Genomic DNA, 57,671 nt, shown 5'->3' on the forward strand with positions numbered 1-57,671 from the left:
GACTAATGCGACAGTTTCTCCTGGATTAGCAACAAATGAAATATTGTTCAATACATTGTTTTTTCCATCATAAGAGAAGCTGACATTGCGAAATTCGATTTTTCCAGCAGTGATCGTCCGATCCGCTGATTCCTTTTGCTGTGGTGCATATTCTTCCGTATCCATGATTTTCAAGATACGGCTACCTGCGACTGTTCCATCCGTAAAGACACTCAAGAAGTCCATCATTTGTGACATCGGATTAAAGAATCCTTGAACATAGGTGGTGAAAGCAAAAATCAAACCGACTTCAACTGGTGAATGTAACGCATCGAGTCCGAACAATGTCAAAGTCAAGGCAATTGCTAAAGCATATAAAAAACTGATGATTGGACTCAAAAGAATCGAATTTGTCTTGATCATGGCATAGCGAGTCGCTAGATACTCTTCATTGACTTCCTCAAATTCTTTTGCTAAACGCGATTCTTGACGAAATTGTTGGATGATCCGCATCCCAGAAATCGATTCATTTAGTTTTGTGTTCAATTGACTCAAGCGTTCACGCATATTTCGATAGATCCTTGAACTGAATTTTTGATAATACCAGATCACTACTCCTAAAATCGGTAAAAAGATCAGACACCATAGCGCGATTTTTTGATTGATTTGAAACATCGCAATAAATGAAGAAATCACGGCAAAAATTCCTGTTAAAACCATCAGAAAGACATACCAAAATTCAAACAGTGTTTCTGTGTCATTGGTCACACGAGAAACAGTTGATCCAGCTGGCGTTTGGTCAAAGTACCGCATTCCTAGTGTATGCAGTTTCTCAAACAACTTTACACGGATATGTTGGTAGGTCTTCAATGACGCCATCGAATAGAGATACCATTGGAAAAACCAGATGATACTTTTGATGATGACTCCAAATAGATAAAGCCCTGCAAAGAAAAGGATGACTTGTGTCGTTGCTGACTGCTTCGCTAGATGCTCATCCATGAATGTTTGGATGATCCTTGGCAATAGCACATTGATGACTGATAATACTAAAGCAAATAAAATCGCAATGATGAATGTCGAGCGAAAGGGTTTAGCAAATTGCATCAACCGTTTAATGATCGAAGCTTGTTCTTTATAGGTCATGGATTTTGACCATTCCGACTGATATTGATCTTCCATTATTCGCTACCTCCTTCAATTTTTGCTTCTAATTGTTGTTTCTGCCACATTTGTTCGTACCAACCACCAAGAGCTAACAACTCTTGATGTGTGCCACGTTCAATGATCCGACCATGATCGATGACGATGATTTCATTGGCGTGCATGACACTACTTAAACGATGGGCAGCAATGATCGTGGTTTTGTTTTTCCGTTCTGCTTTAAGGTTCCGTAAGATTGCTTCTTCTGTCTTAGCATCAACAGCGGATAATGCGTCATCCAAAATCAATAATTCGGGACTTTGGATCAATGCACGAGCAATCGACAACCGTTGCTTCTGTCCACCAGAAAGGGAGACCCCACGTTCACCGACCATTGTCTGGTACCCTTCTGGCAGTCCTTTGATTTCTTTGTTGATATACGCCAATTCCGCTGCTTCTTCCACTTCTTCTGGTGATTTCTGTGGATTGGAGAAGCGAATATTATCTAGGATCGTCATCGAAAACAAGAAATGATCTTGTGGCACATAACCAATCGAGCGCAACAAGGCATCTAGTGAGTAGTCTCTGATCGTTCGTCCGCCAAATTGGATTTCTCCTTGATAATGGTCATACTCACGCATCAATAATTTGATGATCGTCGTCTTACCGGCACCTGTTTTACCAACGATACCTAACGTATCACCTTCATTGATCGCAAATTTGATGTGTTCTAACGCTGGCTGTTCATCGTCTGGATAGGTAAATTGTGTGATTGCCACATTCAACTCACCTTTTGCTGGTGTCATTTCTGCTCCTACTTTTTCGACGATATGTGTTTTCTCATGCAATAGTTCATTGACACGATCATACGAAGCATTCCCTCTCTCTAGTACATTGAACAGACGTCCAATCGCAAACATTGGCCAGACAAGCATGCCGATATAACTGATAAAGGAAACCATCTGTCCAATTGAGATCGTACCATCCAAGACATAACGTCCACCTAAAATAATGGTTGCCACATATGACAAGCCAATGATCAATGTGATGAATGGATCAAAAAGCGCATCTAAAAAGTTTACTCGCTTATTTTTCTCAATGGCATCATCGATCTTTTCTTGGAAATCTTCCAAGTCTTGTTTTTCTTGACCAAATGTTTTGATGACTTTGATACCTGTGATACTTTCTTGCGTTTTATCGTTGATACTTGAAAAGGCTTCTTGTGAATCACGAAACGCATCATGTAATTTTGAGCCTAAGATCCTTGAAGTAACTGCTAATAATGGCAATGGGATCAATGCAATCAATGTCAAGCGCCAATCAATGAATAGAACCATCGCAATGATCGTCGTGCCTCCAGTGATCACTGAATCTGCAAATGTTAAAATTCCTGCACCAGCTACATTTTGGATGGCGTTCAAATCATTCGTTGCATGAGCCATCAAATCACCCGTCCGGTATTTTTGATAGAACAAACTATCCATTCGCGTAAAATGAGCAAATAGACGCTGGCGTAATTCTTTTTCAAGCCTAGCTGCACTGCCCCAAATGTTCATTCGCCAAATATAGCGAAAAAGATATTGCAAAAAGGCCGCAATGATCAATACGCCTATCCACAATGCAATGATTTGCATTGAGATGTTTTGATCGGCGATTTCATCGATAATGATCCCGATGACTTTAGGTGGGATCAACTGCACTAATGCCACCGCGAACAAAGAAAATACGCCAATCAAATAGTGCTTTTTCTCTTGTTTAAAAAACCAACCCAATTTTCTGAAAATCGACATATATTTCCTCCTTCTAACTCCTAAAAATTTCCTTTATTTCCGAGGTTGAATTGTATCCTCAGATATCGTTGATCACAATCGAAAAAATATGATCGTCATACCATTTATAAAAAATAATCGTTGATCGGCATGAATGCGCTTTTCTCAAATGGAGAAAAAGAAAAAAGCGAGCTGAAATCAATCAGCCCGCTTTTTGATGTTGTCGAATAAGAACCTACTTCTTCCCTTGGTTCTTCATCTGTTGCATCATCTGACGAATTTTCTTTTCAGATGGTTTTTGCCCCATAGACATCATCATTGATCTTAACATTTCCTCATTAACGGGAGGATTTTTTTCTAAGTAATCTTTCATATATTTACGCGCAAGAAAGAATCCACCGACTGCGCCGATTAACAATGCAATAACTGCAATAAGTACAACGATTCCGTTTGATACCATGTAAATCTCTCCTTTCCTTTTCCTAATTGCTCTCAATGATTCATTTTACTAAAACTTACAAAAAAAAGAAAGGCGTTTTCTTAATAATATGTAAAAAAAGTCATTTTTATTTCATGATTATACAAATACACCCATTTAGAAAGTAAGCCACATTTAATTTTTAGGTTAGCCGAATTTTTTTCTTTTATTTTTTCGTCTCTGGGTGTAGAATGAATTCGAAAAGAAATAGAAGGGTGGTTTTCATTTGAATAATCACGAGAATAAACATAAATGGATTGAACACACTAATGGATTATCCCTTTCAGAAGTAAACGGTACGGTCAAAGTACCAAAAGGAAAAAGTTTCTTTCGCACCTTACTAGCCTATTCCGGTCCTGGTGCACTCGTAGCAGTCGGCTATATGGACCCAGGTAATTGGTCAACATCGATCACCGGTGGGCAAAATTTCCAATACTTATTGATGTCAGTTATTCTGATGTCCAGCTTGATTGCTATGTTACTACAATATATGGCTGCCAAACTTGGGATCGTCAGCCAAATGGATCTGGCACAGGCGATTCGTGCTCGTACGAGTAAAACGTTAGGTGTCATTCTTTGGATCTTGACCGAATTAGCGATCATGGCCACAGACATCGCTGAAGTCATTGGTGCAGCGATCGCTCTATATTTATTATTTGATATTCCTTTGGCAATAGCTGTCTTTATTACTGTCTTGGATGTATTTGTTTTACTTCTTTTGACAAAGATCGGTTTTCGTAAAATCGAAGCATTAGTCGTCTGTTTGATTTTCGTTATCCTATTTGTCTTTGTCTACCAAGTGGCGCTTTCAAATCCTGACTGGAGTAGTCTATTCAAAGGCTTTATCCCTAATAGCCAAACATTTGCTGAAGAACCAAAAATCGGCGGAGAGACCCCATTGACTGGAGCTTTAGGGATCATTGGTGCAACTGTGATGCCCCATAATCTCTATTTGCACTCTGCTGTTTCTCAAACCCGCGAGATCGATCGAAAAGATCCAGAAGATATTGCAAGAGCGGTTCGTTTCTCGACATGGGATTCCAATATCCAATTAACGATGGCTTTCGTTGTCAATGCACTTCTTTTGATCATGGGGGTTGCCGTCTTTAAAACTGGTGCAGTTCAAGATCCCTCTTTCTTTGGTTTGTATGAAGCACTTTCCGATCCATCTGCGATGAGTAACGGCGTCTTGATCGCCGTAGCAAAATCAGGCATTTTATCAACCTTATTTGCAGTAGCACTGCTTGCTTCTGGTCAAAATTCAACGATTACCGGTACATTGACTGGACAAGTCATTATGGAAGGCTTTATCCATATGCGCATGCCGATCTGGTTACGCCGTTTAGTAACTCGACTATTGTCCGTCATTCCAGTACTACTTTGTGTCTTGTTCACTAGCTCCAAAGGTACGATCGAAGAACATACAGCGCTGAACAATCTAATGAATGAGTCCCAAGTATTCTTAGCTTTTGCCTTACCTTTTTCAATGATTCCTTTATTGATGATGACCAACAGTCAAGCAGAAATGGGCGCCCGTTTCAAAAATTCACTGATTGTCAAAATACTTGGTTGGTTTTCTGTCATCAGTTTGACGTATTTAAACTTGCGCGGACTCCCAGGACAAATCGAAGCTTTCTTTGGTGATCAAGCTTCCACTGCGTCAATCGCCCTTGCTGATCGGATCGCTTACATCATCATCGTTGCAGTTCTCGCCTTACTCGCTTGGACGATCGTTGATCTTTATAAGGGAAATAAACGCTATGAACAACGTTTACAAGAGTTGTCTTGATCAAAGGTTTTAAACTAAACAAAAAAAGCTTAGATGAACAAAAAATATTTTTACATATTTTTGTGATCTAGGCTTTTTTCTTTATCTAATAACCTTTACAGATTATTCAGGCTTCTACATCTACTAATAATTCTGGAAATACTTCTGGATCAAAGGTTTCAGCTTTGAACATCGCGATTTCTTTCCCATAAGGGGCATAAGCCAATTTTTTATCTTTTCCGACATATGGTGTTTCAAGAATCTTTGAAACATCTTTGAACATTGGTTCATGGACGATTTTATTCAATGCATCAAAACCGATCGTACCAAAGCCGATATTGGCGTGGCGGTCTTTATGTGAACCTTGTGGATTTTTGGAATCATTGATGTGTAGTACTTTTAAGCGATCTAAACCAATCACTTTATCAAACGTTTCAATCACGCCATAAAAATCATTCGCTACATCATAGCCGGCATCGTTCGTGTGGCACGTGTCAAAGGTGACTGATAGCTTTTCATTCAATGTCACCCCATCAATGATCTGTGCCAACTCTTCGAACGTTCTGCCGATCTCTGTACCTTTTCCTGCCATTGTCTCTAAGGCGATTTGTGCGGTCTGTTCTTTCGTCAAGACTTCATTTAGCCCTTCAATGATCCTTGCGATCCCTGCCTCTGCTCCAGCACCGACATGTGCGCCTGGATGCAATGTGATCTGAGTTGCTCCTAATGCTTCCGCTCGAACGATTTCTTCTCTTAAAAACTGCACAGCAAAAGGAAACATCTCTGGTTTCGTTGTATTTCCTAAATTAATGATATACGGTGCATGGACCACTATATTTTTCAGTCCATTTTCTTCCATATATTGTTTTCCAGCTTCAATATTCATTTCTTCAATTGGTTTTCTACGGGTATTTTGTGGTGCGCCCGTATAGATCATAAAGGTAGAAGCACCATAGCTGGCTGCTTCTTCTGCTGCACCTAGTAACATCTTTTTACCGCTCATACTGACATGTGAACCTAATAACATCGTACTCCTCCTATAAAGCCTTCTCGGCTAGTCACTCAGTGAATGGATTTGTTCACTCTCCTTTTATCTTAACTGAAACGGATTTGAAAGAAAAGTTTGAAATCTGTCCAATGATCCGAACAGATACAAAATAACTAGAGGAATTTTTAATGTTTTCTCCAAACCAAAGGTCAAAAAAGACACAAAAAAAGCCATGTCTGTTTTTTTGTTCTATTATTTGCTATAATTAGCGAAATAAAACCATTAGTTGAGGTGAAACCTTTGCCACGTAATAATACACGAAGAAAACAAGCACGACGAACAAAAGAAAAGTGGTTTGTTCCTAAGGTCATTTTTCGCGTTTTTCAATCATTAACCGTTTTTATCATGGTTCTTATCATTCTATTCGCTGCATTAGGTGTGGGAGTCGGTGCCGGCTATTTTGCGTATCTAGTTGAAGATACAAAGCTACCTTCCAAATCTGAGTTACAATCTGAGTTAGGCAATATAACCGAAACATCAAAACTTGTTTATGCCGATAATACAGAGATCTCGACGATCCAAACTGATTTGATGCGGACTACTGTACCTTCAGATCAAATGTCACCTTATTTAAAATCTGCGATCATCAGCACAGAAGATGAATATTTTGAAGAACATAAAGGCTATGTTCCTAAAGCGGTGATCCGAGCACTTTTCTCTGAAGCAACTGGGATCGGCTCATCTGGAGGATCAACGCTGACACAGCAGTTAGTCAAGCAACAGATTTTGACCGATGAAACAACCTTTAAGCGTAAAGCAAATGAGATTTTATTAGCTGCTCAAGTCGAGAAACATTTTACCAAAGACGAAATCATCTCCACTTATTTAAATGTTTCGCCTTTCGGAAGAAACAATAAAGGCCAAAATATTGCCGGTGTCCAAGAAGCTGCGCAAGGGATCTTCGGTGTCAATGCGAGCGATTTATCCTTACCACAAGCCGCATTTATCGCAGGTTTGCCACAAAGTCCGATCACCTATAGCCCTTATACCAATACAGGTGCATTGAAAGAAGACCTTACTGCCGGCTTAGAAAGAAAAGACATCGTGCTATTTAGCATGTATCGTGAACACCAAATCACAAAAGAACAATATGAAGAAGCAAAAGCCTATGACTTAACAAAAGATTTCTTAGGTCAACAAGTGGCAGAACAAACTGACCGTGACTTCTTATATTACACGGTCATGAATGCCGCGACCGATATCATTGCTAGACAATTGGGAGAAAAAGATAACGCAGATCTATCCGATACAGACGTCTACAATGCCTACTATCAACGTGCAGAACAAACGATCCAAAATCAAGGCTACACAATTCATTCAACGATCGATAAAGGCATCTATGATGCGATGCAAGCAGGTGTTGCCAATTATGGTTACTTACTTGATGACGGGAAAGGCACGCCTGTTGAGACCGGTAATGTTCTGATGGATAATAAAACCGGGCGAGTTTATGGATTTGTCGGTGGTCGTAATTATGCGCTGAACCAAAATAATCATGCCTTTGATACTCAAAGACAAGCCGGTTCATCGATCAAGCCGATGTTGGTTTATGGCCCAGCGATCGATATGGGCTTAGTTGGTTCAGAATCACGTGTTTCTGACTATGCAACCACTTGGCAAGAAGGCGCAAATGCCGGTGAAGACATCGTCAATGCGACGAATAAAGGCTCAAATACTTTCCAAACGATTCGTGAATCATTGGAATGGTCGAACAATATCCCTGCTTACCATTTATATCAAGATGTTTTGAACAATGGCGGATCAAAACAATACGCCTATGAGACATATCTAGCAAAAATGAACTATCCCGCGAATGCCAACTGGGGCGTTGAATCGGCACCACTGGGAACAGTCGATGTCACTACTCTTCAACAAACCAATGGCTTCCAGGCATTAGCAAATAATGGCGAATTCCAGCAAGCATATATCATTGATGCGATCACTGATAATGATGGAAATGTTATTTATCAACACGAAGTTAAACCAGTGCGTGTCTTTTCCGAAGCCGCAGCTTCGATCGTCAATGATATGTTGCGTAGCGTTATCAATGAAAAAATCACCACACCATTCAAAGATGATATCACTAGTCTCAATGGTAGCTTAGGCCAAGCAGACTGGATCGGTAAAACTGGTTCAACGAATGATTACCGAGATTCATGGTTGGTTGTCTCTACACCATCTGTCACGATCAGTAGTTGGGCAGGACACGATGATAATACCGGAATGGATGCCCAAGCAAGATTGCGTTCATCCAAATATTTAGCCAACTTGATCAATCAAGTGTATCAAGTAAACCCAACGATTTTTGGTACCGATCAGAAATTCACACTTGCTTCTGATGTGAAGAAAGAAGACGTTTCTGCCTTTACAGGACAATTACCTGGAAAAGTGACCGTTGACCGAAGATCGATCAATACACCTAGCAAAACTGTCGAGTCTCTTTGGGCAAAAAATGGTCCTGAGAAAAGCACCTTTAAATTTGGTGTAGGTGGAACAGATGAAAATTATAAAGATTACTGGAACACTGTCGGAACATTCGAACGTGAGAATCCCCAGAACAAAGAGGATGACAAAGACGACGATTAATAAAACAATCTGAGTCCACTATTCTTTTTCAAAAAAATGAGTCTGGTCTTGATAAATGATATCAAGATCAGGCTCATTTTTTATACGTTTTTACTTGTCTTTGGTGAAGCATTGACCCTGCTATTTCCACAAAAAAGTAGCTAAAACGACTATTCTTTGTCATTTCAGCTACTTTTAGTTATCGTTTTATTCGATCAATCGCTTGATGTTTCTCTCAATCGATTTATTTCGTTGAACCTTTTTCTTCAATTCCATATGGTAAGATGATTGTTTTTTCTTCTACTTCTTCTTTGTTCATCATTTTTGTCAATAGACGCATTGATACCGCACCTAAGTCATATAATGGTTGCGTAATACTTGTCAAGCGCGGGCGAGCAACTTCAGTCAATAAAGAGTTGTTGCTTGTGATGATCTCAAATTCTTCTGGTACTTTGACACCACGGTCAATCAAGCCATCTAAAATACCGATTGCTAGTTCATCATCCGTTACATAAACAGCAGTTGCTCCACTATTGTGGATACGTTCTACTAATGACAAGCCATCTCTAAAATTATAGCTTGATTCAAAGATCAAACCTTCACTATAAGTCAGTCCGTTTTCTTTCAACGCTTCTTTGTAGCCTTTCAAACGGTTTTGGCCATTGATCGGGTCAATCAATGCACCACTTACAAAGGCAATTTTTTTATTGCCGTTTTTAGCTAATTTAGTTACTGCATCTTTTGTCGCTGAAGTATAGTCGATATTGACACTTCCTACTTGTTCGTCTGGATCGATCGAACCAGCTAAAACAACTGGAGTTTTTGAACGTGAGAATTCGCCACGGATTTCATCTGTGATATGATGCCCCATGAAAATCACACCGTCAACTTGTTTGGCTAAAAGATTGTTCAGTACGTTGACTTCTTTTTGGTCATTTCCGTCTGAATTTGCCAAAATGATATTATATTTGTACATCGTTGCCACATCATCGATCCCACGTGCTAATGAAGCAAAGAACATATTGCTGACATCTGGGATGATGACCCCAACCGTCGTTGTTTTTTTACTTGCAAGACCACGAGCTACAGCATTTGGGCGATAATCTAAGCGGTCAATGACTTCCAATACTTTTTTTCTTGTAGCTGGTTTTACATTTGGATTCCCATTGACAACACGTGAAACAGTAGCCATCGAAACATTTGCCTCTCTCGCTACGTCATAAATAGTGATAGTTTGTTTTTCCATCGTTGTTCTCCTATTCTGTTTTTATATCTTTTCTGAAAATACGATTTACATTTCTAAAACAGGATATCAAAGATTGACAGAAATTGCAACCGTTTTACTAGCGTTTTCATGAAAAAAAACATCTTTTTCACTTTTAGTCAATTGGTCTTTTTTTACAAGAGTGGTACAATGAATTATCGAAACATGCCATAAATGCGAAAGAAGGATGTCCAAATGAATCTTGAAAAAATCAATGAATTACGCCAATGGATGGCTCAAAAAGAAATCGACCTTGCTTATATCAGTGATCCAGGTCATATCGCCTATTTTGCTGGTTATGAAAGTGAACCCCACGAACGTGTACTAGCTCTATTTCTTCCACTTGATCAAGATCCTTTCTTGTTTACACCAGCGCTAGAAGTAGAAGATGCACAAAATAGTCCTTGGGCCTATGATGTCCGAGGTTATCTTGATAGTGAAGATCCTTGGCTATTGATCGGGCAAGAGATCCGCACCCGTTATCCACAAATAAAAACGATCGGGATCGAAAAAAATGCGTTGACGGTTGATCGCTTTGACGCGTTATCGCAACAAATGACAAGCAGTGTCCGATTTGCTGACCTGACTCCAGTCATCCAACGTCTGCAATTAATCAAAACAACAAAAGAAAAAGAGCAATTGATTGCGGCAGGAAAATGGGCAGATGTAGCTTTTGAAATTGGTTTTCGCTCCATCAAAGAAGGCGTAACGGAACAAGCAATTATTGCTGAAATCGAATATCAACTAAAAAAACAAGGGGTATCTCAAATGTCTTTTGACACGCTAGTTTTAGCGGGGACAAATGCAGCAAGCCCTCATGGAACACCTGGAAGTACCACGATCCAACCAAATGAACTTGTCTTGTTCGATTTAGGCGTCGTATGGGATGGCTATTGTAGTGACGCGACACGAACAGTTGCCTTCCAAAAACCGACAGAATTTCAAGAGAAAATCTACCAGATCACGCTTGAAGCCCAATTGGCAGCCCAAGAAGCTGTTCGTCCAGGCGTCACAGCCGCTGAACTTGATCAAGTCGCACGTAACGTCATTGAAAGTTACGGCTACGGCGAATACTTCAATCATCGTCTAGGTCATGGTATTGGTACGACGGTCCATGAATATCCCTCACTAGTTGCAGGCAATGATCTAGTGATCGAAGAAGGCATGTGCTTCTCATTAGAACCAGGTATTTATATCCCTGATCAAGTTGGCGTAAGAATCGAAGATTGCGTTTATGTCACAAGTGACGGTTGTATCCCATTTACAACAACACCAAAAGAATTATTAGTGGTGGAGTAAGGTTGTGAAAGAAGCGTTCAGCACTGAGTAATAAGACAGAACCATCGAAAATGGCTTTTTCATTTTTGATGGTTTTGGCTTATTATTGAAGTGTTGCTTCTTGAACACCGTTCATCGAGGTTGTGAGAAAGCCGTTCTGCTCCGAGTATTAAGGCAGAACTTGGGAAAATAGCTTCTCATATTTTTTCAAGTTTTGACTTAATATTGAAGGAGCTGGCTTTCGAACACCGTTTATCTAGGTTGTGAAAGAAGTGTTTTGACCTGAGCAGTAAGCTGGGAAATCAGAAAATAGCTTTCCATATTTTTTGATTTCTCAGCTTAATGTTGAAGGTCAGCTTCTTGAACACCATTTATCGAGATTGTGAAAGAAGCGTTTTGACCTGTAAATAAGCGATAACCCCAAAGTAGAGAACTATTTTCGGGTTATCGCTTATTTTTTGAGTTGCTTCTCTGGCATCAGTTAGTTGTCGATACCTATTCATTTGTTAATTGCTTCTTCAAATAGAATTTAGTCGTCCCAACAAAAGGCATGTTTTCCACCGAAGCAAATACTTCAAAACCATGTCTTTCATAGAATTTTCGAGCTTGATAGTCTTGCGTATTGACGGTCATATATAAGCACTGATTTTCCAATGCTGTTTGTTGAACCGCTTCGATTAATCGCGATCCGATGCCTTCGTGACGGTACGATTGATCTACGCCGAGCAATGATAGATGCAAGGTATTTCCAAATAAAGATGCCACTGCGCCACCGATCCACTTCTCATCCTTAGATGCACTGATTGAAATGGTTTGAGTTGTTAAGTGTTCATTTGTAGAAAATGATTGCATATATTGTTCGTTCAGCAGACCAATGATTTTCTTTTCTGTTTCTTCGGAATCGCTTTTCTTGATCTCAATCATTTACACTATCCTCTCCTCGTAAGATTAGAGAAAAAAGGACACGAATCAGATTGTTTCCTGATCGTGCCTTTTCTTGCTCACTTTTTAGTGTTGCTTATTTAAATGTATCTTTTAGATCTTCTTTCGCACTAGCTGCATCTTCTTTTGCCATTTCAGACAAGATTTTTGCATCTTCAGCAACTGGTTTTGCTTCGTCGATGCCTTCTTTTACAGTGCTTCCTGCTTGGTCTGCTGTATCTTTGATGTCGATCATGATGTCTTCTTTTGCAGCTGCTGCTGTGTCGCCTAAATCAGCAGCAGATTTTTTGAAACGATCAGATAAATCAGCTGATTGTTCTTTCAATGTCACTAAAATATCTTCTGATTCATCTCCTGCATCAGCTGTTGCGTCTGAGACTGTTTGTTTGACATTACCAGCTAAATCGCCTGCTTGTTGTGAAAGATCATGTGCTTTGTCTTTTGCGATACTTGTCAATTCAGTTGATTTTTCTTTTGCCATCTCTGTATAATCAGAAGCCATATCTAGAAAATCATCCGCTTGTGCTGCTAGTTCATCACGTAATTCTTTACCTGATTTTGGTGCAAGTAGTAATGCTGCCACTGCTGCGGCTGTACCACCAATCACTGCACCTAGTAAAAATCCACCTTTTTTTGCCATGATTATTTTCCTCCTGTCGTATCTGTTGTTGTTTTTTTATGTTTAAAGAATTTCACTGCAGTCCCACCGACTTTGCTGGCAACAGTTGCTTTTGCTGTTGTTTTACCGATGCCACCAACTTTTGTAACGATGTGTTTGCTTGAAGAATTCAATTCTGATACACTCTCGCTCAAATCAGCGACAGCTGTAAATAAAGGATCGATCGTTGCTACTTTTCCGTTGATATCATTCAATAATTCGTTGCTTTTCACTAACAAGCCTTCGACTTGTCTCGATAAAAGATCAACATCTTTTGTAACGACTTCAATCGTTGTGTTTGCTTCTGTTACTGTTTGTTCTGCTTTTTCAATCGTTTTTGCTAATCGAATCAATACACGTACTAGAAAGACCACAAGTATTGCAAAAGCAATTGCTGCAATCAAGCCAGCAATTTCTCCAACTGTCATAATCAAGCCTCCTTCTCCTCTTCTTGCTATAAGGATAGCATTTTCATATTTTTTAAACAAATAAAAAATAGCAAAAAGCTTCAACTACCTACATTTTGATCAGCAGCTGAAGCATCTCGCTTGTTTACTTTTTGTTAGTTGGTTCAGAAGTTTCTGTTGATTGATTGAAAGATGAAGGCGTCTCTGCTGCTAAAGACTTGCCTAATGATAGAATGTATTCTCTTAATGGTCCACCCACTTCTGGATGTGTCAATCCATATTCGATGCTTGTTTTCATAAAACCAAATTTGTCGCCGACATCATAACGTTTTCCCGTAAATTTACGTGCGAATACGCGTTGTGTCTTATTCAATGTATCGATTGCATCGGTCAATTGGATCTCATTACCTGCACCTGGTTTTTGCTCTGCTAACACATCAAAGATTTCGGGTGTCAATAAATAGCGTCCAATAATTGCTAAATCACTTGGTGCTTTACTTGGTTCAGGCTTTTCAACAAAATCTTTGACATTGAATAAGCCGTCTTCTAGTTCTTCTCCTGGATTGATGATCCCATATTTAGATGTATCTTTGTGTGGTACTTGCATCACGGCGATCGTTGAAGCATGTGTACGCTCATAATCGTCGATCAGTTGTTGTGTCAATGGGATTTCATCTTCCATGATGTCATCGCCTAACATGACAACAAACGGTTCATTTCCGATGAATGCTCTTGCTTGCAACACAGCGTGTCCTAACCCTTTAGGATGCGATTGACGAATAAAATGAAGGTTTACATCCGTTGTTTCTTCCACTAATTTTAGTAATTCAGTTTTTCCTTTTTCGCCTAAGTTCGTTTCTAATTCGATATTTGAATCAAAATGATCTTCAATTGGGCGTTTTGCTTTACCTGTGACGATCAAAATATCTTCAATCCCTGATTTTAACGCTTCTTCTACGATAAATTGAATCGTTGGTTTATCAACGATCGGCAACATTTCTTTTGCCATCGCTTTTGTTGCAGGTAAAAATCTTGTTCCTAAACCTGCTGCTGGAATCACTGCTTTTTTTACTTTCATTTTTTTCTCTCCCTTAAAAATGTTAGTGAAATTCATTCTCTTTTTTGCCATCGCGCAACATGATCTCTGTCGCTGCTTCATTTATGTTCTTGTGCTCATATAGCACTTCATAAATCGTTTGAGTGATCGGCATCTCGATCCCCATGGTCTCAGCTAACTCTTTAGCAGCTCGTGTGGTCTGGACACCTTCCACGACCATGCCCATATTATCCAAGACTTCGCTTAATTCATGGCCTTGTCCAAGCAGATTACCGGTACGCCAATTTCTCGAGTGGATACTTGTACAAGTGACAATCAAATCACCGACACCGCTCAGTCCGATGAAGGTCAACGGATTTGCTCCCATAGCAACACCTAAGCGGCTGATTTCTGCTAATCCTCTTGTCATGATAGCTGCCTTTGCATTATCCCCAAAACCTAAGCCATGGATTGCACCTGCACCGATTGCGATAATGTTTTTTAAAGCGGCACCCATTTCGACCCCAATAACATCAGGATTCGTATAGATTCGGAAATAATGATTCAAAAATAGTGTTTGAACAAATTTAGCAGCATCTGCTTCCGTGCTTGCAGCAGTGATCGTCGTAATATCGTGACGAGCCACTTCTTCTGCATGACTTGGACCCGATAAAACAGCGATTGCTTGTCTCTTTTCTGCTGGGATCTCTTCTGCCAGGACTTCTGAGATCCGCTTGTGTGTTCCTTGTTCTAAGCCTTTACTTGCATGGATGATCACTGGTTTTGTTTGCAAGACCTCAACGAGTTCTTGACATACAGAACGAATCGCCTTAGTCGGTACAACGAACAAAACAGCATCTACATCAGAAACAGCCTTCGCCATGTCCGAGTATGCGATGATCGTTTTGGGCAATTGGTGTTTTGGTAAATAACGCTCATTGGTATGCTTTTGGTTGATTTCATTAACCTGTGAGGCACGGTGACTCCAGAGTCGAACGTCATGACCATTTTCAGCAAGCACTTGTGCTAATGCTGTTCCCCACGAGCCAGCACCTAAAACCGCTACCCTATATTTCATTTTACCACTCCTGCAAATTTTTTCATTTTTTTCGACTTGGACTTTAGATAATGAATTGATTTTTCCCTAAAGATCGGTCGTAATCTGGTAAGTTGCCTTTTTTCCGACGCCAGATGAATAGAACGATTGCTCCAATGAATAGCACAGCAGATAAAAGCTGTGACACACGGATCGTATCTAAAAAGTAAAGACTATCCGTTCTCATTCCTTCGATGAAGAAACGACCAAAACTATACCATATCAAGTAAAGCAGTGCGATTTCCCCTTTTTTCAAAAGATGCGTTTTCTTCCGTAGTAATAAGAGGATGATCACGCCAATAAGGCTCCATACTGATTCATAAAGGAAAGTTGGCTGTCGATAGATCCCATCGATATACATATTATCAATAATAAAATTCGGTAAATATAGACTTTCTAAGAAACTCCTTGTTGTATCTGGTCCAAATGCTTCATGGTTCATGAAATTTCCCCAGCGCCCAATTGCTTGTGCTAATAAAACACTAGGTGCAGCAATGTCCAAGAACGTCCAGACATCAATGAAGTGATATTTCGTGTAAAAATATAATGTGATACCGCCTGCAATCAGACCACCATAAATCGCTAGACCGCCTGAACGGATATTGAATATTTGGATCGGATTTGCAATATACTGTGGTAAATCGAACAAGATGTAATACAAGCGTGCGCCAATGATCGATAGCGGTAATCCCCATAACATAAAGTCAGTGACGTCTTCTGCTTTCATTCCTACTCTTACTGCTTCTCGACTGCTTAACCACATGGCGATGATAATGCCTGAAACAATGATCAATGCATACCAGTAAATAGGAACGCCTAAAAGGTCAAAAGCGACCCGATTGATTTGTGCAATCATACTTTCACTCCTAGCTATTGTCCGTTTGAATTTTCTTCGATCAAACGGCTCAATCTTTCTTCAAATGTCTTCGTTGCATCGAATCCCATCGTTTTCGCACGGAAATTCATCGCAGCAACTTCAATGATGATCGCGACATTTCGTCCAGTTTTCACAGGTATTTTGATTTGGGGAATACCTACTTCCGCAATTTCAACAGAAGTATCTTCAGACCCTAAACGATCGTATTTTTTCTCTTTTGCCCAAGCTTCTAAGTAGACAGCTAATTGGACTTGCATCGATCCTCTGACTGCACTGGCACCAAAAAGATTCATCACATCAATGATCCCGATTCCGCGAATCTCAATCAAATGTTCAAGGATTTTTGGTGGCTCTCCAATAACAGTTAGCTCATCTTGTTGATACACATCCACTCGATCATCTGCAATCAATCGATGGCCTCTTTTGATCAGTTCTAACGCTGTCTCACTCTTCCCAATACCACTATCTCCTTGGATCAAGACACCTAGTCCATAGACATCGACTAAGACGCCGTGAACACTTGTCCTAGGTGCTAATCGTCCATCTAAATAACTTGATAACTCACCAAGTAAACGTGAGGTTGAGATTGGCGAACGCAAAACGGCCATGCCATGTTCATTTGCTGCTTGAATCATTTCTTCCGGTGCAGCTAAACCTCTAGAGATGATAAAGGCTGGCATGTCTTCACTGCATAAACGACGCATGATCATCAAACGCTCTTCCGGCATCATCCGTTCTGCGAAGCTGATTTCTTTGCTCCCAAATAACTGTAGTCGATCATGCGAATAATAATTAAAATAACCGGTCAATTCCAGTCCAGGTCTGGAGATATCACCGGTTACGATGACACGATTTAAACTTTGCTCGTCACCAGTGACGATTTCTAATGATAGTTTTTCTACTAATTGGCTAACTTTTACCATTTCTGCCATTCGTATACCTCATTTCTATTAAACTGTTCTCTTTTATTTTATCATTCTATCGATAAAAGTACTACCAATAAAAAAAACAAGGGATATCCTTTTCATTACACTCGTTTTTTATGGCAAGCACCGATCAAGAAATCGCTATCATTTCTTTAGAAATAAGAAGAGGAAGCGACAATTGCCACTTCCTCTTTCCACTTATTTGATTGTGCTTTATTGTCCTTTGCATTGTTTTCTAACGATTCCTGTTCATATTACGATTGCTAACGATGATATTTACGAATGACATGATCACTGCAATCATTATAGCTGATCCAAATGATGAAAAGCTAAAATTAGCTGCTCCGACAAAGAAGGAGGTCATTTGTAAAATCAATGCGTTGATCACAAAAGTGAATAATCCAAACGTCAACAAGGTAAATGGAATCGATAAAAACATAATGAATGGCTTGACTAATAGATTCAGCACAGAAAGAACAAAACTCGCCACAACTGCGGTCCAAATACTATTCACAAATATCATATTTGGAAAAATAACTGCCAGAGAGATAAACGTCAGCGTACTAACAACAATACGTTGAAGATAAGACATTAAAAGTCACTCCATTCGTCATCGTTGATTTTCTCTGCCTCTTTTCGTTTATTCGTTTGTTCTCTGTAGTTGTTTTTTTGATAATAGTCGTTGTCATGTCCATAACGACGTTGATTATTCTTTCCTGAAGGCACAAGTAAAGCCAACAGAATGTATAAAATAATTGGGCTTCCGAATGCAACTAAACTCAAGAAGACGTAAATGACACGAACAACTGTTGGATCAATCCCAAGATATTCAGCAATCCCGGCTAAAGTACCAGTCAATACAATATTTTTATTTGATTTTGTCAACTTTTTTTTCATTTTCTTTCACCTCTGTTCTCCTATTTTAATGGAAGAAAGATACTAAAACAATCTTACTCCGGAAGATTTATTGGAATAATAAACCTATTATTTGTTTCTTATAAGTATGATTTTCGCTTCGCCTTCTTCTTTCTGAAGGACGAAGCGAAAAAATTATTTATCTGTATCTTTTAAATAGATACTACCTGTTGTAGTAGACAATTCGATTTTCGCCATTTCATTTTCAGAAACGCGACGGAATTCTAACATTTGATTCGTGCGCTCTTTCTTTTCACGGATCACTTCATAATCAGACAGGCGGCTATTGATACTACCTAAACTTGTTTTTGCATGACCGTCCATACCGATGGTTGTTGGCAATGCAACTTTTACGTTACCATTGACTGAGCTTGCTTCGATTTTCTTCAAACGATCTTCTTTCACTGTCAGACGAACATCCCCATTGACTAATGAAATCGCTAAGTTTTCTGGTGTTGCGCCAAAAGTAACTGTACCGTTGACTGTTTCAATGATTGAATCTAAAATATCTCCATTACGGACATCGATATTCCCGTTGACTCCACCAATCTCAAGCATCGTTGCAGCCATTTGGTCAACCAAGATATTGCCGTTTGTTGATTTCATGTAAATATCTTTTACATCTAAGTCTTCAACTACAATATTACCATTGAGTAATTTGATTGCTGTATGGTCATACGTGCGTTTTGGTAAGTAGAAGACTAAATCGGCACGTACACGTTTGTTCGGGATTTGGAAAGAAATATGTTCTTCATTGACTTCGATCTGGCTGCGTTCAGCAAATGCTTCATAAGGCTCTGCACCCATTTTTCCATAAAGCTTGATTTTCGCTTCGACTTTTACGTCTTCGCTATCCCAAGTTTTCAAGGTTACATTCCCATTTGCCGCTTTGATGTCGATAATACTTGCTTGTGGTGCGCTATAGTAAAATTCGTGTTCAAATTTAGTTGTAGCGATGCCAGGTACTCGCAAGCTGACATCTTTCCATTCCATATTGTCATTCACTGTAACAGAAACATTTTGGAAGGTTTTCTTTAAGAATTTACCTAGTTGACTTCCAGCTTCAGTCATTTTTTCGCCGACTTGGTTCAATGTGTCATTTGCTTGTTCTTTCCAATCTTCTGGCAAGTCAAATTTCTCAGCAAAGGTGTCTTTTTTCTCAGACCATTGGTTTTTACGGATATCTTTTAATTCAGCTTCAAGCTTGATACGTTCTTCAGATAAGAGATCTCCAGCTTCTTCAAGTTCTTTGACTTCTTGCTCCAATTGTTGACGTTGTGTCAATTCTTCTTCTGTTAGTTGATCCAACTCTTCTTTTGTATTCAATTGCATCAATGTTTCCTGTTTTTCATTGCGTGCAATTTTATTTTCAAAAAGTTTTGCGTTGACCTCATCTAAATGCGCAGAAGTTTTGTTCGCTTCAGTCGCCAATTCATCTAAGATTTTTTCTAGATTCTCTTTGTCTTCTTGTTCTTTTTGTCTCGGATCTGGTTCTACTGCTTCACGTTCAGCTTGACCATTTTCAAGTTCATCGATCAAACGGCTTGCTTGATCTTTTTCTTTACGATCAGCATGTACACGATCTGCCTCTTTTGCGATTTGCTTTTCATCTTTTTCAGTTGCCATACTCTCCAATAGGTCTAAACCTTCTTCAGTTGAAAGGATGCCTTTTTTAACTAATTCTAAAATACGTTCTCTTTCTTTCATGGAAATTGCCTCCTTATAGCAAAAATTGTTTGCAAGCTTTTCCTTACATACACATTATGCAATGATTTGAAGAAAAAGTCATAGGACTTAAGTTGTAACTTTCTCTCATTCTTAGGATGATTTTTTCTGTCGAGTGAATAAAATTGAAGAAATGACTGATGTTATCGGTAAAACAAGGATCGCTGCACTTGTCGTGACCACTACAGTCACATACTCCAAAACGAAAGTTTTTTCGTTGATCAACTGGCCAAAAGACAACTCTAGATCAATAAACCATAATATCAGGGCTAAACAATTTCCCATAAAAGCAAAAACCAAGGTCGTTACGGTTGTAGCTAAAATTTTTCTACCGATCCGTATACTCGATTTTACTAATTCACGATAGCTTTGTAATGGATCTGTGACGTATACTTCATAGGTCGCACTAGCGATAGATACACTTGCGTCTAACACGGCTCCACTCACACTGATCAATAAAATTGCTCGTGTCAATGCGAAAAAATCCAAGGGTACGTGCAAATCGAACCCTGTCAGCTCATCTAATTCAATCCTTGTAAACCCTTGGATCGCTAATTCAGAAAGAAACGGAGTCACCACTAAGAAAACCACTAAAAAAAGTAATACACTAAGAAAAGCTGCTTTCATTTTAAGATTGTAGCCATTAACAAAAAACAATGTGACACTAGTGATCAACAAAAAAATCACGATGGCACTTGGTAATATTGGCAAACGAAAATGATACAGGAGCAATAGAAGGAAAAACAATAGGACGTTAATGAACAGCCCTAAGATCGTATAAAACCCATTTTTCCCACCAACCAGTAAAATCAATAGCACTAAGAGAAGCGCTAAGAGCAAAAGTACATTCATCAAATCGCCCTCCGATACTTCAAATGGCCTAAATAGCAGAAAAGTGTAATGGGAATCGAAAGGACAATACCTAGACTTCCGCTGATCACACGTAGCAATTCCAACGAGAGGTGCAACTCAATTGCATCTCTCAAGGGCCAACCATTGTTAAAGTAAACAAGTAACATCGGGATCGTCCCACTGACGTATACGAATAGTAAGATATTCGTCATGGAGCCAATTACATCTTGTCCCACCATTTGACCAGACTGCCACAATCGTTTCATCGTTATTTTTGGTTGTTTACTCACCAACTCATCTAAAGTAGTCGTGACTGTGACAACTGTATCCAACACACCACCAGTCATCCCTACTAATAAACTAGCTAAAAAAACGGAACGATACGGTCGAGTCAAGTAACTCATTTCCTCATACCGTAATCCTTGATCGTTCAAATAATCCATTGCGAACAAACAAATTAGAAAAGCTACACCTACACTCGTCATCGTTGCGACGATTTTTATCAGTCCACCTTGTTGCCAACCATCTAAGGCAAAAACGCAAATGATCGTTCCTAGAAAGACAAAAAGGATGCTCGTCATCACCAATGATATCCCTTGGGTCTGCGTGAAACCTTGAAGAAGTAAAATCAATAACAAGAGATTGAGTCCTACACTGATCAAAGTGAATATGCCTGCTTTTCCGCCTACGAATAAGAGTGAACAGATAAATAAACTGGTAAAAAGGAATAACCAGCCGTCATTTTTTTTGCTGAGTATCTGCCACTCATCTCCAATTTTACGTACGAGATAAAGTTGATTCGTCTTAGCTTTTGCATGTTCGATCTGATTTTCTTGGTGCGGAATAAACAGAGTCAGTTCTGTTCCTTTCGCTTGCGTATTCATCAATTCTCCTTTGATTACTTGTTGTTCATTTTCTAGCGATACTTGCTGTACTTGCATGATTGGGTCTTCGTACCATTCAGTGGCATGTTGAATTACCCATGCGGCCACAAAACAACTACAAAGAATCAAACATTTGATCAATAATCGATTTTTTTTCTGCATACGCCTTCCTTTCTGAGGTTGTGAAAGAAGCGATCAGCACTAAGGCAGAAGGCAGAAAAATCGAAAATGGCTTTTTCATTTTTGATTTTTTTGACTTGTGTCCGAAGTGTTGCTTCTTGAACACCGTTTATCTAGGTTGTGAAAGAAGTGCTCAGCTCCGAGAAATAAGCGTGAAGAACCGAAAATTGTTCTTCAAATTTTTGGGGTTTCACGCTTATTTCTGAAGGAGCTACTTCTTGAACACCTTTTATTCGTTTTTAGAAGGAACAGGATATCTAATGTACCTGATCCTTAAAATTGATGGAATGGATAACAACAAACAATTAATCATCGCAAATCTCGAATAATTGTCTTCTATATTAATAAAAAAGCCAACTTCCAAAAATATATCTCTCTTTTCGGAAGTTGGCGCTTATTTCTCAGAAATACTGATCAGCATTTGACAAAAATCAGCGAATGATTTTTATCTTTGATTAGTCTCTTCGTTATGATTTGTGTTCAACTCAGTGATTTTACCTGTAGCTAGATACACGATCCATTCACAGATATTTGTTACGTAATCACCGATCCGCTCTAAATAACTTGCTACGTTGACATAGTCTGTTCCACTGATGACAGTTTCGGGATTTGATTGCATATTTTTGATCGTTGCATTGTAGATCCGATTGAAGGATTCATTGACACGATGATCCATATTTGCAATCGTACGTGCGTCCTTTTCATCTGTTTTAACGTAAGCGACTAAGACATTATCTACCATTTTTTTGACATAATCAGACATATCAGAGATTTCTTTTTCGATTTCAGGAATTCTTGTTTCTCCCTTAAGACGAATCGTTGATTTAGCGATAGAAACTGCGTGGTCAGCCATACGCTCTAAATCTGAACTTGCTTTCATGACTGTGATGATCGTTCGTAGATCAGTTGTCACCGGTTGTTGCAAAGCAATCATTTCAAAACTTTTTTTCTCTAATCGTGTTTCCATATCATTGATCATAATGTCATTTTCAATTACTTCTTTTGCAAGAACTTTGTCGTGTTTTGTATAAGAGCGCACTGATTTATGCACCGCATTACTAACCATCATGCCCATTTCGTAAAATTGATTATGAAGGTTCAATAATTCTTCTTCAAATTGTGTTCGTAACATCCTCTTTCCTCCTTATCCAAATCGTCCTGAGATATAATCTTCCGTTTCTTTTTTATCTGGATTCATAAATATTTTTTTCGTATTGTTAAACTCGATCAAATTGCCATCTAAGAAGAAAGCTGTTTTGTCTGAGATACGTGATGCTTGTGACATATTGTGAGTCACGATGATCATCGTATAACGTTCTCTTAACTCTAATAACATACTTTCTATTTTACCAGTAGAGACTGGATCTAAGGCACTAGTAGGCTCATCTAATAAAATAATTTCTGGATTGACAGCTAGCACGCGGGCGATACACACTCGCTGTTGTTGTCCCCCTGATAAAGACAACGCACTTTTATGCAATTTATCTTTGACATCTTCCCAAACAGATGCTGCTTTCAAGCTTTCTTCTACTACTTGGTCTAACACTTTTTTGTCTTTTTCACCTTTGATTTTCAACCCATAAATGACATTTTCATAGATTGAAAATGGAAAAGGATTTGGTTGTTGGAACACCATACCGATTTCTTTACGCAGTCCAACGATATCTGTTTTAGGACTGTAAATATCATTGCCTTTGTATACGACACTACCAGTGATCGTTACACCAGGGATCAAATCATTCATACGATTCAATGAACGTAAATAAGTAGATTTCCCACAACCAGATGGTCCGATCATCGCAGTGATCTCGCCTTTATTGAAACTTAGATCAATGCCTTTCAAGGCTTCTTTTTCCCCATAATACAGATGAAGATCTTTTGATGAAATAATTTCTTTTGTCATAGCAAGTCCTCCGTCTTAACCAAAATGACCGGACACATAGTCTTCAGTTGCCTGAATCTTAGGTCTAGTAAATATCTTATTCGTCTTGTCATACTCGATCACATTTCCAAGATAGAAGAACGCAGTGTAATCACTGATTCGGGCAGCTTGTTGCATATTGTGAGTCACAATAATAATCGTATAATCTTCTTTTAAGTTGACTAACGTTTCTTCGACAGTCCCAGTTGAAATTGGGTCTAACGCACTCGCTGGTTCATCAAGCAATAAAATATCTGGTTTCATCGCGATTGCGCGAGCGATGCAAAGACGTTGCTGTTGTCCACCTGATAACGCCAAAGCACTTTTATTCAAACTATCTTTGACTTGATCCCATAATGCCGCTTGCTTCAAACTAGTTTCGACGATCTCGTCTAGTTTTTGTTTGTTTTTCTCACCATGCTGTTTCAAGGCAAACGTAATATTGTCATAGATCGATTTACTAAAAGGATTCGGACGTTGGAACACCATACCGATTCGTTTACGCATTTCATAAACATCGATTTGTGGTGCATTGACATCCACATCTTTATACATGATCTTTCCAGTGATCTTCGTGTTTGCGATCCCATCGTTCATTCGATTCAATGAACGTAGATAAGTGGATTTCCCACACCCTGATGGTCCGATCAATGCAGTGATTTTATTCTTTTCAAATTCAAGATTGACACCTTTAATGGCTTCGTTATCGCCATACCATACATGCAAATCATCTGTATGTAGCGCGATATCTTTTTCAGCGCCCATTTTGATGATGTTGGTTTCATTCATATTATATTCTTTCATTCTGCTTCTTCTCCTTAAGCTGAAGTCATTTTACGGTGCAGACGTTTCCCAATTGCTCGAGCACCAAAGTTGAATAGTAACACAGCGATGATCAATACTGCAGAAGCTCCTGCTGAAACGGAAACACCATCGGGCATCGTTCCTTCTGTATTGATTTTCCAAATGTGGACAGCTAGTGTTTCAGCTTGTCGGAAGATACCGATCGGGCTTGAAATGCTAAATGGATTCCAGTTAGTAAAATCTAAGGCTGGCGCACTTTGACCAGCGGTATAGATCAACGCTGCGGCCTCACCGAAAATACGACCAGAACTCAAGATGACCCCTGTCAAAATACCTGGTGTCGCTTCTGGAACGACGACACGAAGCACTGTTTCCCAGCGAGACAATCCTAGAGCTAAACCAGCTTCACGTTGGGTATAATGGACAGCTTGTAAAGATTCCTCGACCGTACGAGTCAATAAAGGCAAGTTGAATACTGTCAATGCCAACGCACCTGAAATGATCGAGAACCCATATTGGAATTGGATAACGAAAACCAAGAATCCAAATAAACCGACAACAACAGAAGGCAATGAGCTAAGAATCTCGATGGATGTGCGGATCACATCTGTCAACCAGTTCTTCCCTGCATATTCAGATAAATAGATCCCTGCACCGAGTGAAATCGGAAAACTGATGATCATCGTGATGATCAGTAAATAGATGGAGTTGAATAATTGGATACCGATCCCGCCACCTTCTTGATACGCTTTTGATGGTTCAGTCAAGAATGACCATGAGATATGCGGGATACCGCGAACTAAAATATAAAGAAGCAACGCAGCGAGGATCAGGACGATGATGCCTGAAATCACATATAAGACACCTGTTGCTATTTTATCAGAACGTTTTGCATTCATTATTTCAATTCTCCCTTCTTACCAATCAAGCGGATAACGATATTAAAGAATAATGACATCAAGAGTAGGATCAAGGCTAAAGACCATAACACGTTGTTTTCAACGGTACCCATGATCGTATTACCGATACCCATCGTCAAGATCGATGTCAGCGTTGCAGCTGGAGTGGTAAAGCTTGTTGGCATCAATGCCGCATTACCGATAACCATTTGGATCGCTAAGGCTTCACCAAAGGCACGAGCCATCCCAAAGACGATAGCTGTCAAGATCCCAGGAATTGCTGCACGTAAGACTACTTTATATGTGGTTTGCCATCTCGTTGCGCCCAACGCAAGGGAAGCTTCACGATAGTGTCTTGGTACGGCTTTTAACGCATCGACTGTCATCGTCGTAACCGTTGGTAAGATCATTACGAACAACACAAATGTTCCGGCTAAAATACCAAAACCAGTTCCGCCAAAAATGCCACGAATGAATGGAACGATGACGGATAGACCGATAAAACCATAAACAACTGAAGGAATACCTACAAGCAGTTCAATGACCGGTTGTAAAATCTTTGTTCCGTTTTTCGGAGAGATTTCTGTCATGAACACAGCTGCTCCGATGGCAAAAGGTGTTGCAATGATCGCAGATAAAAAAGTAACGATAAACGAACCCGCGATCATTGGTAGGGCTCCTACCATTGGTTTTCCATCAGGTCCGAGTGCGCTCGGATTCCAATTTGTTCCAAATAAGAAATCAAAAACATTGATTTTATCAACAAAAAAGGTCGCTAACCCTTTGCTGGCAACAAAATAAAATATTGCTAAAACAACCACTACAATCAATGCAATACATAAAAAGCTGATAAACTTTCCACGTTGTTCCATTTTCGAGCGCTTGGATTTAGTTACTAGTGCTTTTTTTACATCTTCCACAGATGATTCCTCCTTGGTCCTTTAACATACCTATACAGTCTACTAAGCGAATATCAATTTGATTTTAATAACATGTAAATTTTTTGCTAACTTTGTAAATTTTGTGTAAAGATGGTTAATTCACCACATTACCTTCCCAATCGCGTTCAACTTTCATACTCGACACTGGAATATAGCCTAAATCACCGACAATATTTTTTTGCACTTCATCTGATAAGATATAGGCTAAAAAGTCTTTCGTTAATTGACTTGTGTCTTTTCGCGTATACATATGCTCATATGCCCAAATCGTCCAATCATTCGTTGTGACATTCTCGTCTGTTGGCTCAACTCCGTCGATTTTCAGTGTATCCACATCTTTTGATACGTAAGAGAATGCGACATAGCTGATTGCTCCTGGCGTATCAGCAACGATTTGACGGACCATTCCACTAGAATCTTGCTCCTGGGAACGAATCGCTGTTTCACCGTCTAAGACCCATTTTTCAAAAGTAGCTCTCGTTCCACTACCTGCTGCACGGTTCAAGATCACGATTGGCTGATCTTTTCCACCTAGTTGTTTCCAGTTCGTCAGTTCACCAGTAAATACTTTTTTCAAATCTTCCATCGAAATGTTTTCGATGCCGACCTCTTTATTGACAATTGGTGTGATGCCCACTACTGCTACTCGATGGTCGATCAGTGCGGACGCATCGATCCCTGATTTCTCCTCTGCGAACAAATCGGAATTACCAATCTCAACAGCGCCTGATTGGACTTGCGATAAACCAGTACCACTTCCGCCACCTTGTACATTAACAAATTTGCCGGGATTTTCTGATTGATATGTCTCAGCAACCGTTTCAACTAAAGGTTGTAAAGCGGATGATCCCACCGCTGTGATCGATTCTCCTTGGTCGACCAGGTTTGAACACCCAGACATTGTTATAAATAGTGCTATCATTGGTATTATTAATCGTAATTTTTTCATTAGAAATCTCCTTCAATCCTAAAGTATTTCCATTTTAACATTTTCACTATTACTTGAAAATCAATTGATTTTATTAAATAACAAATAATTTAATTTAATTAAAAAAAATACTATCTCAATAAATTTTTCTATGCTATACTGGCATTGAAATGTGTCTCTGTATCAAGCAAGCATTAACTTATTTCTTGCTTTCCCCAAAAAACAAGAAATACCCCAAAAGTTAATTCCCGCTCTTGCGAGACGCTTTCTCCATTTCTTGTAATAAAACTACAGAAATGGCCCCGATAGAAAAGGACATGAAAGTCTGCTCTTATGAGTGTATTTCATGTCCTTTTTTGTTCAGTTTTTTACAAGAGTGGCGAAACAAGTCGAGCCAATCCTTCTTTTAGCTTGATCATCCAGCCCCGAGCCTCGTAACGTTCTTTTGTCAAACGATCAGAAACCTTTGAATCTTCAAAAAATGCCCCTCGCACTTGGGTAGCGATCCGTTCGTCATAGATCAGTGTATTGACCTCAAAATCTAACCGGAAAGAACGAACGTCGATATTTGCTGAACCTACAGAAACGATCCCGCTATCAATGATCATTGTTTTCGCATGGATGAATCCATTCTCATATGTTTCAATGACAGCACCATATTCGATCAATTCAGCGGCAAAAGAATACGTTGCCCAATAGACTAATGGATGATCTGGTTTATTTGGGATCTGCAAATGGACCTTTACACCGGATAACAATGCCAATTTCAACGCTTCATGGATTGATTCATCTGGAATATAATAAGGCGTTTGGATCAAAATCTCCCGCTTAGCCAATGAGATCATTTTAAGGTACGTCATTTTGATTTGTTCATGTTCTGAATCAGGTCCACTCGTCACGACCTGTAAGGCAATCTCACCAGTTGATGCAATACTTGGGAAAAAGCGCGCCGCATAGTTTACTTCTTTTGTATGTTGAGAATTCCAATCCATCAAGAAGCGATTTTGTAACGCATAGACTCCTTCACCATAGATACGCAAATGATTATCTCGCCAATAACCAAATTTTTGCACGAGACCCAAATACTCATTTCCCACATTGAATCCACCCGTATAACCAATTTTCCCATCGATTACTACGATCTTTCGATGATTTCGATAATTGATTCGCGGGTTCAGATAAGGAACAAAAAGCGGAAAAAAGAAAGCAACTTCTCCACCAGCTTCTTTTAACTCATGGAAAAATTTGGTTGAAACTTCCGTCGATCCCCATGCATCCAGTAAAACTCTTACTTGCACCCCTCTGCGGACAGCAGAAGTCAATGCTTGGCATACCTCGATCCCTAAGCTATCGCTACGATAAATATAATATTGTAGATGGATATGATCAGTTGCCTGTTCAATGTCCTCGATCAAACGATCAAATTTTTCTCTTCCATCGGTGAACAGCGTAACGTCATTGCTTGTGGTATACAGTGTGCTTTCTCCAACAGTTAACATATAAATCAACTGTTTGACATCCACTTGCCCAGTCGGAGGATGTGGATATAATCCCCGCATCAATGCCTGTCGATCCTCTTCGATTTCTAAGTTCTTACCGATCTTTCCTTGGATCTTCAAATCAAAAATCTTATCTTTTGAAATCCCACGTCCAAAGAAAATGTAAAGGAAAAACCCTAGGATCGGGATAAAAGTCAGTACAAGTAACCATGCCCAAGTTTGAGCAGTTTCTTTTCTTTCGGTAAAAACGATCACTAAAGATAATAATGTATTCGTAAGTAGTAAGATCGTCGAAAAATTGTCAAAAATAATATCCATTGCCTCACCTCTTATCCGGCTATCCTCCTTAGGATAGCGAAGTTGTTTTTTAAAGTAAAGAAAAACCACTGATTTGTCTATCAGAAAAACCGACTTTCTTAGAATACTATAGATAGACACGATAGAGTAAGTATATTTTTCTATAAAATAGATTTTACGTATAAAAAAAATTTTATACAAAAAAAAACCAGCAGGATCGCTCCCACTGGTCTGCTTTATATCTTTGTTTAAAATTTCAAAAATCTTCTCATTGAAATAATCGAACCTAATGAACCAATAATGATACCAATACCGGCCATCAATGCGTCAATTTTCCAAACGATATCCTGTGGCTGTATCAATGAATAATTTGAGCGCAACAAGGTTGGATTGAGCAATCTGTATACTTCCTGATACCCAAAAGTGAGGATCAATACAGGAATAATGGCTCCGATCAAACCGATCCAACCACCTTCAAGGAAGAAAGGCCAACGGATATAGCCATTCTTGGCACCAACTAAACGCATGATCTGGATCTCTCTTTGCCGTGAAATGATCGTGATACGAATCGTATTTGAGATCAAGAACATCGCGACAAACAATAACAAGGCAGCTGCTGCTAATCCCCATGTCCGCACTGCCGCAGCAATATTAAAGATTCGGTCAGACGAAGTACCACCATAATCCGAACGGAAAACATTTTTTAACTTCGCAGCTTCTTCAGAAACTTCTTTTGTATAAGAAGGTTGTGTCGTTGTTACAACATACACATCGTATAACGGATTACCGTCTCCTTCAAATAAACTCCAAGAATCACCCATTTGATCCTGGATTTTCTTTAATTCTTGGTCTTTACTTGAAAATTCAACTTTATTGACATGATCAAGCTCATTCAATTCCTTTTCGAGCGTTTCCATATCTTTCTCATTCGTTCCGATATCAACGAACACAGAAACATCCACGTTACCTTCGATGTCTTCAGCTAATTTAGTCGCATTCATGATGATTGCCATAAATACTCCAACTAATGTCAATGTGATCGTTACTGCACTGATTGATGCGACAGTCATCCAACCGTTACGTTTTAAACTTTTGATACTTTCTAATAAATGGCGGAAAAAGGTTCTAATCATCGTATCCATATTCCCCTTCCGCTTGGTCACGAATAATCCGGCCATTTTCAATGGCGATTACGCGGTGACGAATTGTATTAACGATCGTACTATTATGTGTAGCCATAACAACAGTCGTTCCTTGGGCATTGATTCGATCCAACAACTTCATGATTTCCCATGAGTTTTCCGGGTCTAAGTTTCCTGTCGGTTCATCTGCAATCAATACTTTTGGTGTATTCACAATTGCCCGGGCAATCGAAACACGTTGTTGTTCCCCACCTGACAATTCACTTGGGAAAACACGTACTTTATGTTTCAAGCCGACTAAATCTAAAACTTCCATGACACGTTTTTTTATGTCACGAGGTTTTCTGCCGATGACTTGCATCGCATACGCGACATTTTCATATACTGTTTTTCGAGGTAACAATTTATAGTCTTGGAAAACTACTCCGATTTCTCTACGTAAATAAGGTACTTCACGATCCTTGATATCTATCAGATCATGGCCAGCAACGTTCAGCGTGCCCTTCGTTGCTTTTTCTTCTCGGTACATCAACTTGATGAATGTAGATTTACCAGCACCAGATGGTCCTACTACATAGACAAACTCTCCTTGGTCAATGACGATCGAGAGATTTCGGATAGCTGTGGTACCATTTGAGTACTTCTTCATTACATCCTTCATTTCAATCATGGCGTTCTCTCCATATCTTTTCAGTCTTTAGTCATTATAGCATGGGAATGTTTCAGCTTGCTTTCGAAATCTTACAATTTTATTTCAATTTACTATTAATCGTGAGTAAGCTATATGTGCATTTTTAAATAGCCATCGATGAATGGGTCTAACTCGCCATCCATCACTGCTTGGACATTTCCTGTTTCTACATTGGTCCGATGATCTTTGACCATCGAATAAGGATGGAAAACATAAGAACGGATTTGTGAGCCCCAGCCAATTTCCATTTGTTCTCCACGTAGTGCTGCTGCTTCTTGTTCTTTCTTTTCAACTTCCAATTGATAAAGTTTCGCTTTCAGCATCCCCATCGCTTGTTCACGGTTTTTTAATTGTGAGCGTTGTGCCTGACTGGCAACGACTGTTCCTGTTGGCAAATGCGTGATCCGTACAGCAGACTCTGTTTTATTGATATGCTGTCCACCCGCTCCACTTGCTCGGTAAGTGTCGATCTTCAAATCATCAGGATTGACCTCGATATCGATCATGTCATCTAATTCTGGCATGACATCGACTGAACAAAATGACGTATGTCGGCGTTTCGCCGAATCAAATGGCGAGATCCGAACAAGGCGATGTACGCCTTTTTCTGATTTCAAATAACCATAGGCATTATGTCCTTTGATCAATAATGTCACACTTTTGATACCAGCTTCATCACCGGCTTGGTAATCTAACATTTCCACTTGGTAATTGTGTTGTTCTGACCAACGTGTGTACATTCGTAACAACATACTTCCCCAATCCTGAGATTCTGTTCCCCCTGCACCTGGATGCAGCTCAACGATGGCGTTATTGCGGTCATAAGGTCCATCTAGTAACATGGCTAATTCGTAAGTTGTCATTTTTTCAGCTAAAGCACTGATTCGCTCTTGTGCTTCTTCTTGCATTTGCGCATCTGGCTCTTCTTGTAACATTTCCACCATCAATTCTAGTTCTTCTAGCTCTTGTGCGAGTTCATTGAACTGATCATAGGTTTCTTTGTTTGCATTATTTTCATTGATCACTTTTTGTGCAGCTTCACTATCATCCCAAAAACCTGGTTCAGCCATTTTTGCTTCTGCTTCAGCAATATCTTCTTCCAGCTGATCTAAGTCAAAGAGACCCCCTAAAACTTGTGACTTTCTCTTGCATTTCGGTTAGGAGGTTTCGAATTTCAGAAATTTCCATTTCGATTTCCTTCTTTCTGTCTAATCTTCATTGTTTAGTCTACCAGAATCTTGAACGAACAGAAAGAATAAGATGCGACATGGTCGCTCCTTTCCCTTTTCATTCTGATCTTAATGGTAGTCGTATATGTGCCAAAAGGAACCTCTTCGGAAATAAGGTGGAATCCACAAAAATTCAACGAACAATTTTTGCGGATTCCACCTTATTTCTTGAGGCTTAGCACTTCTTGACCTCAGGGAAGTCATAAAACAAAAAAATGTTTCGTTAAGATTCCCTATCTATTTTAGTTTGTGAAAAGGAACGAGCACTCTCATATGAAGTGAGTTCCTTTTCTGAATTGATCAAGTCTCATTGCTCGGTATGAACGATTTCTTTCAATAGGAAAGATTACATCTCATTCTTGCCATGACAATTTTTGAATTTTTTACCACTGCCACATGGACATGGGTCATTACGACCAACTTTATTTACACTGACAGGCTGTGATTTCACATTCAATCGGCTGTTTTCTTTCGCGCCACCTTCTGTTGGTTGAACAGGTTGCCCTTGAGACACTTGTTCACGTTGGACGTTTTGACGGATCTCAGCTTTCATAAAGATACGTGTTACTTCGTATTCGATCGCACCAATCATGTCTTCAAACATTTTGTAGCCTTCTGTTTGGTATTCGACAAGCGGATTGTTTTGTCCATAAGCACGTAGTCCGATTGATTGACGTAATTGATCCATTGCATCGATGTGGTCTGTCCATTTTGAATCGACAACACGTAAGATCACGACTTTTTCAAACTCAAGCAATTGCTCAGGACCATTTAATTGTGAAGCTTTCGTATTAAAGATTTCTTGTGCTTTTTCATTTAAGAAATCTTTGATTTGTTGTGGTGTCTTGCCTTCTAGATCAGCCATTGAAATACTGTCTTCATGGACAAGTGTACTACCAGCAAAGTCGACGATTCCTTCAAGATTCCAGTTTTCTTTCTCAAGTTGCGTGTGGGCATCCACTACTCGACTGATTGTTCGTTTGACCATATTCATCAATGGTTCAGATAGACTTGTTTCTTCCATGATCACGTCTTGACGTTGTTTATAGATGACTTCACGTTGTTCACGCATCACATCATCGTATTGAAGAACGTTTTTACGTGTGTCGTAGTTGTTTCCTTCTACACGTTTTTGCGCTGATTCAACTTGTTTCGACAACATCTTACTTTGGATCACTGCATCCTCTTCACCGATCTTCATGCGTTCCAAGAAAGCTTTGATTCGTTCTGAACCGAATCGTTTCATCAAGTCATCTTCAAGAGACAAGTAGAATTGTGACATCCCTGGATCTCCTTGACGACCTGCACGTCCACGTAACTGGTTATCGATACGTCTTGATTCGTGACGTTCTGTACCAATAACAGCTAATCCACCCAACTCACGAACACCTAGACCTAACTTGATATCCGTACCACGACCAGCCATGTTCGTTGCAATCGTAACTGCCCCTTTTTGACCAGCATTCATGATGATCTCGGCTTCTTTAAAGTGGTTTTTGGCATTTAGTACTTCATGAGGGACGCGTTCTCGGTTCAATAAATCAGAAAGCAATTCAGACGTTTCAACAGCGACGGTACCTACAAGAACAGGTTGTCCTTTACGGTAACGATCTTTGATATCTTGAACGACTGCATTGAACTTGCTTGTCAATGTCGGATATAACAAATCTGGACGATCATCACGAATGACCGGACGATTTGTAGGGATTTGAATGACTTGGATGTTGTAGATTTCTCTAAACTCTTCTTCTTCTGTCTTCGCTGTCCCTGTCATACCAGATAATTTCTTGTACATACGGAAATAGTTTTGGAATGTGATCGATGCCATCGTTTTTGTTTCATCTTCGATTTCTACGCCTTCTTTGGCTTCAATCGCTTGGTGCAAGCCATCAGAATAACGGCGTCCATCCATGATACGACCAGTAAATTGGTCAACGATCATTACTTTTCCATCTTGGACCACATAGTCGATATCTAAAATCATGATATAGTTTGCGCGTAATGATTGATCGATATGATGCGTTAAAGCAGAATTTTCGATATCATATAAGTTATCTAAACCGAAAGTTTCTTCCGCTTTTTCAATTCCAGCTTCAGTCAAGCTGATCGTTTTTGATTGAACATCGATTTTATAATCTTCTTCTTCTTTCAATCGTTTGACAAAGTTATCAGCACGCGTATATAACGCAGTTGACTTTTCTGCTTGTCCAGAAATGATCAATGGCGTTCTTGCTTCATCGATCAAGATCGAATCGACTTCATCGACGATCGCATAGTTCAATGGACGTTGTACCATTTGATGACGATAAACAACCATGTTGTCTCTCAAATAGTCAAACCCTAGCTCGTTGTTTGTACTATACGTAATGTCACAATTGTAGGCTTCACGTTTTTCATCTGCTGATTTTGAATTGATATTCAAACCAACTGTCAAACCTAAGAAGTTGTATAACTCACCCATCTCATTGGAGTCACGAGTAGACAAGTATTCATTGACAGTAACTACGTGAACGCCTTCTCCTGTCAAAGCATTTAAATAAACAGGCATCGTAGCAGTCAAGGTTTTCCCTTCACCGGTACGCATCTCTGGAATATTTCCATCATGAAGGACGATCCCCCCCATTAACTGCACAGGGTAAGGGTACAACCCTAATACGCGTTTTGCTGCTTCACGAACGACTGCGAAAGCTTCTGGTAAAAGTTGATCTAATGTTTCCCCTTTTTTATATCTTTCCTTAAATTCGGTTGTCTTTGCTTGTAATTGTTCATCTGTTAATGCTGCCATATCATCAGCATGAGCTTCGATTTTCTTTACAATACTTTCTAAACGTTTTAGTTCTTTCTTATCATTTTCGATAATCGAACGAATAAAATTGGCCATGCGTTGTTTAATCTCCTTTTATATAATATCCAAACTATGTAGACTCTGTCTCTTATTTTATCATTAGTTGTGGATAAATGAAATAACTTAAGTCAATTAAAGTGATATCTTCATAATTATTTCATATTCTTTTTATCTATCCAATCCGAAAAAAAAGCTTGCAGTAGTCATTCGAGACCACTGCAAGTTTTTTTCATGTTATTATTTCGTTATTTATCAATCAGTTTCGATCAATCCATATTTGCCATCTTTACGACGGTAAACAATGCTTGTACCATTCGTTTCTGCATCTTCAAAGATGAAAAAGTTATGGCCTAACATATTCATTTGTAAAACAGCTTCTTCGCTGTCCATTGGTTTCAATGACAAGCGTTTTGTACGAACGATATCTAATTCAGACTCATTTTCTTCTTCGTCTTCATTATTGAACATAACCGCCGCATTTGCTGTATTCAAACCAGTTTCGCGAGATTTACGATTGATTTTTGTTTTGAATTTGCGGATTTGACGTTCCAATTTATCAACAACCAAATCAATACTTGCATATAGATCAGGTGAAGTTTCTTCGGCACGTAATACGAGATAAGGTAATGGAATCGTAACTTCCACTTTTGCTGTTTTTTCAGTATAAACTTTTAAATTCACATGCGCCGTAGCATCGGGAGCATCGCTGAAATAACGTTCTAATTTTCCTACTTTTTTCTCTACGTAGTCACGAATCGCTTCAGTTACTTCGATATTTTCGCCGCGTACATTATATCTAAACATAAAAACTACCCCTTTCATCTACCACAATCAAGAAGGAGAAGGACCACTCTTTCCCTCTTCTTACTTCTATTATATCGAACTCGTAAGCATTTGCAAACTAAATCGCTGTCATTTTACTACTGTTTCTACAAAAAGCTTATCTAGCAAGTGAGAACGTCTGTACTTTATTGGGTGACTGCGCCAAAAGGCAGGACGCTGCATGGAACATCGTTTGGCCAGTCGTATAAACATCATCGATCAGCAAGATATTTTCCCCTTTGATTGTAGGTGTAGATGGCTGATAAACAAATGGTTGGGTCGTAATCAAACGTTGCACTCTTGTTTTCTTGGATTGTGGTATATGGTGTTTTTCTCTGATCAGCAATTCTTGAAAAGGAAGCCCAGCAGCTCTCAATAGTTCACTCACTTGGTTAAATCCTCTTTCGTTGATCCTTTCTGTAGACAATGGAATCGGACAAAAAACAAATGACTTGTATTGTTTTCGCAATTCTTGCAACTCTACACTAAATGTATGTGCCAACAGGATATCCCCCATGAATTTATATTGTTTGAGCCAAGTACGGAACGCTTGATCGTAGCGGAAGAACGCACGATGACAAAAACGATAGTCAGGGTAACGTGCCTGCCAATTCAAGCAATCTCGGCAATAGTCATGTTGATCAATCGCTTGTTTATTCAATACTTTTTGGCAGCCTTCACACTGGTGGCGACTCTTCTGTCGTATTCGTTGAAATAAGAATTGACATTCCTGGCAACATCTCGCTACTTTTTTCAGTCCAAGCAATTCACCGATTGTTATATTTCTGCTAAATATTTTCTTACAATATACGCATTTCATCTCGTTGCTCTTTTCCTTTTTTATTCATTTGTTTGATTTCTTTACACGCTTTTACGATAGCATGCGTCTTTTCTTCATAGAAAAAATAGACCTGACTATTCGTGAATCCTCCCTTTCGATCGGCACGTCCAGCAATTTGGACCAGTGATGATTTGCTGAATACCGGATGGTCGGCGCCTAAAACAATGACTGAGATCCGTTCAAAAGTCACCCCACGCTCTAAGATCATCGTGGTCAAAAACACATCGTAGTGTTGCTCTCTCATATTTTGGACTTTGCTACTACGTGCTTCATCTTTTGAAGAGGCGGATGTCATACGACAAGACAATTGTTTTTTTAATTGTTTCTCCAATTGCTCCATTAAAGAGATACTTGGGCAAAACAATAGCACATGGTTTTCTTTGACTAGCTCTTGGATCAAGCGACACAATCGTTGATTCTTTTTTGGGTGCAAACAGCGATTTGCCCACTGATCCCAAAAAAGCAGTTTCGGTTCTGGCAATAATCGCTGATGAAAGCGTAAAGCCAACTGATGAACACTCAAAGCTGTTCGGCTTTTTTTCAATAACTGGTCATCGGGTGTCGCACTTAAATATATCAGTTGGCCATTTCTTTGTAGCGCGGTTGCCACTGCATAAGCTAACCCTTGATCCCCCACAAATGGAAAAGCATCCACTTCATCTACTACTAAAAGAGCAAATGCTCGGTAAAAACGATACAACTGATGCGTTGTACAAATCACTAAAGAACCATAGCGATCAGGTCCTTCTGATTTCCCATGAAGCAAGCGGATCCTTTCTTCTGGGAAGACCTGGCTAAGTCGTAGGTATAATTCCTGACAAACATCGATCCTTGGTGAGGCGATAGCAACTCTCCCACCTTTAGCTAAGGTAGCGTGGATACTGGCGTAAAGCATCTCTGTCTTGCCTGAGCCTGTAACTGCCCAAACCAAATGCTCACCCGATCGTTCACATAGATCATCTGAAATTTGCTGTTGTAGTGTTGTTAATTGACCTTCCCAATAGTGGTTTACATGACGCTTCTTTCCATTTGGTTGTTCGAATAAGTAGAGCTGTTGCAGGGTATCGCAACGCCCCAAAAACAGACAGTGGGGACAGTAGTAGGTAGACGCATTGAGCCTTGCTGATTTCAAAGGGGTCGTTTGACTGCAACGATTGCAATAAAGCTGCTTCTTTTTTACTGTGACTGCATCGACCACTTCATAGTTCAATTTTTTATAAGAATGTTCATTCCCATATACTTCTCTAGTTAATAATCGTCTGCCAAAAAAATCTTCCGCGTGCATGTGTACTTCTCTCCCTTCGCAAAATAGATACGCAAAAAAAGAAATCCTTCATGCAGAATCAATCGGATTGATCCAATTAGAAAATCAGCTAATCAGCGGACGAACGAACGCGATGATTTCAATGGAAAACAAAAAAAGTATGAAACTGAATCCGCGGACCATTTCTTTAACAGAAACTTTCGGACTCAGATCATACTGATATATGTAGCTAGACCTAAAATTGGACTTGAATCGAGAGATTGGATCAACAGCTAGAAAAATAGTTATTCGTCAAACAACCAACTGGATTTGACTAATTGATTGAATACGATAAATTCTTTTTCTAAATTGATGACCACCACTTCATAGCCAGCATTGATCCAGCCATAGGCGCCTTTTTCAGGATGTTTATAGTCGTTCGCCCACCAATCAGTACTTTCTCGTGCAGAACGGGGCAAGGCACTACTTGGAAAAAGCAACTCATCGATTTGAGTAAATGTCAGCGTGATTTGAGAGCCACCATTTGTCTTTAAATAATGAGTGATGGCATCATACTTTTTGACTCGTTCTTTCATGTTACGCACCTCACTTTTCTTTATTATCCCATATTCCCTTCGTTAAGCAACTATTAACATAATTGTCATGCAGAAAAAAATTCTCTATACTTGAAAAGAGACGAGAACAAACAATGAAAGTAGTGAAACAGATGTTAGAACGTTATTACACGATCAAAGAAAATGGTCAAAGTGAGCTTGAAATAAAAAAATCACGTTTTATCTGCTCACTGAAACGAGTAGAAACAGAAGCAGAAGCAAAACAATTTATCCAAGAAACGAAAAAAGAACATTGGAAAGCCAATCATAATTGCAGTGCGTTCGTGATTGGTGAAAAAAATGAGATCCAACGAAGCAGTGATGATGGTGAACCAAGTGGAACTGCCGGTGTACCGATGTTAGAAGTCATCAAAAAAAATGAACTGATCAATGTGGCTGCTGTTGTGACTCGTTATTTCGGCGGGATCAAGTTAGGTGCAGGTGGCTTGATTCGTGCATATGCGCATTCGGTTTCCCACGCATTACAAGAAATCGGCATTGTTGAAGGGACATTACAACAAGAACTATCGATTCATATTGCCTATCCCCAACTAGGAAAAATAGAAAACTTCTTGGCACTTCAGCAGGTGAATGTGAAAGAAATCCGCTATACAGAAAAAGTCATCGTTGTTTGCATGATCAATGAAAAAGAGGTCATTGCGTTCCAAGAAGCTATCATTGAACTTTTGAGCGGTCAAGTGACATTTACTGAAGGAGCTGTTTCTTATTATGAACAACTCATTCAAACAAGAGACTAAGCCGGATCATATCGAAAAGACCAAAGAATAGGAGGCAGTTATGCCGATGACTATTCTCTGGTCTTTTTATTCAATATGAACGATCATCTTTCTAAATAAAACTCAAAACGGTCGCCGACATATTGGGTACGTACGTATTCAAATGGCGTGCCATCTTCAAAGTAAGAAATCTGTCTTAAACGTAAAACGGCATCTCCTCGCTTGACCTCTAAATATTCAGCAATTTTTTCTGAAGCTAAGACTGCTGAAATTGTTTGTTTCGCCGCACCGATCTTGTTCCCTCTTTTTTCTTCGAGTGTTCGATACAGTGACTCCGTAATTTCTGCTTTGCTGTATCCGTCGATGATTTTTTGCGGAATACTCGCAATCTCAAAACAAATAGGGATATCATCAGCAAAACGAATACGTTCCATTCGTAAGATGGTATCATCTTTTTTTAGTTGCAATTTCTCCATTTCACTCGAACTCGGTGACGTGAGAAAATAAGAAATCGTTCGACTGGATGGCACACGATTTTGTGATTCCATGATTTCGGTAAAACTGGTTGCACCAGACATTTTTTCTTGGACCTTTTCTCGTGCCACGTAGGTACCTGATCCAATTTTTCTTTCAAGGATTCCTTCGTCGGCTAGGTTTTGGATCGCTTGTCTTAAAGTCATTCGACTAACATTGAACTTGATGGCTAATTCTCTTTCTGAAGGAAGACGATCTCCGATTTTCCAGACGCCTTGCTCGATTTCACTTTTGATTTGATCGTGAATTTGTATATATACCGGTAATTGATTCGACATAACATCTACCCGTCCTTTCATTTCTATTTTATTATAACTGGTATATACCTAATTCTCAACAAAAAAGAGCCCACCATGCTGTTCATTCCACTGCCTTACCCTCCGACACAATAACCTTTAGAAAGAATTTTTTTTATCTTAGCTCCTGTTCAATGAGTACTTAAAGTAACAAGTATGCCTATTCTTACTCGTAAATGATAAAATCAAAAAGGCTCTCTTGCTAAACTCAACCGATAAATTATGGATTCAATGTTTTCATGGCCGTTGCCATCATCAAACGGATGCGATTCAATTGATTGACTATGGAAGCACCTGGATCATAATCGATTGCAGTAATGTTGGCTTTTGGGTAACGATGACGCAGCTCTTTGAATACCCCTTTTCCAACGACATGATTCGGTAGACAGCCAAATGGTTGCATGCAAACGATATTAGGGACATCATTCTCTAACAATTCAATCATCTCACCGGTTAAAAACCATCCTTCACCGGTCTGATTGCCAATTGATAAAATCTGGCTGGCTTCATCTGCTAATTGATGAATTGGTGTTATTCCATCAAAACGTTGTGATTTCCTTAACGCTTTATCCATTGGCTTTACAACATATTCAATCAAGCGGATAAGAAATTGTGCGACCCATTTACTTTTTTTTGAATGACCTAAGTGTTCATATTTCCAGATTTGGTTGTATATCGAATAATTCATAAACCCCATGATATCAGGAACAACGACTTCAGCGCCTTCTTCTTCTAATAATCGGACGATATCATTATTGGCCGTAGGTGAATACTTGACTAGAATCTCTCCAACAATTCCTACTTTAGGTTTCCTTTGATTCGTTAGCGGAACCGTGTCAAAATCATGGATGATTTTCGCCATATTTCGGTTGAAGTTTGTCAAAGAACCATTTTTGACATTGCGTTCCACTCGTTCAAGCCATTGATGGTGCATTTCATCAATCGCGCCTTTTTCTATCTCATATGGTCGAGTACGGTAAATGACCCGTTCAAAAAGATCACCATATAAAAAAGCAACCGCTAAACGTTTCAATAATGGCAATGTGAACGTAAAACCAGGAGAAGATTCTACCCCTTGATTGCCGAAAGACACAGAAACTACGGGTATCTGTGGGAAGCCAGCTTCATCAAGCGCCTTTCGAAGCAGTGGGATATAATTAGTCGCTCGGCATCCACCTCCCGTTTGGGTCATCATCACACTGGTATGATTTAAGTCATATGTGCCACTTTCCAATGCCTCGACTATTTGCCCGATCGAGATGATTGCTGGATAACACGCGTCATTATTGACGTACTTTAACCCGACATCAATGGCACTTCCACTGTTTCTTGGCAAACAAACAACTTGATATCCTGAGGCTTTTAAAGCAACATCAACTAAACCAGATTGATGGATAGGACTCAACATTGGCAATAACAAGGTATGTGTTTTCTTCATTTCTTTGGTAAAGGTGATTTTATCTGGTGTATGAAATTGTTTCGTTGGGCGAAATTGTTGTTTGGTTCGTGCATTGACTGCCGCTTTTAATGAGCGCAAGCGTATCCTGATAGCACCTAAATTTGCGCCTTCATCGATTTTTAGTACAGTGTATAACTTGCCATATTGCGCCATGATTTCTTCCACTTGATCAGTTGTCACCGCATCGATACCACACCCGAAAGAGTTTAATTGAACTAGTTCTAACTCCTTAGATTTTGCGACGACTCGGGCAGCAGCATATAATCTTGATTGATAGACCCATTGATTCACTACTCGTAATTGCCCCACATCTCCTAGATGAGCGATGCTATCTTCTGTCAACACATGGAAGCCTTCTTGTGTGATTAATTCTGCAATCCCATGGTTGATTTCCGGATCTAGATGGTAAGGTCGACCTGCAAGGACGATGCCACGTTCATTATTCTGATGTAGCATCCTTAAGGTTTCTTCTCCTTTTTGTTGGATCTCTTTTTTAAAATCAGCTAATGCTTCATATCCTTGGTGTAAAGCTTCTTTTATTTGATCTTCTGAAAACCCATAGTCAGAAAATGTTTGGTGTAACGTCTTTGCCACTGATGCTTCGTTCGCTAGATTCAAAAACGGCTGACGGTAATCGATCCGTCCTTCCCGAATCGCATCAACATTGTTTTTAATGACATCTGGATAACTTTGAACGATGGGACAATTAAAATGATTGTCCGCTTGGTTATTCTCTTTCTGCTCAAAGATCACGCCAGGATAAAAAATGCAGGAAACACCAGCATCGATCAGTGATTGGATATGGCCATGCACCAGCTTCGCTGGATAACAGACGGTATCACTTGAAATCGTGTCGATCCCTTGTTCGTAGATTTCCTTACTCGATCGAGGGGATAAGACTACTCGAAAACCTAAAGAACGAAAGAAAGTCTGCCAAAGTGGAAAGTTTTCATACATATTCAATACTCTTGGAATCCCGATTTCACCGTTGACAGCTTCTGTTTTTCGTAATGGGCGGTAACGGAATAATTGCCGAGATTTTTCAGCCACTAAATTGATTTTCTTATCGGCTTTTTTGATTTTGATCTGCGCCCCACGTTCACAACGATTACCAGAAATCAGTTTCCGACCATCAGAAAATAAAGTGACCGTCAACAGGCAATTGTTCTCACACAACCCACAGTGCGTCAGTTCTTTTTCTGTCGTCAGCTGAGACAATTCTTCGAAGGAGAGTAGTTCACTTATTTCCCCTTTTTGATATTCTTCCAGAGCAATCAAAGAAGCGCCATATGCACCCATCAATCCTGAGATAGAAGGACGAACAACTTCTCTTCCACTGATTTTTTCAAATGCTCGCAAGACTGCATCGTTGTAAAAGGTTCCACCTTGACACACGATCTTATTGCCTAGATCTTCTGGTTTTCTGATTTTGATTACTTTGTAGATCGCATTTTTGATCACAGAATAAGATAAACCAGCCGAGATGTCTCCAACAGAAGCACCTTCTTTTTGGACTTGCTTGACCTTTGAATTCATGAAGACCGTACACCTGGAACCTAAGTCCACAGGGTTCTTGGCTGAAATAGCAGCAACCGCAAAATCTTGGATTTCATAACCTAATGACTTGGCAAACGTCTCGATAAACGAGCCACAGCCTGAAGAACAGGCTTCGTTCAATTGGATCGAGGACAATGCGCCGTCCTTGATCGTCATTGCCTTCATGTCTTGTCCACCGATGTCTAAAATAAAATCGACACCTGGTTGAAAAAAATTTGCTGCTTTATAATGCGCCATCGTTTCGACTTCGCCAATATCGATTTTCAACGCACTCTTGATCAACGCTTCACCATAGCCAGTCACTACCGCTTTACCGATAAAGCAGTCTTTGGGCATTTGCTGATACATATTTTTCAATACGTTGATGGTTGTTTCTAAAGGCTGTCCTTCATTGTTTCCATAAAATGAGAATAATAGCTCTCCTGATTGATTGATCAAGGTGACTTTCGTCGTCGTTGAACCAGCATCAATACCTAGAAAAGCCACCCCCTGATGGGTAGCTAGAGCGCATTCTTGCACCTTCGCTTTTTCGTGTCGGCTGCGAAAATCAGCTAACTCTTGATCGTTCTGAAAAAGTGGCGCTAAAGAACGAGAATGATGAAGCAACTCTTGTTCTTGGCTTTCCAATTTCTGGATTAATTCACCTAGTGTCTTTTCCTTTGAAGCTTTTGCGTGATAAGCTGCCCCTAATGCCACGAATAGTTGCGGATTTTCTGGAAAAACCACTTCTTCTGTCGATAAGCCAAGGGTTTCAATAAAGCGTTGGCGCAATTCGGACATAAAGTAAAGTGGGCCACCTAAAAAGGCGACCTTTCCTTTGATCTTTCTTCCTGCTGCTAAACCAGCGATCGTTTGATTGACGACGGCTTGAAAAATACTAGCAGCAATATCGGCTTTCGCCGCTCCTTCGTTGATCAGTGGTTGTACATCCGTTTTAGCGAATACACCACAGCGAGAGGCAATTGGATAAAGCTGTTGATACGCTTTGGCTAGTTCATTCAACCCATTTGCATCGGTTTTCAATAGTGCTGCCATCTGATCAATAAATGCGCCTGTCCCTCCCGCGCAGCTACCGTTCATTCGTTGTTCTAAAGAAGAACCAAAAAAGGTGATTTTGGCATCTTCTCCTCCTAATTCAATCGCTACATCTGTTTCGGGAATCCTTTCTTCGATCGTTTTTGTACATGCAATCACTTCTTGGATAAAAGGCAATTGTAGATGTTCCGCTAATCCCATCCCGCCAGACCCAGTGATTGCAAAAGCAATCGCCTGATCTTGTAAAGTTGTTTTGGCTTCTTCTAATATGTTGATGGTTGCTTTTCTGATATCTGCATAATGTCGTTCGTATTTAGCAAAAAGAGTTTCGCCATGGTTATCAAGAATCACTAATTTGACTGTCGTTGAACCTACATCGATACCTCCGTACATTTTCATCGTCTCGCCACCTTCTTAAAAAGACGCTTTGTTGAACATTGAACAAAGCGTCTGTTATACTACATATATCTATTCTAAAACGATTTAGAGCGATTGCAATAAGCAATAATTGTCAGTTTGTGAGATAAACAACAATCGTGAGCGATTTGTCGACCAAAAGTAAGGAGATTTTTATGATGAAGAAAAACGATCTTCGAGTGAAACGTACCAACAAAATGATTATTGAAGCGTTCTTACGTTTACTAGAAACAAAAAGTATGGAGCGAATCACGATCCAAGAAATCGCCGATGAAGCAATGATCAATCGTGCGACCTTTTATGCTCATTTCAAAGACAAACAAGATCTTTATGAGCATTTATTCCATATTGCTATCCAGACATTTACCTCGATCTTAGATTTGGAACCCTTGATGGAAGGTAATAAATTGAAGCTGAAACGGGTCAACCGTGCCTTAACTCAAATTTACCAATTGGTTGCTGAGAACAAAGCTATATTTATTACGACTTTGGACGGCACTTCGATCGAATTTTTCAGGAAAAAATTGAAAATTTTCTTATCTGAAAAATACGCAACTATTTTTGATCGTCTAAAAATCACAGAGAACGAACTAGAAGTACCTATCGATTTTATCACAGAATACATAACTGCCATTTTTACCGGTACTTTACATTGGTGGGTCACCAGCGATACCGAGATGACACCAAAGCAATTAGCTACTTTAGTCATCAAATTAGTGGGAAATGGTCACTTGACCGTCTTAGGGATCGAGATTGAAAAATAACAAAAGCTCTGAAGAACACAAGATTATGTGAACTTCAGAGCTTTTGTTATTCTTAACGATTTTTAGACAACCATTTTTTAGTATGATTCGTTGGACGTTTCGCTTTGATTTGGACAAATTTTTCTGATTTTTTCGGTACATGGATCTCTACATTGTACTTCTCCGATTTGATCATATCGTAAATTTTTTCTGCTGTTTCATCTACTTTTTGTTTCCACTTCATTTGTGCCGCCTCCTTTTTTTCTTCTTATATCTACTCTAGCCTATAATAGCAAAATCAGCAAGAAACAAGGTGTTTTACACAAAAAAAAGAGTGATCTTCAACTGATCACTCTAGGAACTGGGGTAGCTGGATTCGAACCAACGCATGAGGGAGTCAAAGTCCCTTGCCTTACCGCTTGGCTATACCCCAATGAAATGGAGGAGAGTGGATTCGAACCACTGAACCCTAAGGAACGGATTTACAGTCCGTCGCGTTTAGCCACTTCGCTACTCCTCCGAAAGGTTTGTATCAACCTGACTTAGTTATAATACCTAATTTTCCAAGTGATTGCAACCCTTTATTGAAAATTTTTTTGATATTTTTTTATTCGTGTAAATTCCAATGACGAATCACTGTTTCTATCGCATTTTCAAGACTTTTTTCTTTGCCAAAGTCTTCTTCTCCCAAGAAAATCTCAAATTCTTTTGGTCCATACGCTAAAATTTCACCGATCATTTTTTTACCAATAAATAACTGCGTTACATCATATGTGTTCCCTTTGATCGTTTTTTTGATCTCTTCGGTACGCACTTCAATATCTTTATTCTTTTTTGACATTATTTCCCACCTCCTCAATAGTTTATCACATTTAACGGCAGAAAACATTCACTGTGTGTCTTCTATTTGATAATTTATTTTCCTGCTTCTTGTTGCGCTAGATAATTTGCGGCTGCCCCTATCAGGTTCGCATCATTGCGATACTCACACAAGGTGATCAATGGATCAAAATCATTCAACCCAAAATGACTCGTCAATTTTTTCATCCGTTGATTGATTTCTGTCAGTAATCCCTCTTTTGCAGAAATTCCACCACCCAATACGATCACTTCTGGATCAAATGAAAATTGAATACTAAATAACCCTTTTGTTAAATAATCATAAAAAGATTCAACTTCTTCTTGTGCGAGAGGATCGCCATTTTCTGCTAATTCAAAGACTTCTTTTCCACTAAAGGTATTTTTATCTAATCCTTTGCGTTCACAGTATCGCCACGCCATTTGGACTGCCGTTCCTAATGTACTGAATGTATGCTCCCCATTAAGAAACATCAAGCCAAATTCTCCGCCATAAAGATGAGCGCCTTTATTCAATTCACCATTAGTGAACATCGCACCACCCACGCCTGTACCAATCACTACAAAAGCAACATTTTGATAGCCACGAGCAGCACCTTCATAAAACTCAGCCATTCCCGCGCAATTCGCATCATTTTCCATAGCGACTGGCAGACCAAACAATTCCTCTAATTCAGTATAAATATCAAACCCATGGATATAAGGAATCGCGCTGATGCCTTCAATCACTTGTCGTTGGCTATTCACAACACCTGGTGCACTAAAGGCAACCCCATTGATTGCTACTTCTTGTGATAATTGTTGGAATACCGATGATAATTGCGCTTTCATTTCTATCCATGTAGCTGGTGTTGTGAACTGACCTTTATGTGTTAGTGTTTCTAGTTCCCAATAACCATATTTGACAGCTGAACCGCCAAAATCGAATGCTAAAATCCCCATAATTATTTGTTCCTCCTCAATAGTTTTTCAACAATATTTTTATTATAAAACGCTTTCGTTCCATCCTATAATTCTTTGGCTAAGGTTACTTGATCTCTAAGAAGTATCCCCTCTTCATAGATTGGTTCTGCGTAATTATTGATAAAGTAATCCTTTTCTCTCGATACTTCTTTAAAGCCTTTTTTCTGATAAAGATGTAACGCTGGATTCGTAATACTTCCTGTACGGATCAATATTTTTGTTGGTTGTTTGCATTCTTTGCTCAACTCTTCAAGTGCATGATCAATCAGCTTGCCACCGATTCCTCTTCCTTGATGTGCAGCAGCAACAGAAACATTCATGATCTCACATTCCGTTTCTCTGATTACATAAACAAGCACACCGATCACTTCATCATGCTCTTTCCAGATAAACCCATCGCCATTGGTCACATAAGCGATCACTTTGTCTTTATCAGGATCGGCTTCTAATAATAACGCCCATGGTAAGTCACTTTTGTTCAATTGTTGAAACATCGCTTTCTCCTATCTGATAAAAATCAATGACTCTATTTTTTGTATTTTTTATAGTCTGGCATCGATTGATCTTCTTTATTACGCGTCAAACGAAAGTGACGAGGCACATAATCGATACCGCCTTTCACAAATGGATGGCAACGAAAGATGCGTGCTGTTCCCATTAGGGTTCCTTTGAGCGCACCATGTACTTGGATGGCTTGGATCATGTAATTGGAACAAGTTGGATAATACCGACAACTTGGTGGGAACGCAGGTGAAATAAATCGCTGGTATCCGCGAACTAAATAAATCAAAAATTTTTTCATGTTTTCATCTCCATATAAAAAAAGGATTGGTCATACATCCACTTACCATCCCCTATAACCGGATAAACGGTGTTCTAAAAGCAACTCCTACAGAAATAAGCGCCAAAACCCAAAAATATGAAAAGCTATTTTCGGATTTTGGCGCTTATTTCTCGGAGCTGTACGCTTTTGCCACAACCTCTTCTTCTCTTATCTGTTACCTAGTGTACACACTTAACTAAAGAAATCGAAGATATGCAACCATAAGCTCGGTTGAAAGACCTTGAATGGACTTCCACCGCCAATCAAACCATATCCGATCATTGTCCCAATGATGAATAATAGGAGTACAAGTAAAATGACAGCTAAAATTTTTACCAAACTTATCAAAATATAGCGTGGACTCGTCATCTCTCGTCACATCCTTAAGCGATTGTTTGTGGTGTTTTTTCGACTGGTGTTTCTTCTACATTTACACGTTCCACATCTGCACCTAATTGTTGCAATTTAATATGGAAATTATAATAGCCACGATCTAAATATTTTAGGTTACGAACGCGTGTGATTCCATTTGCTTTCAAACCAGCTAATACGAGCGCTGCTGCTGCTCTTAGATCTGTTGCATAGACTTCAGCACCTTGTAATTCGTGATTACCATCCATGATTGCAATGTTGCCATCGATTTTTACATGTGCATTCATTCTGCGCATTTCTTCAAGATGTTGGAAACGGTTCTCAAAGACTGTTTCAGTCACAACACTTGTACCTTCTGCAACCAACTGGATAGCAGTCATTTGTGCTTGCATATCCGTTGGGAAACCAGGATGTGGCATCGTTTTTACATCTGTTGGTAAAATATGTTTTGGTCCGATGACACGAACGCCACCGTCTTCTTCAGTGATCGTTGCACCCATTTCGATCAATTTAGAGATCAATGGACGATTATGCTCAGAAATCGCATCAGCGATCAATAGATTGCCTTCAGTCATCGCTGCTGCTACCATGAAAGTACCGGCTTCGATACGGTCTTGGACGATTGAATGGTTGACTGCATGCAAATGATCAACGCCTTCGATACGCATCGTTTCTGTACCAGCGCCATAAACATTCGCACCCATTTTATTTAAGATATTCGCTAAATCAACGATTTCAGGTTCACGTGCGACGTTTTCAATGATCGTCGTGCCTTTTGCTTTGACAGCAGCCATCATGATGTTTTGTGTCGCACCAACACTTGGAAAATCTAAATAGATCGTATTTCCGATCAGTTGATCGGCGATTGCTTCGATATAACCATTCTTTTGAATGATTTTTGCACCCAAGGCTTGAAAACCTTTTAGGTGTAAATCGATCGGACGTTTTCCAATCGCACATCCACCAGGCATTGCAACTTTTGCATGACCATTTCTAGCCAATAATGGTCCCATCACAACGATTGACGCACGCATTTGGCTTACGTATTCATAAGGTGCTTCAATTTCTAATTCTCTCGATGCATCAAGTGTCACACGATTATTCTCTTCATCAAACGCTACATCTACGTTCAAATGACGGATCACTTGATTCATAGTGAACACGTCAGAAAGAATTGGCACATTATCTAAAACGGTTGTTCCTTCTTCAGCCAATAAACTTGCGGCTAAAATCGGCAATACCGCATTCTTTGCTCCTTCGATCTTTACTGTTCCTTTTAATTGATTGCCACCTTTTACGATGATCTCTTCCATGTTGTTCCCCCCAAAAAAATCCGTTGAGTATACATTCGCTCAAAATCTTTTTTATTATATCACTTCTTGTTTTAAAATAGTACCTTTTTTTAAAATTATAGGCTGACGAAAAGATTTCGACATAGCGCAATGATCTCTAAGAAAAAACTGCTCGCTGTATACCCTAAAAAAATTGAAAAAAGGACAATTGCCATTCTAATTTGTGTCGTATGCATTGAACGAAAAAAAGCGTCAACGCGTAAAGAACGCAAAGACCAAAAGGCTAAGTAAATAAATGCCAAATGACTAACGATCCGAATGATTGCATCAATACCATATACTTGCATCATTACGCCCTTTCTAACAAATGTTTTTGATAACTAACACACTGATGATACCATAAATTTTATAAAAGTAGAAATTATTGGTTGTAAAAATGATAAATCTCTGTAATTTTCTTGACAAACTCTGAAAAATGGATGAAAAATATCATTTCTTTCCACTAAAAAAATAATTTTTATTCTGACATCGAATGAATATTAATGAAGAGACGCTTCATTAACGGAAAAATCTCAAACGTTTTAACATAGTATACTAAATCTGTGACCGTATCCGTTAAAGGGTACGCTTAGTTGAAGAATCTCATTTTAGTTTCACTTGGTTATTCTGACAGAGGTTGTGACAGAAGCGATCAGCACTGAATTGTTGCTTCTGGAACACCGTTTATTCGATGACCTACCGTATCATCACTGTTGACCGTTTATAAAAAAAAGAGATCAGGAAACACACGTGGCTGCATTAGCACCCATAAGTGTTTGTCCTGATCTCTTCTTTTGGGAGTGGTTCTCCCTCCATAATTCAATTACTTGTTAATTATAGTAATCACTTATGTTTTGATACATTGATACGGTTCACTGCTCGGTGTAACGCAACAGTTGCCCGTTTCAGTTCATTCTTATCTTCTTTTTGTTTGGCTTCTTCGATTTGGCGTTCAGCACGTTGTTTTGCACGTTCTGCTCGAGTGACGTCGATATCTCGTTCACGTTCCGCACTATCTGCGACAATTGAAACTAAGTTATCGCGAACTTCCATGATGCCGCCGTTCACAGCGATCCAGTCAACGTGTGTATCTGAATCTGTCCGCTTCACACGAACTTCATCGATTGTTAAAGGCACGATGATGGGTGCATGCTGCGGTAAAATACCAAGTTCGCCAGCAGTAGTTCGTGCAACAACGATTGCCGCATGGTGATCATAAACTAAACCATCGGGAGTAACCACATTTACAGTTAAATATTGATCCATGGGGCACCCCTTTCTAGTAGCCTAGTTTTTTCGCTTTTTCGACAACGTCTTCGATTCGGCCGACACTGCGGAATGCTTCTTCAGGAAGGTCGTCGTATTTGCCTTCAAGAATCTCACGGAAGCCTTTGACAGTTTCTTCAACTGGTACGTAAGAACCTGGAAGACCTGTGAATTGTTCCGCTACATTGAAGTTTTGTGATAAGAAGAATTGGATTCGACGAGCGCGTGAAACCAATATTTTTTCTTGATCTGATAATTCATCCATCCCTAAAATAGCGATGATGTCTTGCAATTCACGGTAACGTTGTAGTACGTGTTGTACTTCAGTCGCTACTTTGTAGTGTTCTTCTCCTACGATTTCAGGAGATAACGCACTTGATGAAGAAGCAAGTGGGTCAACGGCTGGATAGATCCCTTGTTCGGTCAATTTACGTTCCAAGTTTGTCGTTGCATCTAAATGGGCAAATGTCGTTGCTGGCGCTGGGTCAGTATAGTCATCCGCTGGCACGTAGATTGCTTGGATCGAAGTGATCGAACCTTTTTTCGTTGAAGTGATCCGTTCTTGGAGTTGTCCCATTTCAGTCGCTAAGGTTGGTTGATAACCAACCGCTGATGGCATACGTCCTAGTAAGGCAGATACTTCTGAACCTGCTTGGGTGAAACGGAAAATATTATCAATAAATAAGAGCACGTCTTGTCCTTCGACATCACGGAAATATTCCGCAATCGTCAATCCAGTTAGTGCGACACGCATACGAGCACCTGGTGGCTCATTCATTTGTCCAAACACCATCGCTGTTTTTTCGATTACGCCTGAATCTTTCATTTCGTAATACAGATCGTTTCCTTCACGGGTACGTTCCCCTACACCGGTAAACACTGAGATTCCCCCATGTTCTTGGGCGATATTATGGATCAATTCTTGGATCAGTACGGTTTTACCAACACCGGCACCCCCAAACAATCCAACTTTCCCACCTTTTAAATAAGGTGCTAATAAGTCAATGACTTTGATCCCAGTTTCAAGAATCTCTGTACTTGTGCTTAATTCATCAAAATTTGGTGCTTTCTTGTGGATCTCGCTTCTTTGGGCATCCTCTGGAAATGGTGCTTCCAAATCGATTGTTTCACCTAACACGTTGAACACACGACCTAATGTTTCTGTTCCAACTGGTACAGAGATCGCTTTGCTTGTGTCGATGACTTCCATTCCACGTTGTAGTCCATCCGTCGATTCCATTGCGATCGTACGGATCACACCGTCACCTAATTCTAATGCTGCTTCAAGAACAACTTTTGATTTTTGCTCATCATTTTTATAAACAACTAATGCGTTGTTGATATCTGGTAAGGATTGGTCTAAAGAAAATTCCACGTCGACAACGGGACCGATTACTTGAACAATCTTGCCTGAACTCATCTTTTTTCCTCCAATCTCCTTGCTATTCTAGTGCCGATGCTCCGGCAACAATTTCGGTAATTTCTTGGGTGATCGCCCCTTGTCTTGCACGGTTATAAGAAACCGTCAGATCATCGATGATGTTCGCAGCATTATCTGTTGCGGTTTTCATTGCAGTCATTCCCGCGGCATGTTCTGCCGTTTTCGCATCGACGATCGCACCATAAATCAAACTTTCGGCATATTGCGGCAACAGTTGAGTCAAGATTTCTTCTTTTGAAGGTTCAAAAATATATTCTTGCTCAAAGCTTTTCGCTTCTCCCGGATCTAAATCTGAAATAGGTAACATTTTTTCTACACGAAATTGACTAGTCAATGAATTGATATGATGGTTATAACATACATACAATTCGTCAAATACTTCATTTTGATACATGGTCGTTGCCATGTTCACGATTTTACGAACTTCATCAAAGCTAGGTTGATCAGACAAATTGCGCAGTTCATACGCTAAGTTGATGTCACGAGCTTTAAAGAAATCCGCTCCGGTACCACCAATGGCGATCATGACATATTCATCTGGTGATTGATGGTCTTCTTCCAAGATGGACATGGTCTGTTTCAATATGGAACTATTGTAGCCACCGACTAACCCACCATCAGCTGTGATCACGATATAACCGGTTTTTTTAACTGGTCGACTGATCAGCATACTATTATAATTGACATCCCCTCTTGGATTAGCCGAAGCAATGTCAGTTAATTGTGTTGCTGTTAGATGCGTAACGATTTCTCTCACCTTATTGGCATAAATCTGGAACTTCTGTGAAGAAGCTTCAGATTTTGTCAATTTAGAGGCTGAGACCATTTGCATGGCACGAGTGATTTGGCTCGTTTTTTTCGTTGACGCGATTCGTGTCTTGATTTCATTTAATGAAGCGCCCATTCATCTCACCTCACTATGCATTTTGAATGGATTTCAATTTGTCTTCTGTTGAAGAATTATTTCCTTTTGTTGCCATAAAGATATCTTTGTACTCTTGAATTGCTTGGTTCAACGCTTCTTCTTCAGGAAGATCTTTCGTTGTACGGATCGTTTCAAAGAGATCTGCATGATTTGTCTCAAGATATTCAAATAACTCATGTTCAAAATCTAAGATGCTATCTACAGGGATACTGTCTAAGTAACCGTGTGTCAATGCATATAAGATGACTACTTGTTTTTCCACTGCAAGAGGTGCATGTAATTTTTGCTTCAAGATTTCTACTGTACGACGACCACGATTCAATTTCGCTTGTGTCGCCGCATCTAAATCAGAACCAAATTGGGTAAATGCTTCTAATTCACGGTAACTTGCTAAGTCTAGACGCAATGTTCCGGCAACTTTTTTCATTGCTTTGATCTGTGCTGAACCACCAACACGAGAAACTGATAACCCTGCATCTACGGCTGGACGAGTTCCCGCATAGAACAAATCACTTTCTAAGAAGATTTGTCCATCAGTGATCGAAATGACGTTTGTTGGAATATAAGCAGAGATATCCCCAGCTTGTGTTTCAACAAATGGTAAAGCAGTCATTGACCCTCCACCTAGATCATCACTTAATTTTGCTGCACGTTCTAATAAACGTGAGTGCAAGTAGAAAACATCCCCTGGATAGGCTTCGCGGCCTGGTGGGCGACGAAGTAATAAAGAAAGCTCACGATAGGCAACAGCTTGTTTAGATAGATCATCAAAAATGATCAATACATGTTTGCCGTTATACATGAATTCTTCACCCATAGCTGTTCCAGCATAAGGTGCGATGTATAGCAATGGTGCAGGTTGAGAAGCTCCCGCATTGACTACGATCGTATAATCCATTGCGCCATATTTTTTCAATGTTTCTACTTGTGTACGTACCGTTGAATCTTTTTGTCCAATGGCTACATAGATACAAATCATATCTTGACCTTTTTGGTTGATGATCGTATCGATTGCAATCGATGTTTTCCCTGTTTTACGGTCACCGATAACTAATTCACGTTGTCCACGTCCGATCGGTACTAACGCATCGATCGCTTTCAACCCTGTTTGCATTGGTTCGTTGACTGATTTACGTTGCATAACACCAGGTGCCATCGCTTCAACTGGACGTGTTTTGTCCGTCACGATTTCTCCTAGCCCGTCAATGGGTTGTCCTAATGGATTGACGACACGTCCGATCATTGCGTCCCCTACAGGTACTTCCATGATCTTTCCTGTGCGTTTTACTTTATCCCCTTCACGAATGGATTCAAAATCTCCTAAGATAATGATTCCGACATCATTTGATTCCAAGTTTTGTGCCATACCATATGAACCGTTCGAAAATTCAAGTAGTTCACCACTCATGGCATTTTCAAGTCCATGCGCACGTGCGATTCCGTCACCAACATAAGTGACTGTACCGATTTCTTCGACTGAAAGCACGTTTTCATAATGTTCAATTTGTTCTTTAATCAAGGCACTAATTTCTTCTGCTTTGATAGCCATTCGATTCACCTACCTCTTTGTACTATCTATTTAATTGATTACGCAATTTTTCCAACTGCGTCCGAATGCTTCCGTCGATCACTTGATGATCTGCTTCTACAATTGCCCCACCAATGATCCTAGAATCAACTTGTTGCTTCAATTCGACCGTTTGATAGTTCATTGTTTTAGCGACATTTTCTTCAAGTCTAGTCAATTGTTCCGCTGAAAGTGGGACTGCTGTAGTCACACTTCCTAGTAACAAACCATTATTTTCATTGTAACGATGTTCATATTCGTCGATCATCAAAGGTAGATCGTTCATCCGATTGTACATGAACACGACTTCTAAAAAGTTTTTTACGATTCCTTGATAACCACTGACTAATTTGTCCATGATCAATCGCTTTTCATGCGGTTCCAACCGAACATCACTAAGGATACTCCCTAATTCAGGAACATCCGCATAGATTTTACGTAGACTAAGAAGTTCTTGGTAAATTTCTTCTGTATTATTTGAATCGATCGCCAGTTCAAATAATGCTTTTCCGTAACGTCTACCTACTGTATATTTATCTAGTTTCATTTGACGAACCTAGACCTTCGATATATTGATTGATTAAAGATTCGTGCATTTCTGGAGATAATTCTTTATTCAAGATTTTTTCCGCGATTTGAAGAGAAAGTTCAGCTACATCGTCTTTCACTGAGTTCAATGCCGTATCACGTTCCATCGTGATATCCGATTGGGCTTTACTTTTTAGACGAGCAACTTCTTCTTGCGTCTCCTTCAAAATATTTTGGCGGCTTAATTCTCCACTTTCTTTCGCATGTTTGATGATATCCGCAGCATCAGAGCGAGAAGCCAACAATTGTTGCTCACGTTCTTGTTCTAATTTTGCTGATTTGATGCGAGATTGTTCTGCAGAATCTAAATCATTGGCGATCTTATCTTCACGTTTTTTCAAAATATCGCTGATCGGTCCCCACGCAAAGTGTTTTAATAGGACCATTAATATCAAAAATGAGCCGCTGACAACGATGATATTACCTAACATCGGATTGCCAACTTCTGCAATTGCCAATTGATTCAGCATAGGTTAGCCTTCCTTTCTCTGAGAATCCAGTTTTCTTAGATTGCGTATTTAAGATAGCTTTTTTGACTATCGCGCAACCTGAGCATTTTTATTACACACCAAAAACTAGGATCAAGGCGATAACAACACCTAGAATAGGAACGGCTTCGACTAAGGCTACCCCAATAAACATCGTTGTACGTAATTGACCTGACATTTCAGGTTGGCGTGCCATTGATTCGATTGTTTTAGAAATTACTTGACCATTACCGTAACCAGCTCCGATAGCTGCCCCTAAGATTGCGATTGCTGCTGCGATATAATTCATAATTTACTTCCTCCTAAAATAGTTTAAATAGTAATTAAATCTAGTTGTTTTACTCTTCTACTTCGATTTTGTGACTCATATATACCATTGATAAAGTGACAAAGACAAATGCTTGGATGCTTCCGATAAATAATGAGAACGCGATCCAAACCATCTCTAACGGAATTGCTAAAGGCAATGAGAACCAGCCTAAACTTGTCATCATTTTTGCGATTAAAGTTAGCAATACTTCTCCCGCATAAATATTCCCATAAAGACGTAAAGCAAGTGTTAACAAGTTTGTGAACTCTTCGATCACCTTCATTGGAAACATAAAACTATAAGGTTTTAGGAACGAGTTGACAAAGTAACCTTTGAAACCGAGCTTCTTCACCCCGAATAGATGAGTAAGTGTGATCATAATAAATGCCAATGTTAAAGTTACAAACGGGTCTGCTGTCGGACTTTTCCAAAGTGTCGTTTCGCTAGGTAAGACGATTTTTGTAACTAAACCGATATTGTTCGCAACAAAAACGAAGAGAAACAAGGTAAATGCCAATAAATGAAAATTATTCAATTCTTTTCTAGGCACATTATCTGTAACGATCCCTCGTGTAAAATCAATGACCCATTCAAGTGCATTTTGCTTTCCAGTTGGCTTCATCTTTAGATTTCTTGTAAAGAAGTAAACTAAAAAGAAAACGATCAAACAAGTTAACAACACCATCAAACAAACAGTCCCATCAAACCAAACCGGTCCAATGTGGAACGTTAGCGAGCGTTCATCCAATCCATTTCACCTCTTTTCCCCGAATTTCACATAAAATCAATTTCATGTGTGTATCTGGTTTTTCTTTATCGGTTTCTAACCAAACGGTATCATACCACCACGAAATAGAAATTTCAAAGGATTTTCATGAAAATTAGACACTTTTTTATTTCAGTCTAAAAATCAGCAAAAACATGGATGATATGATGCCTGGAAACTCAGAAAAAACCTGTGATAATCATGTTTCATCAGATTAAATGCTAACAAATTTTATCATTAAGTAAATCTAAAAGCACCGAATATGCGAAAAAGGATAATGAAATTATCTAGAGAAATTTTTTAATGTACGATCAATTTGTCGATCCACATCTTTTCGCTTCAGATCTTCTCGCTTATCATACGATTTTTTCCCTTTGGCCAATCCGATCAAGACTTTCGCATAGCCATTTCGGATATAGACTTTCAAAGGAACAATCGTGATTCCGGTATTTTTTGTTTCATTCAATAAACGCGCAATTTGCTTTTTATGCAATAACAACTTTCTAGTTCTTAGTGGATCATGATTAAAGATATTCCCTTGTTCATAAGGGCTGACATGGACATTATGCAAAAAAGCTTCGCCGTTTCTCACACGAACAAATCCATCTTTTAAGTTGATACGACTATTGCGAATAGATTTGATCTCTGTACCTTGTAAAACCATTCCTGCTTCCATTGTGTCGATGATC

Annotated in this window: 56 protein-coding genes and 2 tRNA genes (2 of these 58 cut by a window edge); 5 read left to right on the plus strand and 53 right to left on the minus strand. The window is 39.4% G+C overall.

The window, feature by feature from the left end; genetic code table 11:
- The 3 genes from IGJ00_RS10810 to IGJ00_RS10820 form a co-directional block, all read right to left on the minus strand.
- Positions 1 to 1,161 carry the 5' portion of an ABC transporter ATP-binding protein gene (locus IGJ00_RS10810; protein ID WP_071866771.1) on the minus strand. The gene continues 618 nt to the left of window position 1, outside the view, so the window shows 1,161 of its 1,779 coding nt (coding positions 1–1,161); its start codon is at positions 1,159 to 1,161; the stop codon falls past the left edge of the window.
- Positions 1,161 to 2,912, minus strand: a complete 1,752-nt coding sequence (locus tag IGJ00_RS10815; RefSeq protein ID WP_086334950.1) for an ABC transporter ATP-binding protein — start codon at positions 2,910 to 2,912, stop codon at positions 1,161 to 1,163. Before IGJ00_RS10815 ends, IGJ00_RS10810 begins: the two co-directional genes overlap by 1 nt.
- A 214-nt stretch (positions 2,913 to 3,126) precedes the next feature.
- On the minus strand, positions 3,127 to 3,351 hold the full coding sequence (locus IGJ00_RS10820) for a YneF family protein (RefSeq protein ID WP_010734944.1): 225 nt from the start codon (positions 3,349 to 3,351) through the stop codon (positions 3,127 to 3,129).
- Between the two features lie 244 nt (positions 3,352 to 3,595).
- On the opposite strand from IGJ00_RS10820, the gene IGJ00_RS10825 reads away from it, so the two are divergent.
- Complete coding sequence (locus IGJ00_RS10825) at positions 3,596 to 5,158, plus strand: Nramp family divalent metal transporter (RefSeq protein WP_023520012.1); 1,563 nt, start codon at positions 3,596 to 3,598, stop codon at positions 5,156 to 5,158.
- 106 nt (positions 5,159 to 5,264) lie between these two features.
- Here IGJ00_RS10825 and IGJ00_RS10830 read toward each other — a convergent pair whose 3' ends face one another.
- The gene (locus IGJ00_RS10830; protein ID WP_019723118.1) at positions 5,265 to 6,164 is read right to left on the minus strand and encodes a deoxyribonuclease IV; all 900 of its coding nucleotides are present in this window, start codon (positions 6,162 to 6,164) and stop codon (positions 5,265 to 5,267) included.
- A gap of 261 nt (positions 6,165 to 6,425) precedes the next feature.
- On the opposite strand from IGJ00_RS10830, the gene IGJ00_RS10835 reads away from it, so the two are divergent.
- A complete protein-coding gene (locus IGJ00_RS10835; RefSeq protein ID WP_074799543.1) occupies positions 6,426 to 8,771 on the plus strand; it encodes a transglycosylase domain-containing protein in 2,346 nt (781 codons plus the stop codon).
- A 223-nt stretch (positions 8,772 to 8,994) separates the two neighbouring features.
- Here IGJ00_RS10835 and ccpA read toward each other — a convergent pair whose 3' ends face one another.
- Positions 8,995 to 9,996: a catabolite control protein A gene (ccpA, locus tag IGJ00_RS10840; RefSeq protein WP_023520019.1), complete on the minus strand. Its 1,002-nt coding sequence runs from the start codon at positions 9,994 to 9,996 to the stop codon at positions 8,995 to 8,997.
- A 213-nt stretch (positions 9,997 to 10,209) separates the two neighbouring features.
- Between ccpA and IGJ00_RS10845 the strand changes: the two genes are divergently transcribed.
- Positions 10,210 to 11,313 (plus strand): aminopeptidase P family protein, encoded by a 1,104-nt coding sequence (locus IGJ00_RS10845; RefSeq protein WP_104776165.1) that lies wholly within the window; start codon positions 10,210 to 10,212, stop codon positions 11,311 to 11,313.
- 474 nt (positions 11,314 to 11,787) lie between these two features.
- Here IGJ00_RS10845 and IGJ00_RS10850 read toward each other — a convergent pair whose 3' ends face one another.
- From IGJ00_RS10850 to IGJ00_RS10980, 27 genes are all read right to left on the minus strand, one after another.
- Positions 11,788 to 12,216 carry a GNAT family N-acetyltransferase gene (locus IGJ00_RS10850; protein WP_071866769.1) on the minus strand — a complete coding sequence of 143 codons (429 nt, stop codon included), beginning with the start codon at positions 12,214 to 12,216 and terminating at the stop codon, positions 11,788 to 11,790.
- Between the two features lie 94 nt (positions 12,217 to 12,310).
- The gene (locus tag IGJ00_RS10855) at positions 12,311 to 12,874 is read right to left on the minus strand and encodes a YtxH domain-containing protein (protein WP_074799546.1); all 564 of its coding nucleotides are present in this window, start codon (positions 12,872 to 12,874) and stop codon (positions 12,311 to 12,313) included.
- A gap of 2 nt (positions 12,875 to 12,876) precedes the next feature.
- A complete protein-coding gene (locus tag IGJ00_RS10860) occupies positions 12,877 to 13,320 on the minus strand; it encodes a DUF948 domain-containing protein (RefSeq protein WP_071866768.1) in 444 nt (147 codons plus the stop codon).
- Positions 13,321 to 13,444: 124 nt separating this feature from the next.
- Positions 13,445 to 14,377 carry a UTP--glucose-1-phosphate uridylyltransferase GalU gene (gene galU, locus IGJ00_RS10865; RefSeq protein ID WP_010734931.1) on the minus strand — a complete coding sequence of 311 codons (933 nt, stop codon included), beginning with the start codon at positions 14,375 to 14,377 and terminating at the stop codon, positions 13,445 to 13,447.
- A gap of 22 nt (positions 14,378 to 14,399) precedes the next feature.
- Positions 14,400 to 15,413 carry an NAD(P)H-dependent glycerol-3-phosphate dehydrogenase gene (locus tag IGJ00_RS10870; protein WP_066025304.1) on the minus strand — a complete coding sequence of 338 codons (1,014 nt, stop codon included), beginning with the start codon at positions 15,411 to 15,413 and terminating at the stop codon, positions 14,400 to 14,402.
- A 43-nt stretch (positions 15,414 to 15,456) separates the two neighbouring features.
- Entirely contained in the window at positions 15,457 to 16,287 is an 831-nt protein-coding gene (gene lgt, locus IGJ00_RS10875) for a prolipoprotein diacylglyceryl transferase (RefSeq protein ID WP_023520023.1), read from the minus strand.
- A gap of 14 nt (positions 16,288 to 16,301) precedes the next feature.
- Positions 16,302 to 17,240 (minus strand): HPr(Ser) kinase/phosphatase, encoded by a 939-nt coding sequence (gene hprK, locus IGJ00_RS10880; RefSeq protein ID WP_010734928.1) that lies wholly within the window; start codon positions 17,238 to 17,240, stop codon positions 16,302 to 16,304.
- 229 nt (positions 17,241 to 17,469) lie between these two features.
- Positions 17,470 to 17,826 (minus strand): phage holin family protein, encoded by a 357-nt coding sequence (locus IGJ00_RS10885; RefSeq protein ID WP_010734927.1) that lies wholly within the window; start codon positions 17,824 to 17,826, stop codon positions 17,470 to 17,472.
- Complete coding sequence (locus tag IGJ00_RS10890) at positions 17,826 to 18,131, minus strand: PspC domain-containing protein (protein WP_010734926.1); 306 nt, start codon at positions 18,129 to 18,131, stop codon at positions 17,826 to 17,828. Before IGJ00_RS10890 ends, IGJ00_RS10885 begins: the two co-directional genes overlap by 1 nt.
- Positions 18,132 to 18,284: 153 nt before the next feature.
- A complete protein-coding gene (gene liaX, locus IGJ00_RS10895) occupies positions 18,285 to 19,856 on the minus strand; it encodes a daptomycin-sensing surface protein LiaX (RefSeq protein WP_071866765.1) in 1,572 nt (523 codons plus the stop codon).
- A 111-nt stretch (positions 19,857 to 19,967) separates the two neighbouring features.
- Positions 19,968 to 20,726, minus strand: coding sequence for a YibE/F family protein (locus IGJ00_RS10900; RefSeq protein ID WP_074799550.1), 759 nt, complete (start codon positions 20,724 to 20,726; stop codon positions 19,968 to 19,970).
- Positions 20,726 to 21,772 (minus strand): YibE/F family protein, encoded by a 1,047-nt coding sequence (locus tag IGJ00_RS10905; protein WP_142433285.1) that lies wholly within the window; start codon positions 21,770 to 21,772, stop codon positions 20,726 to 20,728. Before IGJ00_RS10905 ends, IGJ00_RS10900 begins: the two co-directional genes overlap by 1 nt.
- Positions 21,773 to 22,235: 463 nt before the next feature.
- Positions 22,236 to 22,922, minus strand: a complete 687-nt coding sequence (gene phoU / locus IGJ00_RS10910) for a phosphate signaling complex protein PhoU (protein ID WP_074799552.1) — start codon at positions 22,920 to 22,922, stop codon at positions 22,236 to 22,238.
- 12 nt (positions 22,923 to 22,934) lie between these two features.
- Positions 22,935 to 23,693 (minus strand): phosphate ABC transporter ATP-binding protein PstB, encoded by a 759-nt coding sequence (pstB, locus tag IGJ00_RS10915; protein WP_010734920.1) that lies wholly within the window; start codon positions 23,691 to 23,693, stop codon positions 22,935 to 22,937.
- Positions 23,694 to 23,708: 15 nt separating this feature from the next.
- The gene (pstB, locus tag IGJ00_RS10920; protein WP_074799553.1) at positions 23,709 to 24,515 is read right to left on the minus strand and encodes a phosphate ABC transporter ATP-binding protein PstB; all 807 of its coding nucleotides are present in this window, start codon (positions 24,513 to 24,515) and stop codon (positions 23,709 to 23,711) included.
- 14 nt (positions 24,516 to 24,529) lie between these two features.
- A complete protein-coding gene (gene pstA / locus IGJ00_RS10925) occupies positions 24,530 to 25,414 on the minus strand; it encodes a phosphate ABC transporter permease PstA (protein WP_071866761.1) in 885 nt (294 codons plus the stop codon).
- Positions 25,414 to 26,334: a phosphate ABC transporter permease subunit PstC gene (gene pstC, locus IGJ00_RS10930; protein WP_034687410.1), complete on the minus strand. Its 921-nt coding sequence runs from the start codon at positions 26,332 to 26,334 to the stop codon at positions 25,414 to 25,416. Before pstC ends, pstA begins: the two co-directional genes overlap by 1 nt.
- A gap of 115 nt (positions 26,335 to 26,449) precedes the next feature.
- Positions 26,450 to 27,304: a phosphate ABC transporter substrate-binding protein PstS gene (locus tag IGJ00_RS10935; protein WP_071866760.1), complete on the minus strand. Its 855-nt coding sequence runs from the start codon at positions 27,302 to 27,304 to the stop codon at positions 26,450 to 26,452.
- A gap of 347 nt (positions 27,305 to 27,651) precedes the next feature.
- The gene (gene cls, locus IGJ00_RS10940; protein ID WP_071866759.1) at positions 27,652 to 29,100 is read right to left on the minus strand and encodes a cardiolipin synthase; all 1,449 of its coding nucleotides are present in this window, start codon (positions 29,098 to 29,100) and stop codon (positions 27,652 to 27,654) included.
- 227 nt (positions 29,101 to 29,327) lie between these two features.
- On the minus strand, positions 29,328 to 30,212 hold the full coding sequence (ftsX, locus tag IGJ00_RS10945) for a permease-like cell division protein FtsX (protein ID WP_307725285.1): 885 nt from the start codon (positions 30,210 to 30,212) through the stop codon (positions 29,328 to 29,330).
- Positions 30,205 to 30,891, minus strand: a complete 687-nt coding sequence (gene ftsE, locus IGJ00_RS10950; RefSeq protein WP_071866757.1) for a cell division ATP-binding protein FtsE — start codon at positions 30,889 to 30,891, stop codon at positions 30,205 to 30,207. Before ftsE ends, ftsX begins: the two co-directional genes overlap by 8 nt.
- 110 nt (positions 30,892 to 31,001) lie before the next feature.
- Positions 31,002 to 32,100 (minus strand): peptide chain release factor 2 gene (gene prfB / locus IGJ00_RS10955; protein ID WP_178946468.1). Its coding sequence is split into 2 segments (ribosomal slippage): positions 31,002 to 32,027 and positions 32,029 to 32,100, totalling 1,098 coding nucleotides; the frame shifts between segments, so codons are not numbered across the junction.
- Between the two features lie 387 nt (positions 32,101 to 32,487).
- Positions 32,488 to 35,022, minus strand: a complete 2,535-nt coding sequence (gene secA / locus IGJ00_RS10960) for a preprotein translocase subunit SecA (protein ID WP_086334961.1) — start codon at positions 35,020 to 35,022, stop codon at positions 32,488 to 32,490.
- Between the two features lie 216 nt (positions 35,023 to 35,238).
- Positions 35,239 to 35,790: a ribosome hibernation-promoting factor, HPF/YfiA family gene (gene hpf / locus IGJ00_RS10965; protein WP_010734910.1), complete on the minus strand. Its 552-nt coding sequence runs from the start codon at positions 35,788 to 35,790 to the stop codon at positions 35,239 to 35,241.
- Between the two features lie 136 nt (positions 35,791 to 35,926).
- Complete coding sequence (locus IGJ00_RS10970; RefSeq protein WP_071866754.1) at positions 35,927 to 36,628, minus strand: ComF family protein; 702 nt, start codon at positions 36,626 to 36,628, stop codon at positions 35,927 to 35,929.
- Positions 36,609 to 37,934 carry a DEAD/DEAH box helicase gene (locus IGJ00_RS10975; RefSeq protein WP_074799558.1) on the minus strand — a complete coding sequence of 442 codons (1,326 nt, stop codon included), beginning with the start codon at positions 37,932 to 37,934 and terminating at the stop codon, positions 36,609 to 36,611. Before IGJ00_RS10975 ends, IGJ00_RS10970 begins: the two co-directional genes overlap by 20 nt.
- 263 nt (positions 37,935 to 38,197) lie before the next feature.
- A complete protein-coding gene (locus IGJ00_RS10980) occupies positions 38,198 to 38,488 on the minus strand; it encodes a DUF7662 domain-containing protein (protein WP_010734907.1) in 291 nt (96 codons plus the stop codon).
- 131 nt (positions 38,489 to 38,619) lie between these two features.
- On the opposite strand from IGJ00_RS10980, the gene IGJ00_RS10985 reads away from it, so the two are divergent.
- A complete protein-coding gene (locus tag IGJ00_RS10985; RefSeq protein ID WP_142433297.1) occupies positions 38,620 to 39,264 on the plus strand; it encodes a YigZ family protein in 645 nt (214 codons plus the stop codon).
- 83 nt (positions 39,265 to 39,347) lie between these two features.
- Here the strand turns inward: IGJ00_RS10985 and IGJ00_RS10990 are convergent, their stop codons facing one another.
- A complete protein-coding gene (locus IGJ00_RS10990; RefSeq protein WP_010734905.1) occupies positions 39,348 to 40,055 on the minus strand; it encodes a GntR family transcriptional regulator in 708 nt (235 codons plus the stop codon).
- A gap of 238 nt (positions 40,056 to 40,293) precedes the next feature.
- Positions 40,294 to 44,523 carry an acyl-CoA dehydratase activase-related protein gene (locus tag IGJ00_RS10995; protein WP_438844433.1) on the minus strand — a complete coding sequence of 1,410 codons (4,230 nt, stop codon included), beginning with the start codon at positions 44,521 to 44,523 and terminating at the stop codon, positions 40,294 to 40,296.
- Between the two features lie 173 nt (positions 44,524 to 44,696).
- Here IGJ00_RS10995 and IGJ00_RS11000 point away from each other — a divergent pair, with 173 nt between their 5' ends.
- The gene (locus tag IGJ00_RS11000) at positions 44,697 to 45,305 is read left to right on the plus strand and encodes a TetR/AcrR family transcriptional regulator (RefSeq protein ID WP_081355916.1); all 609 of its coding nucleotides are present in this window, start codon (positions 44,697 to 44,699) and stop codon (positions 45,303 to 45,305) included.
- 52 nt (positions 45,306 to 45,357) lie between these two features.
- Here the strand turns inward: IGJ00_RS11000 and IGJ00_RS11005 are convergent, their stop codons facing one another.
- The 19 genes from IGJ00_RS11005 to smpB all read right to left on the minus strand — a co-directional run.
- Positions 45,358 to 45,528 (minus strand): hypothetical protein, encoded by a 171-nt coding sequence (locus tag IGJ00_RS11005; protein WP_010734900.1) that lies wholly within the window; start codon positions 45,526 to 45,528, stop codon positions 45,358 to 45,360.
- Between the two features lie 117 nt (positions 45,529 to 45,645).
- Positions 45,646 to 45,717 (minus strand) — tRNA-Gln (locus IGJ00_RS11010).
- A 6-nt stretch (positions 45,718 to 45,723) separates the two neighbouring features.
- Positions 45,724 to 45,804, minus strand: a tRNA-Tyr gene (locus tag IGJ00_RS11015).
- A gap of 87 nt (positions 45,805 to 45,891) precedes the next feature.
- A complete protein-coding gene (locus IGJ00_RS11020; protein WP_071866749.1) occupies positions 45,892 to 46,125 on the minus strand; it encodes a DUF2969 domain-containing protein in 234 nt (77 codons plus the stop codon).
- 74 nt (positions 46,126 to 46,199) lie between these two features.
- Positions 46,200 to 47,084: an ROK family protein gene (locus IGJ00_RS11025; RefSeq protein ID WP_071866748.1), complete on the minus strand. Its 885-nt coding sequence runs from the start codon at positions 47,082 to 47,084 to the stop codon at positions 46,200 to 46,202.
- Positions 47,085 to 47,149: 65 nt separating this feature from the next.
- The gene (locus tag IGJ00_RS11030; RefSeq protein ID WP_071866747.1) at positions 47,150 to 47,599 is read right to left on the minus strand and encodes a GNAT family N-acetyltransferase; all 450 of its coding nucleotides are present in this window, start codon (positions 47,597 to 47,599) and stop codon (positions 47,150 to 47,152) included.
- A gap of 32 nt (positions 47,600 to 47,631) precedes the next feature.
- A complete protein-coding gene (yidD, locus tag IGJ00_RS11035; RefSeq protein WP_071866746.1) occupies positions 47,632 to 47,907 on the minus strand; it encodes a membrane protein insertion efficiency factor YidD in 276 nt (91 codons plus the stop codon).
- Positions 47,908 to 48,120: 213 nt separating this feature from the next.
- Positions 48,121 to 48,297 (minus strand): DNA-directed RNA polymerase subunit beta, encoded by a 177-nt coding sequence (locus IGJ00_RS11040; RefSeq protein WP_010734895.1) that lies wholly within the window; start codon positions 48,295 to 48,297, stop codon positions 48,121 to 48,123.
- A gap of 14 nt (positions 48,298 to 48,311) precedes the next feature.
- Positions 48,312 to 49,613, minus strand: coding sequence for a UDP-N-acetylglucosamine 1-carboxyvinyltransferase (gene murA, locus IGJ00_RS11045; RefSeq protein WP_010734894.1), 1,302 nt, complete (start codon positions 49,611 to 49,613; stop codon positions 48,312 to 48,314).
- A gap of 95 nt (positions 49,614 to 49,708) precedes the next feature.
- Complete coding sequence (locus IGJ00_RS11050) at positions 49,709 to 49,939, minus strand: DUF1146 family protein (protein ID WP_029594144.1); 231 nt, start codon at positions 49,937 to 49,939, stop codon at positions 49,709 to 49,711.
- Between the two features lie 535 nt (positions 49,940 to 50,474).
- On the minus strand, positions 50,475 to 50,897 hold the full coding sequence (locus IGJ00_RS11055; RefSeq protein WP_010734892.1) for a F0F1 ATP synthase subunit epsilon: 423 nt from the start codon (positions 50,895 to 50,897) through the stop codon (positions 50,475 to 50,477).
- A 13-nt stretch (positions 50,898 to 50,910) separates the two neighbouring features.
- The gene (gene atpD, locus IGJ00_RS11060; RefSeq protein WP_010734891.1) at positions 50,911 to 52,317 is read right to left on the minus strand and encodes a F0F1 ATP synthase subunit beta; all 1,407 of its coding nucleotides are present in this window, start codon (positions 52,315 to 52,317) and stop codon (positions 50,911 to 50,913) included.
- Between the two features lie 22 nt (positions 52,318 to 52,339).
- The gene (locus IGJ00_RS11065; protein WP_010734890.1) at positions 52,340 to 53,242 is read right to left on the minus strand and encodes a F0F1 ATP synthase subunit gamma; all 903 of its coding nucleotides are present in this window, start codon (positions 53,240 to 53,242) and stop codon (positions 52,340 to 52,342) included.
- A 13-nt stretch (positions 53,243 to 53,255) separates the two neighbouring features.
- Positions 53,256 to 54,812: a F0F1 ATP synthase subunit alpha gene (atpA, locus tag IGJ00_RS11070; protein ID WP_010734889.1), complete on the minus strand. Its 1,557-nt coding sequence runs from the start codon at positions 54,810 to 54,812 to the stop codon at positions 53,256 to 53,258.
- A gap of 22 nt (positions 54,813 to 54,834) precedes the next feature.
- Positions 54,835 to 55,377: an ATP synthase F1 subunit delta gene (gene atpH / locus IGJ00_RS11075; RefSeq protein ID WP_086334967.1), complete on the minus strand. Its 543-nt coding sequence runs from the start codon at positions 55,375 to 55,377 to the stop codon at positions 54,835 to 54,837.
- A complete protein-coding gene (gene atpF / locus IGJ00_RS11080) occupies positions 55,364 to 55,888 on the minus strand; it encodes a F0F1 ATP synthase subunit B (protein ID WP_010734887.1) in 525 nt (174 codons plus the stop codon). Before atpF ends, atpH begins: the two co-directional genes overlap by 14 nt.
- A gap of 91 nt (positions 55,889 to 55,979) precedes the next feature.
- Entirely contained in the window at positions 55,980 to 56,195 is a 216-nt protein-coding gene (gene atpE / locus IGJ00_RS11085) for an ATP synthase F0 subunit C (protein WP_010734886.1), read from the minus strand.
- Between the two features lie 49 nt (positions 56,196 to 56,244).
- The gene (atpB, locus tag IGJ00_RS11090) at positions 56,245 to 56,964 is read right to left on the minus strand and encodes a F0F1 ATP synthase subunit A (RefSeq protein ID WP_010734885.1); all 720 of its coding nucleotides are present in this window, start codon (positions 56,962 to 56,964) and stop codon (positions 56,245 to 56,247) included.
- Between the two features lie 301 nt (positions 56,965 to 57,265).
- Positions 57,266 to 57,671 carry the 3' portion of an SsrA-binding protein SmpB gene (smpB, locus tag IGJ00_RS11095; RefSeq protein WP_071866745.1) on the minus strand. It continues 59 nt past the right edge of the window, so 406 of the gene's 465 nt are visible here — the last part of the coding sequence; its start codon lies beyond the right edge, outside the window; it ends in the stop codon at positions 57,266 to 57,268.

The organism is Enterococcus sp. AZ062, from assembly GCF_051715065.1.
Taxonomy (GTDB): Bacteria; Bacillota; Bacilli; order Lactobacillales; family Enterococcaceae; genus Enterococcus_B; species Enterococcus_B mundtii.

What these genes read in the sequence shown, in the direction of transcription:
- hpf (WP_010734910.1), bottom strand. Translation starts at nt 35,790, where the DNA reads ATGTTTAGATATAATGTACGCGGCGAAAATATCGAAGTAACTGAAGCG.
- IGJ00_RS10815 (WP_086334950.1), bottom strand. Translation starts at nt 2,912, where the DNA reads ATGTCGATTTTCAGAAAATTGGGTTGGTTTTTTAAACAAGAGAAAAAG.
- IGJ00_RS10980 (WP_010734907.1), bottom strand. Translation starts at nt 38,488, where the DNA reads ATGAAAGAACGAGTCAAAAAGTATGATGCCATCACTCATTATTTAAAG.
- IGJ00_RS10845 (WP_104776165.1), top strand. Translation starts at nt 10,210, where the DNA reads ATGAATCTTGAAAAAATCAATGAATTACGCCAATGGATGGCTCAAAAA.
- IGJ00_RS10985 (WP_142433297.1), top strand. Translation starts at nt 38,620, where the DNA reads ATGTTAGAACGTTATTACACGATCAAAGAAAATGGTCAAAGTGAGCTT.
- IGJ00_RS11005 (WP_010734900.1), bottom strand. Translation starts at nt 45,528, where the DNA reads ATGAAGTGGAAACAAAAAGTAGATGAAACAGCAGAAAAAATTTACGAT.
- IGJ00_RS10830 (WP_019723118.1), bottom strand. Translation starts at nt 6,164, where the DNA reads ATGTTATTAGGTTCACATGTCAGTATGAGCGGTAAAAAGATGTTACTA.
- pstB (WP_074799553.1), bottom strand. Translation starts at nt 24,515, where the DNA reads ATGAAAGAATATAATATGAATGAAACCAACATCATCAAAATGGGCGCT.
- IGJ00_RS10990 (WP_010734905.1), bottom strand. Translation starts at nt 40,055, where the DNA reads ATGTCGAATCAATTACCGGTATATATACAAATTCACGATCAAATCAAA.
- IGJ00_RS10995 (WP_438844433.1), bottom strand. Translation starts at nt 44,523, where the DNA reads ATGAAAATGTACGGAGGTATCGATGTAGGTTCAACGACAGTCAAATTA.
- IGJ00_RS10900 (WP_074799550.1), bottom strand. Translation starts at nt 20,726, where the DNA reads ATGAATGTACTTTTGCTCTTAGCGCTTCTCTTAGTGCTATTGATTTTA.
- IGJ00_RS11030 (WP_071866747.1), bottom strand. Translation starts at nt 47,599, where the DNA reads ATGTTTCAACAATTGAACAAAAGTGACTTACCATGGGCGTTATTATTA.
- atpF (WP_010734887.1), bottom strand. Translation starts at nt 55,888, where the DNA reads ATGCTGAATCAATTGGCAATTGCAGAAGTTGGCAATCCGATGTTAGGT.
- atpE (WP_010734886.1), bottom strand. Translation starts at nt 56,195, where the DNA reads ATGAATTATATCGCAGCAGCAATCGCAATCTTAGGGGCAGCTATCGGA.
- IGJ00_RS10860 (WP_071866768.1), bottom strand. Translation starts at nt 13,320, where the DNA reads ATGACAGTTGGAGAAATTGCTGGCTTGATTGCAGCAATTGCTTTTGCA.
- ftsE (WP_071866757.1), bottom strand. Translation starts at nt 30,891, where the DNA reads ATGATTGAAATGAAGGATGTAATGAAGAAGTACTCAAATGGTACCACA.
- IGJ00_RS11000 (WP_081355916.1), top strand. Translation starts at nt 44,697, where the DNA reads ATGATGAAGAAAAACGATCTTCGAGTGAAACGTACCAACAAAATGATT.
- IGJ00_RS11055 (WP_010734892.1), bottom strand. Translation starts at nt 50,897, where the DNA reads ATGGATCAATATTTAACTGTAAATGTGGTTACTCCCGATGGTTTAGTT.
- IGJ00_RS11050 (WP_029594144.1), bottom strand. Translation starts at nt 49,939, where the DNA reads ATGCAAGTATATGGTATTGATGCAATCATTCGGATCGTTAGTCATTTG.
- IGJ00_RS10970 (WP_071866754.1), bottom strand. Translation starts at nt 36,628, where the DNA reads ATGAAATGCGTATATTGTAAGAAAATATTTAGCAGAAATATAACAATC.
- IGJ00_RS10890 (WP_010734926.1), bottom strand. Translation starts at nt 18,131, where the DNA reads ATGAAAAAAAAGTTGACAAAATCAAATAAAAATATTGTATTGACTGGT.
- IGJ00_RS10905 (WP_142433285.1), bottom strand. Translation starts at nt 21,772, where the DNA reads ATGCAGAAAAAAAATCGATTATTGATCAAATGTTTGATTCTTTGTAGT.
- atpD (WP_010734891.1), bottom strand. Translation starts at nt 52,317, where the DNA reads ATGAGTTCAGGCAAGATTGTTCAAGTAATCGGTCCCGTTGTCGACGTG.
- pstA (WP_071866761.1), bottom strand. Translation starts at nt 25,414, where the DNA reads ATGAATGCAAAACGTTCTGATAAAATAGCAACAGGTGTCTTATATGTG.
- IGJ00_RS11065 (WP_010734890.1), bottom strand. Translation starts at nt 53,242, where the DNA reads ATGGGCGCTTCATTAAATGAAATCAAGACACGAATCGCGTCAACGAAA.
- IGJ00_RS10855 (WP_074799546.1), bottom strand. Translation starts at nt 12,874, where the DNA reads ATGGCAAAAAAAGGTGGATTTTTACTAGGTGCAGTGATTGGTGGTACA.
- IGJ00_RS10975 (WP_074799558.1), bottom strand. Translation starts at nt 37,934, where the DNA reads ATGCACGCGGAAGATTTTTTTGGCAGACGATTATTAACTAGAGAAGTA.
- IGJ00_RS10820 (WP_010734944.1), bottom strand. Translation starts at nt 3,351, where the DNA reads ATGGTATCAAACGGAATCGTTGTACTTATTGCAGTTATTGCATTGTTA.
- IGJ00_RS10870 (WP_066025304.1), bottom strand. Translation starts at nt 15,413, where the DNA reads ATGAAATATAGGGTAGCGGTTTTAGGTGCTGGCTCGTGGGGAACAGCA.
- galU (WP_010734931.1), bottom strand. Translation starts at nt 14,377, where the DNA reads ATGAAAGTAAAAAAAGCAGTGATTCCAGCAGCAGGTTTAGGAACAAGA.
- IGJ00_RS11040 (WP_010734895.1), bottom strand. Translation starts at nt 48,297, where the DNA reads ATGACGAGTCCACGCTATATTTTGATAAGTTTGGTAAAAATTTTAGCT.
- IGJ00_RS11020 (WP_071866749.1), bottom strand. Translation starts at nt 46,125, where the DNA reads ATGTCAAAAAAGAATAAAGATATTGAAGTGCGTACCGAAGAGATCAAA.
- hprK (WP_010734928.1), bottom strand. Translation starts at nt 17,240, where the DNA reads ATGGCAGAAATGGTAAAAGTTAGCCAATTAGTAGAAAAACTATCATTA.
- pstB (WP_010734920.1), bottom strand. Translation starts at nt 23,693, where the DNA reads ATGACAAAAGAAATTATTTCATCAAAAGATCTTCATCTGTATTATGGG.
- atpA (WP_010734889.1), bottom strand. Translation starts at nt 54,812, where the DNA reads ATGGCTATCAAAGCAGAAGAAATTAGTGCCTTGATTAAAGAACAAATT.
- lgt (WP_023520023.1), bottom strand. Translation starts at nt 16,287, where the DNA reads ATGATTGCACAAATCAATCGGGTCGCTTTTGACCTTTTAGGCGTTCCT.
- secA (WP_086334961.1), bottom strand. Translation starts at nt 35,022, where the DNA reads ATGGCCAATTTTATTCGTTCGATTATCGAAAATGATAAGAAAGAACTA.
- ccpA (WP_023520019.1), bottom strand. Translation starts at nt 9,996, where the DNA reads ATGGAAAAACAAACTATCACTATTTATGACGTAGCGAGAGAGGCAAAT.
- cls (WP_071866759.1), bottom strand. Translation starts at nt 29,100, where the DNA reads ATGGATATTATTTTTGACAATTTTTCGACGATCTTACTACTTACGAAT.
- IGJ00_RS11025 (WP_071866748.1), bottom strand. Translation starts at nt 47,084, where the DNA reads ATGGGGATTTTAGCATTCGATTTTGGCGGTTCAGCTGTCAAATATGGT.
- liaX (WP_071866765.1), bottom strand. Translation starts at nt 19,856, where the DNA reads ATGAAAGAAAGAGAACGTATTTTAGAATTAGTTAAAAAAGGCATCCTT.
- yidD (WP_071866746.1), bottom strand. Translation starts at nt 47,907, where the DNA reads ATGAAAAAATTTTTGATTTATTTAGTTCGCGGATACCAGCGATTTATT.
- IGJ00_RS10850 (WP_071866769.1), bottom strand. Translation starts at nt 12,216, where the DNA reads ATGATTGAGATCAAGAAAAGCGATTCCGAAGAAACAGAAAAGAAAATC.
- IGJ00_RS10935 (WP_071866760.1), bottom strand. Translation starts at nt 27,304, where the DNA reads ATGAAAAAATTACGATTAATAATACCAATGATAGCACTATTTATAACA.
- ftsX (WP_307725285.1), bottom strand. Translation starts at nt 30,212, where the DNA reads ATGATTAGAACCTTTTTCCGCCATTTATTAGAAAGTATCAAAAGTTTA.
- phoU (WP_074799552.1), bottom strand. Translation starts at nt 22,922, where the DNA reads ATGTTACGAACACAATTTGAAGAAGAATTATTGAACCTTCATAATCAA.
- murA (WP_010734894.1), bottom strand. Translation starts at nt 49,613, where the DNA reads ATGGAAGAGATCATCGTAAAAGGTGGCAATCAATTAAAAGGAACAGTA.
- atpH (WP_086334967.1), bottom strand. Translation starts at nt 55,377, where the DNA reads ATGAAACTAGATAAATATACAGTAGGTAGACGTTACGGAAAAGCATTA.
- IGJ00_RS10885 (WP_010734927.1), bottom strand. Translation starts at nt 17,826, where the DNA reads ATGTCTTATCTTCAACGTATTGTTGTTAGTACGCTGACGTTTATCTCT.